Here is a 53739-nt window from a genome sequence, read left to right on the forward strand (position 1 = left end):
CAAGCGCGATCACGATGATCGCGACCGGCGCCCTGTAGTTCTTGGGATAGAGCGGCGCCCCGAGCCGCCTAGCGGGCCTGCGCTTCCACCACATGACGACGCCGGAAAGCGCCATGGCGATGACCGACAGGCAGAACAGCACGTTGAGCGCCGTGTTCCACCAGCCGAGATTGGCCTGATGCAGAGCAATGCCCACCGCCATCGCCTTCCCGGCCAGCCCGTAGTCGGCGAAGCGCACGTCGGCGAGAATCTTGCCCGTGTAGCGGTCGATGTGGACGGTGCGATCGCCAAAGGGATCATGCGTATCGGCATCCATGGAATCGGCCGAGATCGTATAGACCCCGCCATCGTCCTGAGGCGCGTTGATGCGGAACTGCTCGGTGAAGCCGTTGGCGCGGGCGTAGCCAGCGACGGTGTCCAGATTGACGGAGCCCATCTGCAACCCGGCGGCGCCCGCCTGCGAACCCGACTTAGGCATCGGCGTCTGCTCGAGCGTCCATGGCACTTCTTTCAGCGCACCGTGATTCATTGAGGCATGGGTCTTGTCGGAGAGCGGAACATTGTCCCACTTCGCCGCCGGGAACGTGCTCCAGGCCTGTACGAACTTGGTGCCCCAGATGCCGGTCCAGGAAAGCCCCGACAGAAAGAAGAAGAACAGAACGATAGAAACATAGAAGCCGAGCGAGACGTGCAGATCCTTCCAGAACGCCCGGCCGCCCAACCCGAGGTTCGGCAGCAGGGCGCGGCCGAGCGAGCGGCCATTGCGCGGCCACCACATGTAGAGGCCGGTCAGGATCAGCACGATGCCGAGGCCAGCGGCGATCTCGAGCAGCCGGTCGCCGACATCGCCCAATAGCAGCGTGCCGTGGATATGGTCGGCCCAGTAGAACCAGGTGTCGTCCTTGACGATGGTGTCGAGCACCTTGGCCCCGTGCGGATCGACCGCCACGACATTGTCCTTGCCATTGCCGTTGACGATGAAGACGGTCGCGCGGTCTTCCTCTTTCGGTACGACCATGAGCTTGAGCGAGCCCCCCGGGATTGCCGCGACGGCGTTCTGCGACTGCGCGACATAGGAAGCGCGCTTTCCACCGGGCGCCACGTAATGCTTGGCGCCGAGGAAGGTTTCGACCGAGTTGCCGTAGACCATGATCAGCCCGGTGCAGGCGAGCACGAGCAGGAACGGGATGACGTAGAGGCCGGCATAGAAATGCCAGCGCCAGATGGCGCGATAGAGCCGGGTGCTGACAGCAGTGTCCGGCTGCGCCGTGAGCGTTGCGGTGGACATGAGTAATCTCTCCAGTATGGCGGTCCGAATGGCCGCCTGTTGCTTTGATTGGTGAAGGACGCGGCCGCGCATGCGACGCGGCAGCGTTTGTTCAGTCAGGGGCTATGCCGGCCAGCGCTTGGCGCAGCAGGACGGTGTGAAGCGGTCCGCCCTCATGTCGCTGTTCCGATCAGCCGGCGCAGCTTCTGCAGCCGCGTCGCCATGTCCTCGCCATAGGAGATCGTGCCGGCGAACTGCCCCTGGGCATCCATCAGGAAGATGGAAGCGGTGTGGTTCATGGTGTAGTCGCCGTCCTCGGTCGGCACCTTCTCGTAGTAGATGCGATATTCCTTGCCGACGTCGGCGATCTCGGCCTCCGTGCCTGTAAGACCGGTGATGTGCTTGTCGAAGGATTGCAGGTAGCGTGCCATGAACTCCGGCGTATCCCGGGTGGGATCGACCGAGACGAACAGCACCCGAAGCTTGTCGGCGTCGGGCCCGAGGCTCTTCAGTGCCTCCGTCGTCTCCCACAAGGTGGTCGGACATACTTCGGGACAACGCGTGAAGCCGAAGAAGATCGCGAAGGGCTTGCCCTGCAAGTCCGCGTCCGAGAGCTTCTCTCCGGTCTGCGTGGTCAACGTGAACGGACCGCCGATCGGCGAGACGGCCGTTTGCACGACGCGCGGCCATATAATCATCACCATGATGCCGACCAGCACCAGCATGAGGCAAGCAAGCGCAATGATCGACCCCAGGCGCCGGCCAGGGCGAGCTTCAGCCTCCGTGGTCATCGTGCCCGCCTCCCATCGCGTCGACGGCGTATTCGACCTCGACCGTGCCGGACTTTTCGAAAGTCAGCGTGCCCTTGAAGGGCTGGCCTTGCTTGACCGGCTGTTTGAGGTCCATGAACATGATGTGGAACGAGCCGGGCTTGAGCGCGACTTCGCCGCCGGCCGGAATCTCCAGCCCGTCGGCAAGCTGCTTCATGGTCATGATGCCATTGGCGTCGACGGCCATTTCGTGGACCTGAGTCATACCGGCGACTTCGCCGGTGGCCGAGACCAGCCGGTCGGGCGAGTTGCCGTGGTTCTTCAGCGTCAGGTAGCCGGCGGCGACCATGGCGCCTTCGGGCGTGGCCCGCGACCAAGGATGGACGATCTCGATGTCGCCGGCCTTGAACTCTTGCGCCACCAGCGAGTGGGTTGTGGCGAAAAGCAGAGCCAGCGTGAAGACGGCAAGACCCAACCGCTCTTCGAAAGAACGGAACCGGCCCCGCGAATGGATGAACGAAAGCGCTCGCGTGAACGCGCGTTGACTTCCTTGCATTGGAAGACTCCCGATGACAGCCATGCCATTTTTGAGGCAGCGGGCCGCGTGTTTTTGACGATTGGATGGAACGCCCCCTGCGTTGTGGCAGGGTGGCCTTGTTCGATCAGTCCGTCAGCGGGGGAGCGCGGGGATTTCCAGGGCGATAGCCCTGCTCGTGGAGGTCTATCGCTGCGTGATGCGTGAACGCCAGGCGCAAGCCAATACGAAGGCCGGGCTCAATCTGACCGACATTAGTCGGTGCAGCTATCCCGGGCCAGAACATCGAGCAGGCGAAGGTGCAACAGGATGGTCTTTTGGAGTGATCCGGCGTGCCGGACCCGCCGGAATTGTCATGATCAGAACCGTTCAGGCAGAGCGGATTGCCGAAGGCATCCAGTTGCGGGCCAGCACCAGCCGCGCCAAGCGCGAAGGCGCCGACGACGGATTGGCTGACGAGCACCAGCGCAAGGACTAGTGCCGCCACCAGACGCAATGTCGCGGTGCGTTTGACCACAAACCCCTCCAGTTCGTGCCTTGCTAACACCCCTCATCAGGAAGGAGAAGTCGGTTTTCCGATCCGCGGCGATTTGGATGCAACGACGCTGCCGAGATACCGCGGAGCTGCTCAGGGCGCCCCCATGAGGGGACGTCGCGTTCGCAGTCCGAGCGCCGTCTCCAACGCGTGTCCGACTTTCAGGACCGTGTCGTCCTCGAAATGCCTGCCGATGATCTGGATCGACGTCGGTAGTCCGGACGCAGTAAAGCCGTTGCACAGGGCGAGAGCCGGTCCCCCTGTCAGGTTGAACGGCCGCGTCAAGGACAGCTCCGCGTCTCCTAGCGGCGTGTGTTCATAGCCCAAGATCTGCGCCGGCTTCTTGTTCGTCGGCAATATCAGGACATCAACGTTCCGCATGATCTCACCCAGCTCCGCTGTCAACGCAGCCTGTCGCCGCCGCGCCCCGATGTAATCAGCGGCCATGACATCTCTTCCATCCTGCAGGCGCGAGCGGCTCACCGGGTGGAACCGGTCGGGGTAGGCGTCGAGTTCCTCGCGGTGCTCGGCATATTCTTCCGGCCACGAAATGTTGCGCGCGATCGCGCAATAGGCGTCGAACTCAGCCAACCGGACCGCGGACAGTCGAGCGCCAAGCTTTTCAAATGTGATGAGGGAGCCTTCCATGGCATCGAGAACGTCATCGTCGATGTCGGGGGCGTCCTCGTAGAAATGCCTCACGACCCCTATTCGCAGCTCACGGATTCCGTCGGAAAGGGTCGAGATGTCCGGCCCCCCGAAGCGTTTGATCTCGGTGTCCTGCGGATCTGACGATACCATTTGCGAGATCATCAAGGCGCAATCCTCGACGGTCCAGGCGATAGGACCTACGCAGTCCATCGACCGCGATAGAGGCAGGACGCCGCGTGTGCTGACGAGTCCGTTCGTGGGCTTCAGCCCCGCGACCCCGCACCAGGCGGCAGGGTCGCGAATGGATCCTGCGGTTTCGGTGCCGACCGATCCCGCGCAGAGGCCGGCGGCTGCAGCAACGGCCGAGCCGCTCGATGAGGACGACGGATCGAGATCTCGGTTCCAGGGATTGCGCACCGGTGGCCATCCAAGGTCCATCTGTGTTCCGCTCACCGCGTATTCGGCTGTCGCCTGTTTTCCGAGGATGATTGCGCCAGCGCGCCGCAAGGCTTCAACGACACCGGCATTTTTCCCGGCGATGCAGTTGCGCCGGTGTTCGGCTGCGCCGTCGTTGGCAGACCCGCAACGTCGATCAGGTCCTTGATGCCGACCGGGATGCCGTTAAGAGGGCCGAGCCATCCTCCGCCGAGTATGCTACTTTCTGCCTCCGCGGCATCCTCCAGCGTCCGGATCAGTCTGGATTATTGGGCAGTCGAGCAATGCATCAGGCGTTACCTTCATACCCTTTCCGAATTTCTTGAGCACCACCGGGTTCTGCACCGAGCAGCCGATCGGGTCGGTGATTGGCGCTTGCCTGGAGAAGTCGACGCCAAGCGTCCGCAATTCGTCGATGCATTCAGACATTTTTTCGGCTGGCACGGCTGGGCGGGGTAGTGGTGCCTGCGCGGCGGGAGGAATCGGCGCCAGCGGGCCTACGCTGTCGGATGAGGGCGCCGCCTCCGGCCGCGGGCTCGGTATAGGCGATTGCCTTGAGGCGAGCCCCTCGTCGAGCGGCTCGTCTGGCCGGATCTGTGGTGTAGGCGCGGTCGCCGGCAGCTCAATCACCTTCGCACCTGCTTCGGCGGCGAGCGAGATGGCAACGGCTGCCGTCACCGCCGTTCCGAGCGCGCGGATCCTCCCAAAAACCTTTGCCATGGATCTAAAGATGTGGCGCCAAACGCTCACCGCAATGGCTGGTGACTTTGCAATGAGATGAGCGACTGTTTCAGGGCGTTGGCGCGGCAGGCCAGCATCTCCATTAAAGATGGCCGTCGGCCAGGAGGAGGCAGCGCGTTAGGCGAATGCGATGGCGAGATCGCCAAGCTCACAGCGCTTCGCGATAGAACGGCCGGCACGATACGCATCACGATGCCGCCAACTGTTGAAATTGCTAATGCGTCTCGCACACTCTATCGCTAGAACCATCCAAAGAGTTCTGTCCGGAACGATTGATCATGGGTGACGTGATTAGTGCGTAGTCAGGAGACCGTCGCGGCGCATCAACCGAACCTTACGCAAACCGATGCCTTTCGGCCAGGGCGTGTCTTCGTCTCTCTCTTGGTCGTCAGTTGTGTACTCATATCCATGCCGACGGCGGTCCAGGCTCACATAATTCAGTCTGGATCTGGGGGGTTCGGCAGCGGGTTCGAGCATCCGTTGACCGGCCCCGATCATTTTCTGGCGATGTTCGCCGTCGGCCTATGGGGTGCTCAGATCGGCGGACGATCAATATGGACGCTGCCGGTTGCCTTCCCGCTGATCATGGTTCTCGGCGGCATCGCCGGCATTGCGGGAATCCCTCTGCCCGGCGTGGAAATCGGAATCGCGCTTTCGATCATCGCGCTAGGGCTGGCCATTGCATGCGCCTGGCGGCCGGCGGAATGGATGGCCTTGCTGTTGATCGCAGTGTTTGCGATCTGCCATGGACATGCTCACGGCGCGGAGCTGCCGAACGCAGCTGACCCCGCCGACTACGCAATCGGGTTTGTCATCGCCACCGGCTTGATCCATCTTCTTGGCATCGGGGTCGGGCTTGTTCTAGGCAAGCCGTTCGGCGGACGGCTATCGCAAGCGCTGGGCGGGCTGATCGCGGTTGGAGGCATCTTTTTTCTTGTCGCTTGAGAAAGACACCAAGCGAACAACCTTCGGGGCTCTGCGCTGGTCCGGTCCCCTGCTGGCATTCCTCGGGATTGCCTCGATCTGCGCTCTCGTATTGGAAACGCGATCCGAACGGTCGGTGACGACATGGTGGATTCTCAACAGTGGCCTTTCCGCAGAACGGGTCATGCCGCTTGCCGGATTGGGTGTGGCGATCGCACTGGCGCGCGGACGCCACGTGGCTGCCGCACTGGCAACATTTCTCCTGGGCGTCGTGCTCGGAATTGCCTTTCGTGATCGGTATCTCGCCATCATGGCGGACGTCCCCGGGGTGACAACGCACCTTTTCCTGACCGGGCCAGTTTCGGCGCTCACGGCCGGCCTGCTGTTGATCCTGCCTGCCCGCGTCAGACGATGGATTCTTCCCGTTGGCGCCATGTTGATCGGCGCGATGCTCGGTGTCGCCACAACGCTGACCGACCCCACCTTGCATGATCCCGCAATTTCGATGGTCGCCACGCTTATCGGTTTGTGGATCCTGGCTGCCATTGGTCTCAGCGGGCACGCCTTCTGGCACGGCTGGTTTCCGATTGCCGCGCGCATCCTTGGCAGCTGGCTGATTGCGATTGGCCTTCTTCTTGGCGGCGCGGCAATTGCCTCCAAGCCTCAGGTGCTTGCGCCACCGCCTCCGCCGGCATCGTTCACCGAAGGCGGAGCAAACCGCTTTGAAACACCGTTTCCGGGCATCAATCGGCAAGGCGACCGTTCACGGAACGCTGCAAGGCCATCCCTTCCGTGAACAAGCGCTGTGCGGTTGCCGGGGAATTTCGGTCGACCGTCCTTGCATGGCATTTCTGAGGGTCCGCCGCCAACGGTTTGGCGGGGGGATGAGCCCGAATACCTCAGCCTCTCCTATCCCTTCGCTTTTCCTGAACGGCCGATCGGGGCCCGGTATTTTCCAGCGCATGAGCCACATCCGTTTCGCGCACATTCTCTATGGGCTTCAAAATGCGGATGGACCGGGTCGGCACGTTTGCCACTATGATGCCGATGACCGTCTCGACGTCCGGGCATCCCTGATCGCGGCAGATGATTTCATTCACCGAAATGGTCATATCTTCGGACCAACCGATATGGGCTCTCACCCAATCCTTGATTCTCGACGAAGAGGGAGGAACCGTTCTGCTGCGAGGCGCCAGCGGATTGAAGAATGGTATCATGCACGGCACGCCAGAAAGCCGTCTTCGATGATGTCCTTGCGCAGGTTACGGCCAATGAACACCAGACGGCTGACGCGCTCTTCGTCTTCCTTCCAAGGCCGCTGATGATCGCCCTCCAGCAGCATGTGGACAGCTTGCACGACGAAGCGGTCATTGTCTTCCTTGAATGCGAGGATGCCCTTCATGCGCAGAATGTCCATTCCGAAGTGCTGCGTGATCATCCCGATCCATGGCATGAACTTTTGAGAGTCGAGCGGGTCCTTCGTCACCAACGAAAAACTCGTCACGTGATCGTCGTGTTCGTGCTCGTGAAACACGTCGAGAAAATCCGGCTCAACCTCGAGAATCCGATCGAGGTCAAAGGCGTTCCGCTCTAGAATCTTTTCGAGATCGATACCGCAGCGCTCCGTGCCATGGATCGCTGCGGTGGGGTTGATGCGGCGGATGCGCTCCTCAACCTGTTTCTGCTCTTCGGCTGAAACGAGGTCGGTCTTGTTAAGGAGAACGATATCGGCGAAGGCGAGCTGTTCCTGAGCCTCATGCGCTTTGTCTAGCTCGCCTAGGAGGTGTTTGGCATCGACAACGGTGATGATGGCGTCCAGCCTGGTCTTTGTGCGCACATCCTCATCGACGAAGAACGTCTGCGCGACCGGCGCGGGATCGGCGAGGCCCGTGGTTTCCACGAGGATCGCGTCGAACCGGTCGCGTCTGCGCATCAGACCTTCGATGATGCGGATCAGATCGCCACGAACCGTGCAGCAGATACATCCGTTGTTCATCTCGAAGACCTCCTCGTCGGCATCGACGATCAGATCGTTGTCTATGCCGACTTCGCCGAATTCATTGACGATCACGGCGTACTTCTTGCCATGCTTCACGGTCAGGATGCGGTTGAGCAGCGTGGTTTTCCCGGATCCAAGATAACCGGTAAGCACGGTTACTGGAGTGCGCTCGGCAGGCATTGACATCAATCTTTCCTTCCAAATGATGATCTGGATTCTCAGAGAATTTGGAATCTGCCGTTCAAAGGGTTGCGTTCGCTTCGAAAAGGCAGTCAGCGCATAGCCCGCTAAGTTCGAGGCTCACAGCCGAAATTTTAAAACTCTGGCGCCGCGCCCCTTCGGCAAGCCGGCGATCGATGATGTCGTCGCAGAACTCCGTGACCCGGCCGCATCGTTCGCAAATCGCCAGAATTGCTGTCCCCCGACCATGGGCATGCGGGCCGGCGCATAGCACGAACGCATTCAGGCTCTCGATTTTGTGGACGGTACCATCCTGGATGAGTTTCTTGACCGCCCGATAGACCTGCACTGGCGACCGGATGCCTTGCGGCCTGATTTCATCGAGGATGTCATACGCGCTGACCGGCTTCCGGGCATGGGAGATGACCTCCAACACCAGCTTTTGGTTCCTCGTTAGCTCGGGTATCTGCCCCACCGTCGCGGTTTGCCCATATGATCGACGAAGCATAGCGGGTCACATTCGTTATGAGATAACGTAACGATTCTTTGTTGACGTACGTAATAACATAACGTATCCGTCCGTCAACCTCAACGTTCCGGAATGCTCTCGTCAAGCCAAGCTTGGAGAAACGTCATGCCGATCGCAGCACGGCGAAGATTACCTGTCACGGTCCTTTCCGGCTTCCTCGGAGCCGGAAAGACCACGCTTCTCAATCACATTCTCAACAATCGGGAAGGGCGGCGCGTCGCTGTCATCGTCAACGATATGAGCGAGGTCAACATCGATGCCGCTCTCGTTCGCGATGGTGGAAACCTGTCGCGGGCCAACGAGCAACTGGTGGAAATGACCAATGGCTGCATTTGCTGCACGCTGCGCGATGACCTCCTCAAGGAAGTGCGCGCGCTTGCCGAACAGGACCGTTTCGACAACCTCTTGATCGAATCGACAGGCATCTCCGAGCCTCTTCCCGTTGCCTCCACCTTCGAGTTCCGCGACGAGGAAGGAGGGAGCCTTTCGGACGTTGCGCGCCTCGATGCGATGGTAACCGTGGTCGACGCGGCCAATTTGCTCAAGGACTATGGGTCGAGCTATTTCCTCAGGGATCGCGGAGAGTCGCTTGGCGATACCGACAATCGGGCACTCGTCGACCTTCTCGTCAACCAGATCGAATTCGCCGACGTCATCGTGCTGAACAAGATCTCGACGGCGAGCAGGTCGGACCTTGATTCCGCCCGGAAGATCCTGCGTGCGCTCAATCCGGACGCGCGCATCGTCGAGACCGACTTTGGTGCGGCGCCGCTTGGCTCCATTCTCGATACCGGTCTCTTCGATTTCGAAAAGGCGCAGGAGCATCCGCTTTGGTTCAAGGAATTGAATAATTTCAAGGACCACGTTCCGGAAACTGAAGAATACGGCGTCCGCTCGTTTGTCTATCGGGCACGCCGACCCTTCGTCCCTGCACGCTTCAAGGCTTTCATTGACCGCGAATGGCCGGGAGTCGTGCGGGCGAAGGGCTTCTTCTGGCTGGCCACACGACCGCACCATGTCGGAGAGATCAGCCAGGCGGGCGCGCTGGTCCGCACTGAGAAACGGGGCCTTTGGTGGTCGGCTGTTCCGCAGGCGCGATGGCCCGAGCATGAAGGATGGCGCCAGTCCATGCGACCCTATTTCGATCCGATATGGGGTGATCGCCGGCAGGAGATCGTCATCATTGGAGTGCACCCGATGAACGAAGTTCGGATACGTGCCGAACTCGATTCGTGCCTCTTGGACACCGATACATTCTTGCCCGACCAGTGGAAGAACCTCCCCGACCCGTTTCCGCTCTGGGTACGAGAAGCGGCATGAGCCAACCGTCGACAAAGTGGCGCGGCCGGTTGGCCCGATCGTTTCTCGTCTGGTCAGTCCTCGAGCGCATGGCGGTCGTATGCATTATTGTAGTAGCGCTTTGGCTGATGGTCGCGTGGGCGGTTTCGCTGCCGTGACCGATTCCCCCATCCGTCTTTCGGACGTTACGGTTGCCTATGACCGGCATCCCGCGGTCCATCACCTTTCCGGTTGGTTCGCGCCTGGAAGCATGACGGCGATCACGGGGCCGAACGGCGCCGGCAAGTCTACGCTGGTCAAGGCGCTCATGAGGCAGCTTCCCATCGCCGAAGGTCATATCGATCTCGGCGGCCTCGGGTTGCGTGACCTTGGCTATCTTCCACAGGCCGCCGAGATCGACCGAAGCTTTCCTCTCACCGTTGCGGATACGGTCATGCTCGGCGCCTGGCATCAGACAGGTGCCTTTCGCGATATCACCGCGGGCATCGCAATGAAGGCCCGCGAGGCTCTTTCAGCGGTTGGACTCGAAGGTTTCGAACGACGGCATATAGGCTCCCTCTCGGCCGGGCAGTTCCAGAGGATTTTGTTTGCACGCCTGCTGCTCCAGGACGCCAAGGTTCTGCTGCTCGACGAGCCGTTCACGGCCATCGACGCTCGCACGACCCGTGACCTCATGGATGTATTGCTTCGCTGGCATCGTGATGGCCGAACGATCATCGCCGTCCTGCATGATTTCGAGCAGGTCCGGGCACATTTTCCGCAAACGCTGCTGATTGCGCGCGAGCCAATCGGCTGGGGACCGACCGCCTCGGTGATGACGGCGCAGAACCTGCTCAAGGCACGCGCCATGGCGGAAAATTGGGACGAGGCAGCGCAGGTTTGCGCGAGCCCGCACGAGAACGCAGCATGAGCCTGCACGAGTTCCTGATTGCACCGTTCGTGGAATACGGCTTCATGCGCCGCGCGCTTGTCGCCTGCTTTTGCCTCGGGCTTGGTTCAGGACCAGTCGGCGTGCTTCTGATGCTTCGGCGGATGAGCCTTGTCGGCGATTCGCTCAGCCATGCAGTCCTTCCAGGCGCGGCGATTGGATTTCTCTTTGCCGGCTTCTCCCTCACGGCCATGGGCGTCGGCGGCTTGATCGCGGGCCTTGCCGTTGCCATCCTTTCCGGCATCGTCAGCCGCACCACCTCCCTGCGCGAGGACGCCAGCTTTGCCACCTTCTATCTCACCTCGCTCGCCGCCGGGGTGCTGATTGTCTCGTTGCGTGGCTCCAGCCGCGATCTTCTGCACGTGCTTTTTGGGACCATTCTGGCGATTGATGCTCCGGCGCTTTATCTGGTCGCAAGCATAGCTTCGCTGACCCTGCTCATCCTTGCGATCGTCTATCGGCCGCTGATCGTCGAGTGCTTCGATCCAGGATTCTTGCGGGCAGTCGGTGGGCATGGCTCGCTCCACCACCTGATCTTTCTCTTTCTGGTCGTGCTGAACCTGGTTGCCGGTTTCCAGGCGCTGGGCACGCTTATGGCTGTCGGTCTGATGATGCTGCCGGCAGCCATCGCCCGCCTTTGGACACACACCGCGCCGGCTATGTTTGTGGTCGCCGCCTTGACCGCCGCCGTCGCTGGCTTCGTAGGGCTGATCGCCTCTTTCCATCTCGGCTATGCGTCGGGGCCGTGCATCATCCTGACCGCCAGCCTCTTCTATGGCGTTTCGCTGCTCGCCGCCCCGTCGGGAGCCGTGCGGCGTCTATTTCCCCGCCCTCATCTGAGGGGCTGATCAAAAGAGATCCATCATGAACAGACTGAGACTCAACACCACGATAGGCCTGGCGGCTTTAGCCGTTCTTGCCATGGCCGCAGGAGCGTCGGCCAAGACGCTACAGGTCGTGGCGAGCTTCACCGTGCTTGCCGATGTCGTCCATGAAGTCGGCGGAGATAGCGTAGAGGTCAAGACCATCGTTCCTACGGACGGCGACCCGCATGAGTACGAACCCACGCCGGACGACGCCAGGAACCTGAAGGCCGCCAATGTCGTCTTTGTCAGCGGCGAAGGGCTCGAAGGCTGGATGGATCGCCTGATCAGCAGTTCGGGCTATACAGGAACGCCCGTGGTTGCCTCCGAGGGCATCGACAAGCGCACAATGGAAGAAGACGGCGCCACGATCACCGACCCGCATGTCTGGAACAGCCCGCTCAATGTGGTCTTCTGGGTCGACAACATCGAGAAGGCGCTTTCCGCGGCCGATCCAGAAGATGCCATCCATTTCAAAGCGAATGCCGAGCGCTACATCAAAGAACTGCGAGAACTCGACACCTATGCTCACGCCAAGATCGATCCGCTCCCACAAGGGGCTCGCAAGGTGCTGACCAGCCACGACGCCTTCGGGTACTTCGGGCGCGAATACGATGTAACCTTCCTGGCGCCGCTTGGGTTCTCAACTGAAGCTGAAGCATCGGCCGGCGACGTCGCGAAGCTGATCGACCAGATCAAGAAGGAGAATGTGAAGGCTTATTTCTTCGAGAATTCCAATGATCCGCGGCTTGTCCGGCAGATCGCCAGCGCGACCAACGCACAACCCGGTGGTGAGCTCTATGTTGAGGCGCTGTCGAAGGCCGATGGGCCGGCACCAACATATGCCAAGATGTTCAAGTACAACGTAGACCAACTCGCTAACGCCATGGCGAAGCAGACGATGGCGCAGCAGTAGCACGCATCCTGCGCGATAGGTCGGCCAACCCTTGTCCCGCAGGGGCCTCTTAGTGCCGAACCTATCGGTCATCCCGGTCTGTTGCGGGATAGTTCGCAGAGGTTCGTCGAATCGCAACGGATGGCCGGCATGTCCCAACACCAAAAGCGTGCTCAAATTGTGCAGGATTGCGGCAATCAAGGCACCTGCCGGCCCCAGAATTCCGAACAGCGCCAAAGAGTTGTCGATTATGTTTCGCGATCGGCTTGGCAGGTTTCTCATTTTGCTCCTATCCTGTCGATAGGTGCCGCTGAGAAGCTGGCCGGCTACGGTCGCCCGACCGATCGCACCATTCGATGATTGAGGCCGCCCCGAGATCCTTATATCGCGATCAATTTTCAGGCCCATCCACCCGGTGGGTTCTTCTCCCTACAACTTCGCAGTGCGAAATCCACCGCGCGGTACGATGCCTCCGGCGAAGCCGCTGATGACATAGGCGGCAGCGCCCAGCGCCGTGATCCAGAAGCTCGTTGGCCAGTCCGTCAGGAAGGCGAGCGACAGGCTGATCCAGGCGATGACCACGGCGAGCGCGATCGAGGCGATGATGCCGGCGAGAACGCCGCGCGTCAGCCTCAGCGCGGTTGCCGCGGGCGCCACCATCAGCGCGAAGACGAGCAGCACGCCAACGATCTGCACCGCTTCCGCCGTGGCGACGGCGACGAGGATCATGAACAGGGTCGAGACGAGGTTGAGCGGCACGCCCCGTGCTTCGGCGAGTTCCGGCTGCAGGCTGGCGAAGAGCAGCGGCCGGGCGATCGTCACCAGCGCGACGAGGATAGCCACGGCCAGCATCGCAAGGACGACGACGGTGCGGATGCTGATGCCCAGCACATTGCCGAACAGCACATTCGTCGCCTGCGAGGCGAAGGCGGTGTAGAAATGCAGGAACAGCAGGCCAAGGCCGAGCGACAGCGTCAGCACGATGCCGATCGCAACGTCGCGATGCGCGCGCTCGCCGAGCAGGCCGATGCCGATTCCGGCGACGACGGTGAACACGGTCAAGCCGAAGAACGGCGACAGGCCGATCAGGCCGGCGCCGGTGGCGCCGGGAAAACCGACATGGGCGAGCGCGTGGCCGGCGAAGGTCTGGCCCCTGAGGACGAGGAAATAGCCGACCGCGCCGGCGACGATGCCGACGATCGTGCAGGCATAGAATGCATTGCGCATGAATTCATAGTCAAAGATCGTGGACATGTGCGCCGCTTTCCAGTTCCACATCGTCGGCCATGACGAAGATGCGCCCGGCGACCCGCACCACATTGATATGCGTGCCGTAGAGTTTCGACAGCACCGGCCCGCTGATGACCTCATCGACGCTGCCGATCGCGGCCTGGCCGTTGCCGAGATAAAGCACGCGATCGACGGCGCGCAGCAGCGGATTGATCTCGTGCGAGCAGAACAGCACAGCGATGCCGAGACGGTCGCCGATCTCATGCACGAGGTCGATGATGGTGCGCTGATGCGCTGCGTCGAGGCTGATCAACGGCTCGTCGAGCAGTAGCAGTTGCGGATCGCCGATCAGCGACTGGGCGATCAGGATGCGCTGACGCTCGCCGCCGGAAAGCTCGGCCAGCGGACGCCGAGCGAGGTCAGTTGCCCCGACCTCCTCAAGCGCCTTCCAGGCGGCTTCCTTCTCGGCGGCCGACGGGACCGGCCAGCCCCAGCGATGCCCGCCCGCTGCGCTAAGGACGAAGTCCAGCCCGCTGATCCCCATATGGGTCAGGGCGCGTCGCGCTTGCGGCATGTAACCAATCGCGGGATTGCCGCGCGTCGGCGGTTTACCGAGCACCGAGATGGCGCCGCCGGCCGGCTTGATCAGCCCGAGTATGGCGCGCAGCATCGTCGTCTTGCCGGCGCCATTGGCGCCGAGCAGGCCGACAAACGCGCCTTGCGGAATGGAGAAGGAGACGTCGGAAAGAACCCGGCGTCCCCCGTAGGTAAGCGTGACCTGCTCGAATGCGACGGCGCTCATTGCGTGCGGGCTGCGAGCGCCTTCTGGACCGCGTCGATCTGACCGCCGAACCAGGACTGGATCGTCTGGCCGGCCGGCTCCGTCTCGGTCACGCCAATGACAGTGACCTTGTTCTGCTTAGCAATGTCAAGCAGCCTTGTCGTCGCCTCGTCCGTCACTTGCGAATTGTAGAACAGGATCTTTGCCGAACCGTCCTTCAGGCTTTTCTCGAAAGCCGCCACCTGGGTCGGGCTCGGCTCGGCGTCGTTCATCAATGCCACCTGGAAGTCGTAATTCAGCATTTTGAGACCTAGTGCTTCTGCCATATAACCGAAGACCGGCTCGGTAGCAGTCACCTCGGTGCCGGCATAGGTCTTCTTAACGTCGGCGATCTCCTTATCGATCGCATCCAGCGACGACTGAAACTTCTTCAGATTGGCTTCATAATGCACCGCGTTGGCGGGATCGCGCTTCGAAAGATCGGCGGTGAGCTCCTTGGCGATTGCGGGCAGCGTCTCCGGGTTGTACCAAAGATGCGGATTGTCGCCCGGCTTCTTGCCGATCAGGTCGGCGGCGACGATGGTCGTGCGGTCCGCCTTGGCCGATGCCGACAGGAGCTTGTCCATCCACGGATCGTAGTCAGCGCCATTGTAGATGATAATCTTGGCATCGGCGATGGTGCGCGCCGTCGACGGGCTGGTCTCGAACAGATGCGGATCATCCTCGGGATTGGACAGGATGCTGGTGACCGCGACATGGCTGCCGCCGATCTGGCGGGCGAGATCGCCATAAAAATTCTCGGCTGCCACGATGTTCATCTTATCTTCAGCCCGGGCAACGGTGCCGGTCAGCAGCGGCGCCGCAACGAGAAGGGCGGCCAGAAAGGGGATGGAACGCATTCCTTTGATCTCCACGGACGGTGATTGAAGCGCAATTTCGGCGGGCGTAATGGTATAACGACACTCATATCGATTTGTGTTAAAAATGTGACCGGGCACGCTGCCTTCTCTCTCGGTGAATACACAACCCTGTGAAAATCTAGCAAACTCAACCCGGATATTCAGGACTGCGCCGATGCCGGAAACTCTTAGCCGATTGGCGCGGCCCTTACATGGCGAGGCTTGATTGGCAGGAAAGCGGCGCGCCCGGCGCAATCATGCGGGTCGACGCACTGCATGACTGGTCTAGAATGCGGAAGGCGGCAGCTAGTCCAGAGAAACGGCGCGATCGAGATCGACGTCCGGCAGGATCACGTTCGGCGACTTGCCGCCGAGCTCCTGCGCGACACGCCAGGGGTGGGCGCTGCTGCATGGGCCACCGCGATGCCGGCACGGGTAGAGCCAGCACTGGAGATCATGTCGACATCCGGATGGGACGCGAGCCCCGCAACCGCCCCTGGACCGTCACCATTAACGAGGTCGAAGACACCGGCCGGGAAGCCGGCTTCCTCTATCGCCTCGGCGAAGAGCAGGGCACTCAGGGGCGACAATTCGCTTTCCCTGAACCCGCATTTTCGTCGTTGCACGACAGCATTGCGCCTCCCGGCGCGAGATTGCGTAGGCCTGAAAGAAAGGGATCGTCGTACCGCCGTTTTTGGCCCCGTCATTGCATGCCTTGCCACGGCTACCAGCAGACGAAACCGCCATCCACGATGAGATCGATGCCCGTTACGAAAGACGCAGCTCGACTGGCCAGGAACACCGCCGGGCCTATCATCTCCTCGGGTAACACCAGGCGACCCAAAGGCGTATCCCGCTCGAAGTCCTTCACTTGCTCGGCCACTTCGGGCCTGCGGTTCATAGGGGTGAGTGTGTGGCCAGGGCTGAGCACATTGAGCCGCAATCCGCGGTTCGACCACTCCATCGCCAGACTCTTCGTCATGTGAATGACCGCTGCCTTGGATGAATTGTAGTGCGCCTGGAGGAGGCCGCGGTTGACGATTGAGCCGGACATCGAGGCCACGTTGATGATCGATCCCTTGCGGCGCGGCAGCATCACGCGAGCCTCGGCCTGGCAGGACAAGAAGACACCGCCAACGTTGATGCCGTAAAGCTCTTCCCACTTTGCCAGCGGTAAGGTCTCGGCAGCATGCGCGCCGCCAATGCCCGCATTGTTGACGGCAACGGTAAGTGCGCCGAGTTCATTTTCGATACGCTCGATGGCCACGGCAAGATCGGCTTCCGACGTCACCGAGCCGGTTATCGCCAGCGCCTTGCGACCGAGCTGGTGATCCTGCCCGCCGTCGCCTCGAGCCCACCCTTCGACGAATGACCGAAGCAAGCGACGTCGGCGCCGGCCTCGGCAAGGCCGATCGCGATGGCCTGGCCGATACCACTGCCAGCGCCGGTGACCAGTGCGACGTCGCCATCCAGTTTGAACAGATCCATTGGCTTGTTCCTTCCGATTTCTGACCGCTCGATTGCACGAGCCAATATGACGGCCGGGCTAATCCTGGTCTCGGCTGTTGTTCGCCGCACCCTCCCCCAGACGGTGGCACAGATGCAATTGCCGAACGCCGATCTTGCGGTCGGTATTCTCAATGGACAGCCGCGAGAACCCCCTCGAGAGATGGCGACTGCCTACGACGCTCCTCCGGCACCCATTGAAGAAAGCCGCCGATACGCCGTTGAACCTTGGTCGGATGACCGGCGGCAATGTCGCTCAGACGATGATCAAGAAAGGGGTTGTCGAACCGCTCAATCGTGGTACCGACGTATGCGGTCGCTTCCTGCTCAAGTCCCCGCGCCTTGAAGCCAGGAATGACCTCGGAACCATAGACTTCTGTCAGCAAGTTTCGATATCGATCGAGTTGCAAAATTTCGCCCACCGTCAGGTCGGGTCTCAGCCCATCGGTCATCCAGCATTGTGCGAGCACCGTGTGGCCAAGGTTCAAGATGTGTAGCTTCAGTCTCTCGATGTGCTCAAGGTCCTCGACAAGCGCGATCGCGGGATGACGACAAGGCAGCCTCAGCCGGGCTTGCTTTTCAATCGCCCACAATGCGTATGGCTCCGCGATCGCTCCCGCAGGCTCGATGGCCGACGAGACGATGCGGTCGACAAGCGAGTTGGCAAAGACGCAATCATCGGCGATGAAAGACAAAAGGGCGTCGGAGGCGCCGCTTCGCCTGGCCAAAGCGATCAACGCGTCCTTGAGTGTGTCGCCATTGCGCGGAACCAGTTCGGTTGGAAGCATTACGACGAGCTTAGCCGAAACTGCAAATCGATGCGCAAGCAACACGAGCAATTTTGCCGGATATCCCGCCGGTGCCGGGCCGCGGGCGTGGGTAAGGTCGACGACCAGATCGGATGGAATGGTGAGGCCCGCCTCCGTCGTGTTCGAAACAACGAATTCCGCCTGTTCCGCAAACAGCTTGGCCAACAGTGGCCAGTCACCTTCGGCATCGAGCGCGCGCCGTATGCTCTTCACAGCTATTTCATGCTCGACGCGCTCGCCCCTCTCCAGCCCGCGGACGACAACCGGATAGCCCTCATCGCGGGCAAGCGCCTGCAACCGGGCTCGGCCGGAGACCGATCCGCTGATCGCGACGACGGTGATCGGGCCGACCGCGTCATCTGCCGGCAGCGCCTCGTGAACGAACAGGGCTGCGTGCGCCTGCAGGAAGCGGCTCGTGCCGAACTGGAAGATGGGCGTGATGATTTCTTTGGTCATCAATTCTCCGTTCTTTATCGCCCTGATGAAAGCTCGAGGCGCAGGGCATTCACCGGACCGTCGGTGGGACAATCCGCCGGCCGTGCGATATCATCATCGTGTCCGGGCAAGTCAGCCAGATCCCGCCACGTCGATAACGGCCTTGATCAGACCCGACTTCTGCCGCGCCCATACTGCGATGTCGCGGGGGCTATCACGCAGGGTCGTACGGTGGGTGACGAGCTGATCGATTGGTATTTTTCCAGCGCGGATCGAGGCAATGACGTGCTGGAAATCGCTGTGCGTCGCGTTGCGGCTGCCGATCAGCATCATTTCCCGTTTGTGGAACTCCGGATCGGAGAAGGTTATGTCGTCCTGTACGATGCTGACCATCACCATGACGCCACCATGGGCAACATAGGCAAAGGCAGACTGCATCGAACGGCTGTTTCCGGTAGCATCGAAGACGACATCGAAACCTGTGTTGGCGGTTCGCTCCGCTATCGTCTCGACGATCGATCCCTTCAAGCCGTCGATCACCAGGAAGCCTTGCTCTGCCGCAAAAGCCAGCCGCTCGGCATCGACGTCCATGACGGTCACGCTCTGTTGTGCAATCCGCGCAAAAAGCGCGGTGCCGAGGCCGATCGGCCCGGCGCCTATAACCAGGGTGCGAACGCCCGGACCGGCCATGGATCTGCGGACCGCATGAGCACCGATGGCCAGAAATTCGACCGTGGCAGCCTCGACTGGCGACAGGCCGGTCGCCGGGATCAGGTTCTGCGCCGGAACCAGAATCTGCTCACTCATGGCGCCGTCGCGGTGGACGCCAAGCACCTCGATGGCGACGCAGCAGTTCGGCTTGCCCTGGCGACAGGCGGAACACTTTCCGCACGCAAGATAGGGATTGATGAGAACTTGCTCTCCAACCGCGATGTCCCCTGGCGCATTGATTGCCGCAATCATTCCCGAAGCCTCATGGCCCATGACACGCGGATAGGCCAGGTAGGGATGTTTGCCTTCAAAGATGTGATAGTCGGTCCCACAGATGCCTACATGGGCGACGTTGACCAGTGCCCAGCCTTCTGGCGGACTGCCCGGCCCAGGCCGTTCCTCGAACAGCAGCCTGCCGGGCTCCGCGCAACGGACGATCTTGATGGTGGGGGCCATGAACGCAATTTCATCCCTTGGCTGACGACGTCATTCAACGCAACAGGAAGGGGTCCCGCGGTGTAATACGCCGGACCCCTGGTGGATCATTCGAAGTCCTTGACGTTCTCGAGCGTCACAAGGCCGGCCCCGGTGTCCACATTGGCTTCGACGGTCTCGCCGCGGATCGCCTTCACGACAGTGTCGATGCCAAGTTCGCCCATTTTTGCCGGAAATTGTGCAACGCTGGCATCTTCCGCGCCGGACTTGATCGCTTCGATCTCGCCACAGCAGGCGTCGAAGCCGACCAGGATGATCTTGTCGTTGGCAATGCCGGCATTGCTGATCGATTTGACGGCTCCCGGGATGGGCGGGCCACAGGCCGAATAGATCGCCTTGAGATCGGGATTGGCGGTCAGGATGTCTTCGGTCACTGACGTGCCAAGTTCCAGCGTGCAGTTGGTTGCACCCTTGCCGACAACGTCGACCTTGACGTCGCCGAGACCTTCCATCATGCCGGTGATCCGGTCGTCCAGCGCAGGCACTCCAGGAACACCTTGCAGGATGCCGATCTTGTCGCCGCTCTTGAGCACGGTCTTGAGATACTCACCGGCGATCTTGCCGCCGTTGAGATTGTTGGTCGAAACCAGCGCCGTCGCGCCCTTCCAGTTCGGGATGCTGTTGTCGACGAGCACCACCTTGATGCCGGCGGCCACAGCCTTGTCGAGAGCCGGCGCAACGGTCGGGTCGACCGGAGTGATGGCCAGACCCTTTACGCCTTGCGTGATCATGGATTCGATCAGAGCGATCTGACCCTCGATGTCGGTCGCTGCCTGGCCCTGGCCGGTGACCAGTTCGATCTCGGGATGGGCGGCCGCGTACTTCTTGGCGGCGTCCTCCATGGTCGAGTAGAACGGCACCGGGAACTTCGTAATCAGGCCGACCTTGATCTTGTCGGCGGCAGAAGCGGGCATCGCAAACGCAACGGCGATCGCCAGCCCTGCGAACAGTTTTCGGTTCATTGGCATTCCATTCCTCCCTTGGAATTTGAGGCGTCTTCCGGCGGAAGTCGCTTCCGGTATTTGCGGACCGGGACGGCCCCCAAATTTCGAACGGATCAGGCTCCAACGATCATGGAAACCAGCTCCTGCTTGTTGTCCTTGGTCGGCACGAGTTCACCAACTTTGCGGCCTTGGCGAAGCACCACGGCGCGATCGGCAAGCTCGACGACATGCTCCATATTGTGGGTGATCAGGATGACGGCATTGCCTTGGTCGCGCAGGGCGGCGACCAGGTTGAGCACCTGCCGCGATTCACGCAGGCCAAGCGCGGCGGTCGGCTCGTCCAGGATCACGACCTTGCGGGCAAATACCGTCGACCGGGCCACGGCGATGGCTTGTCTTTGACCACCCGACATCATGGCGACGACGGCGTCCAAGCGCGGCAACGTCACCTTGAGGTTTGCGAGCAGAACACGGGTTTCGGCGTCCATCTTGCGCTGCTGAAGAAATCGCATCCCGCGCGGAAGCCATTGCGGGCCGGCCAACTCGCGACCTGCGAAGAAATTCTGTCCGGGTGTCAGATTGTCGAACAGCGCCAGGTCTTGGTAGACGGTTTCGATGCCGGCAAAACGCGCATCCGCCGGCGAGCGGATTTGTGTTTGCACACCGTCGAGAACGATGGCGCCCGCGTCGAGCTGATGGACGCCGCTAATGCACTTGGTGAGCGTCGACTTGCCGGCGCCGTTGTCGCCGAGAAGCCCGAGGATCTCGCAGCGCCGAACCTCGATGCTGACATCGTCCAGCGCCACAACCGAGCCGAAACGCTTGGTCGCGCCACGCACCGCCAGCACAGGATGGCCGGCGGCATGATCGACGCTGGCCGCGACGGCGCTCATAACTGTCTCCCGGCCTGCATGACACGCACACGCCCTTCGAGATAGTTGCGCAGCACGTCGGACTCCACCGCGATGACGATGACCACGCCGATGACGATGAGTTGGAAAAAGACATTGACGTTGAGCAGGTTAAGCGCGTTGCGAATGACGCCAATCATGATGGCGCCGATCAAGGCATGGCCGAGGTGGCCGCGGCCGCCGAGAAAACTGGCACCGCCAATGATCACCGCGGCGATCGAATCCAGCTCAAGCAGATTGCCGAACAAGGGCGATCCGGCGTCGGTGCGGCCGGCCAGGATGACCGCGCCGATGCCGGCGCAGAGCCCTGAGATCACATAGACCGAAACCAGGACACTGGACACTGGAATGCCCATGCGCACGGCGGCGTCGGGCCGGCCGCCGACGGCATAAATCCAGCGTCCCCAGACCATCGTTTTAGCCATGACGAAAAGCAGCGCGGCAATGCCCGCAACCACAAAAACCGATCCAGGCAGACCCCAGACCGCCTCGCGACCAAGCGCGTCGATCGAATCCGGCATGCCAGGAATGGCGCGGCCGTCAGCCAGTTGCAGCGCTAGTCCCTTGGCGATGCTTAATGTCGCCAGCGTGATGATGAAGGGATGCGGCAACCGGCCGAAGACGTAGAAGAGCCCGTTGATGGCGCCGACCGCCGCGCCACAGCCAACCATCACCGCAATCACCACGATGGCGGGACCGCCGGCGTGAAAGCTGAGCGCGCCTACGACGGAAGCCAACGCCACGTTCGAGCCGACGGAGAGATCGATGCCGCGCGTCAGAATGACGAGATGCTGCCCCATTGCAACGACGGAGATGACAGCGGTTTGTGCGAGAATGTTGCTGAGGTTGCGCCCTGTCAGGAAATAGGGTGACAGGAAACTCAGAACGGCGATCAGAAGCAGCAGTATGATGACCGGGCCAGCGCTGAGCAGCGCCAGGCCGAGCGCCAGGCCAGGCATGGCTTCCCTCTTCTTCGACGCCGGCTGCGAGGCTTCACCTACAGCCGTGCTGGTGTTTCCCGTTTCAGGCAAATCCCCCCTCCCCGCCGAAACTCGTGCGAGCGTCGTCGTCAAAACTGATACCTATCTCAGGTTCTTCTTATCGATAAAAAACAACCGACACGATGTGGTCAAGTTGTTTTTTATGGATAAAGGTCATGCTAAGAAAGGACAAGGGTATTGCCAAGGGAAGATTCGATGCGGACCGATACTGTCTACAAGAAGGCTTTCAACCGCGCCGCCAATATGCTGCGAGATGGACAATTGGCCGGGGAACTTCCGTCCGAGAATGAGCTAAGACGTCGAATGGGCGTCAGCCGCACGACCGTACGAAAGGTCCTGAGAGAACTTGCCCATCGCAACCTTATAGCAGAGCGCAGCGGCGTCAGGATGGCAGCCCGTGCAGTCGGGGATAGCGACTACTATCCCGACGCCGAAACCACGCCGCGCACCAACCATGTCGAACAGCAATTCATGGAGTGGATGCTGCGGGGTGACACGAGACCCGGCACCAGCATCAACGAACTCGAACTCGCGCGGCAGTTCGGTGTCGCAACCAACGGTATCAGAGAGTTCCTTATTCGCTTCAGCCGGTTTGGGCTGATCGAGAAAAGGCCGAACACGGGATGGCTCTTCAAGGGCTTTACGGAAGACTTTGCCCTTGAACTGTTCGAGATCCGGGTGATGTTCGAACTGCGTTCGGCGCAGCTGTTTTCACGACAGCCCGACACGTCTCCCCTGTGGGGCAAGCTCGCAGCGGTCAAGACCGCGCATACCGAACTGCTGACTGGGATTGAAAGCCGCTTTCACGACTTTTCCGGTCTCGACAACCGGTTTCATCGGCTTATAAACCAGGCGTCGTCGAACCGCTTCATCGACGATTTCTACGACATCATCAGCTTCATTTTTCACTACCACTATCAGTGGAACAAGCAGGATGAAAAGCAGCGCAACCAGGCAGCGATCATCGAGCATCTCGCTTATATCGATGCGCTCGAAAGCCGCGACCCCGAGCGAATTGAGCGTGCCTGCCGGGCGCATCTGGCTTCAGCGAGAGCAACGCTGATGCGTTCGCTGATTGGACTTGTTCAATGATGGAAATCGGCCTGCCATCGAAGGGAAACGAGGCATCCCTCCGCAACGCGGGAAGACCAAAAGTCTCACGCTTGGCGGATTTCCGTTCTCGGTAGCATCCGGCTTAATACCGGTAGTAAAGGCCAGACCCGCAGGGGCGACGCCAGATGCGCCTGCATCGCCGACGCGGCTGCCTCCGGGTCGCGCGCCTTGCATGCCAGGTGTCCTCGCCGTCGACACTGTCTAAGCCGGCAGCTTTGCAGCGAGAACGTCTGCTCCGCGGATTTGAGGCGGCGCGGCAAGTAGTTCGCTGGCCTTAGCCATCAGCGCGGCGGCAATCGGTCCAGCGAGATGAGCTTGCGGCCGGTCTCGTCATTGAATGTGTCGAAGATCGCAAAAGTATCGGTATCTAATCGGACCGCAAACCAGGCGATTGTTCCAGCCTCGGCCACGGCAAGATCTCGCGCACCCGCCAGGAATGCCGCGACCTCTTCTTCTTTTCCAGACTTTGCCTTCAGTTCAACAAAGAGCGATACGCCGGTCATGATCCTTCTCCCTACGGGCTGCATTGCCATAACGATGACGCTCGACCGTCTCTTCCTGATCAGAGCGCCGAATGATCCCGCACGGCCTCGGCGAGCGCCGGTTTAAGGTCGAGGAAGCGCTGATCGATCGGCGCCGGGTCCTCCCGGTTGAGCGCGATCATCCTTGACCGCGCCTCGCCGCCGCGGATCACCTCGAAGGCGTCCGCCTCTATGCCCGCGACAATCGCGTCTGCCACGGACGAGGCCTGCTCTCGGCTGAAGCCAAGGTCGGGCCCGGCGCGGTTCGACTTCATCATCGGCGTGTCGGTCCCGCTCGGATAGACGGTCAACATATGCACGCCCTCGCCTTTCAGTTCCCGCCGCAGGGCTTCGCCGAAACGGGCAAGCCCGGCTTTCACCGCCGCATAGGTGGCGTAGAAGGGCGTGCCGACCAAAGCTATGCCGGAGGTGACATTGACGACCAGCCCGTCTCCGCTTGCCCGCAAGGCCGGAAGGGCGGCCCGCGTCAGGAGGATCGGTGCCACGAGATCGACCTCGACCATAGCCCGGATCTCGGCCTCCGATGTGTCCTCGAGCCGTCCAGCCCGCACACCGCCGGCATTGTTGATCAGGATGTCGAGGCCGCCAAGCGTGGCCGTCGCGGCCGAAAGGGTTGCGGCACGGCCTTCCTCCGTCGATACGTCGGCGGCGACCGAATCGACCTTGCCAAAGCTCCCGAGCCGGGAGACAGCCTCCGCCAGCGCATCTTGTCGCCGCCCCGAAATTACCACTTGCGCGCCTTTTGCCAACAGCGCTTGCGCTGTGGCAAGGCCGATGCCGCTCGAGCCTCCAGTGAGGAGAACCTTCTTGCCTTCCAGCTTCATGGTCTTCACCTCCAGGCCCTCACGACTGCGCTGCCGGTCGGGCGGCCCATTGCGCCGCCTCCGGGAAATTGGACGGAAACAGCGCCCGCTTCGTCTCCTCGTCGTTCACCTTCTTGAATTCGTGATCCGTGCCGACGGCGCGGGCGCGGGCGACCGCCGGACGGGCGTCGATCTTCTCGAACCAGCGCTTGATGTTCGGGAATGCCGCCAGCGGCTCTTCCTCACGCTTCATCACGCGCGAGGCGCGGTCGATCCAGCCCCAAGCCGACATATCGACGATCGAATAGTCGGTGCCGACGATGTAGTCGCGTCCGGCAAAGCGCTTGCCGGCGTCCGGCAGCGCGATCGTCACCGGGCCGGCGTCGAGGTCGACGATCGCAAATGAATACAAGGTGTCGCGATTGGGACGAACGATGCCCTGCTGCACAGGCGGAGCAAGCTCGCGCCCATGCCGGAATTTTCCAAAGCCGCCATTCTTGACCACCCCGGCAAAATTAACGTCGGTCTGAGCGCGATTGTAGTTGTCGACGGTGACGGGACTGGCAGGTGTGGCGGTCGTTTGTGCCCACGCGACTGAACTTGCCATCGCCAGCGACATGGCAGCCAAGTCGCGGTTGTCAGGGCCGGCAGCCTCTCTACGGCGGCAAGCCGCCTCGGAATGCCGCTTCCGACGCTGAGCCGCCGAATCGGTGAGCTCGAGCGGCAGCTCAGCTCGCAATTGCTGGAGCGCTCGGCGCGCGGCACGAAATTGACCGATGCCGGGGCAAGGCTGTACGAGCAGGCCAACCGCGGGATCGAGGCATTGCTGGAAGCCGAGCAGGCCGTGGTCAGCGATCAGGCACGGCTGAAAGGGCGCCTGCGCCTGTCGCTGCCCCAGACGTTTCAGCCATGGTGGGATCTGATCGCCGCGTTCCAGCGCAGATACCCGGGTGTTCAGGTTTACGTCTACTCAACCGAGCGTCGCATGGACCTGGTTGAGGACGGCATCGACGTCGCCCTTCGTGTGGGTGCGATCGTTCACGAGGCGATGGTGGCGCGACACGTGCTGTCGTATCGCAACATTCTTGTCGCCAGCCCGAAGTTGGTGGAGCGCTTCGGCATGCCGGCCGAGCCCGAAGCGCTTCATCGCTTCTCCTGCGCGGTATGGGCGTCGCGCGTCGATGTCGGGGTGCGCTGGGAGTTGGGCAGCCATGTGGTCGAGCCTCAGGCGGTTCTGTCCACCAACGATTATCACCATCTGTGCAGCCGCGCGCTCGGCGGCGACGTGGTGACGGAACTGCCGCCGTTCCTGGCGGCCGCGCCCATCCGGGAGAAGCGTCTGGTGCCGTTGCTGACGCAGTACCCTTTGCCGGAGTGGTCGATCAATCTGGTCTATCCGCCTCATCGCCACCCATCCACCATCGTCAGGACCTATCTGGACTTCTGCCAGGACTACCTTCCGAACATCGCCCACGCTTGCGATGTCGGTGCCCCAGGATGAGGGAAAATCGAGCCTAGAACAAACGCCCGCTAGCGAGCAGCGCAGTGAATGACTGCTTCCTTGGCGCGACCGCGACCTCCAGGATTGTCACCTACGATGTCGGCTTCCGGGCGGAGGCAAAGTTGCGTCAATGGCCGCCATGAGGCGCAAAGCAGAACGGTGGCAGCGGGGCCGGAACACGACTGTCTTTGCGGATCGCTGCCAATCGTCGTCCAATTGCCGACGTTGGACTACTGGAGCAGCCATGAAAAGGCACGCCGCAAAAAGGCTTCGCCACCCGTCCTGACAACCTCACCATGCGCCACGACGACGTGCTCAGGATGCTTTCCGATCAACTCACGAATCTTTGGGCGCGCGGTTGCGCGGTTGCGGAAACTGATCCGATAGTCGATCGGCGGATAGCCCCAGCCTTCGACCATTTTCGAAAGTTTTGCGATTGGCCTCATCCACCAAGGCCAATGGCGTTTCAAGAACGTCTCGCTGAAGGTCTGTGAGAGGTCGGCGATGATGGCGGTGCGCGATGCCCGGTGCAAGAAGATCAGTTCGTCCAGGAATAGCGAATTGGTGAAATAGAACTGGTCGATCTGTCCTTTCCATTCGGCTGGCGGCTCGTCGGACAGAGCTCTGGAAAAGTGGAGTTCCTTGCACTTGGCGATTGTCGCAGCCGTTGCCCATAAACTCGCGCCCGGAAATGCGGCCTTCCACTCGCCTAGAAACAGATAGTGCAGCTTATTGGGGCTGACTATATGCCGAACAGGCCCCAGCGCTCGAATCTCGGCCTCGATCGCAGCCGTCCTTTCGATCGGCGACCACAACCACAATCCCCCATCGGCAAGGCGCACTGCGGCCATGCGTGTCGGATAATCGAATCCTTTGAACGAGACGATTCCGCCATCCGCAATCCATAGGTTCAATCCCAGCGGTTCCAGCATGGTCGCCAAGGCTAGTCCGCCAGATCGGCGCTTTCCACCCAATAGCGCAGCCGCAGCGCGATTGCGATATCGAAAACGGTCGTCCGAAACGACCGAACGACCGCTCCGACTTCAGATTTCCGTGCGCTCCGCGAGGAGCAAAGCGTCCTCGACGTCAACGCCGAGGTACCTGACCGTGTTTTCTATCTTCGTGTGTCCGAGAAGTATTTGTATCGCGCGGATGTTGCCGGTTGCCCGGTAGATCATCGCCGTCTTTGTTCGTCGAAGCGAATGCGTGCCGTACTCCGCCGGGCCCAGGCCAATGGCAATGACCGACTCGTCGACTAGCCGGGCATACTGCCGAGTGCTCATATGGTATGAATGGTCAATTCGGCTCGGCAACACATAGTCGGCAAAGTCCCGCCTCGGCGTTCGAGCCACTCCAACAGGCTGGAGCGCACATCGGAGGTCAATTCGAATTGGACTGGTCGGCCGGTCTTCTGCTGCACCACCATGGCTCGCGTCCGTACGTCTGCACCTGCAACGACATCGCCAATCTTGACCAGATCGCACCCGCGCAGCTTGCTGTCGATTGCCAGTCAAAAAGTGCACGATCGCGCCTTGATTGGCCGAAGAGGAAAACGATTGAGGTGCTGAAGCTCTGGGGCCAGAAACGGATTGGCCGCTTCTGGTTTCAGATCTAGCTGAGCGACATTCAGCCCGGCGTAAGCTCTGTCCGATCTGACCCAATCAGACGCGAAACTCTTGCATGGGTTGGTGCAATACTGGACGGCAATTTCGACGGCACACTCTTTCGAATGTTGCCGCCTATCCCCACACCCGGTGGATGGCATCGAAGGCGTGGGCGATGCTTGGATCGAGAGCACGCGCGTTCAGGCAAACGAAGCTAAGCGCCGTCTCCACTTTGACGCGGTCGGCGATGACAAGTCCATTGGCCTGTTGTTCATGAAGGGCGATGGATTCGCGGCAGAGGCTGAGACCGACGCCGGTGCGCACCATTGCCAACATGGATGCTTCCTGGTCGACCGAGGCAACCACGTTTTGCCGCACGCCGAGCTCGGCGAACAGGCGCGTCAAAAGCCGGTTGTGAACCGAGGCGTAAGGCGTGCCGATCCACGGCAGAGTGGCAAGGCTCGTCCAGTCCTGGCCACGGACCACGCCGGCAAGGGACGGTGGTCCGACAACACGATAGGTCAGCCGTGCCAGGTCCTTGACGTTAAAGAGCTGTTCCTGACCTTCGACGGCCACGCCGGCACCGGCGTCAAAATCCTTGATGTCGCCGAGAAAGAAACCGACGTCCAGTTCGTCTCGCTTCAGCATCTCCGGCACCTCGCCGCTCATGCCGTGGCGTAGCTCCGTTTCAATTCCAGGTCCGCCTTCGACCAGTGCCTTCAGAAAGGCGCCCAGCCGGGTGAATTCAGGATCGATGACGGTGCCGATCCTCAGCTTGCCTCGAAGCTGCGTGGTCAGGTGCCGAGCGGTCTGGCCGAAGTCCATGAGCGAGGCGAGCACCTGCTCGGCCTTTGCGGCAAGCAGTGCGCCGTCGCGCGTGAGTTCCAGCCCCGTAGCGGTGCGGCGGAAAAGCGTGACGCCGGTGTCTTGCGCCAGCCGCCTCAGTTGCAGGCTGATCGCGGGTTGCGTGAGATGCAGCTGCTCGGCGGCACGGGTCACGTTTCCCTCCCGGGCAACCGTGACAAAGGCTTTCAGCGTTCTCAGGTCGAGCGGAAGCTGCATATTAATCCCGCTTATAATTGGCGGGCCATTTGTCATTGGATTTTCCCCATCGTCCAGCATTATTCGTTGTCGGGACTTAGGGGAGGAGTCTGAGAATGAAGCTCCAGTCGATCCGGCCTAATAAGGCCCCGCGACAAACATTGTGCTGCCGGATCGGAGCTGTGCGTCAATGATTTCTCGTGTTCCCTCGCAAACCGATCATACGTTCGACTATGTCGTCGTCGGCGCCGGTTCCGCGGGTTGCCTGCTTGCCAACCGGCTGAGCCGCGACCCGTCGAAGCGCGTTCTTTTGCTGGAAGCCGGCAAGAAGGATAACTATCCCTGGATTCACATCCCGGTGGGCTATCTCTACTGCATTGGCAATCCCCGAACGGATTGGCTCTACAAGACCGAGCCTGACGCTGGATTGAACGGGCGGTCCCTGCGTTATCCCCGCGGCAAGACGCTTGGTGGCTGCTCCTCGATCAACGGCATGATCTATATGCGAGGGCAAGCGCGCGATTATGCCAACTGGGCGGCGCAGACAAACGACGACGCCTGGTCATGGAAAAATGTTCTGCCCGACTTCAAGGCCCATGAAGATCATTACCGGCTCGACGAAGGCGCGGATCCACGCACTGGCGACAACAGCCGCTTCTCCGACATGCATGGGCATGGCGGCGAGTGGCGGATTGAGAAACAGCGCCTGAGCTGGGAGATCCTGGAGGCCTTCGCTGAAGCCGCCGTCGAGGCAGGCATTCCGCGATCAACCGATTTCAACAGCGGCGATAACGAAGGCGTGGGGTATTTCGAAGTCAATCAGAAATCTGGATGGCGGTGGAACACATCCAAGGCATTTCTGCGTCCGGCCCGCAACCGGCCCAATCTCGTCGTCTGGACCGAGGCCCAGGTTGAAAGGCTGCGGATCGAGCCGGGACCACAAGGGCAAAAGCGCTGCGTGGGTGTCGTCCTGCGTCGCGGCGGCCGGGAGGTGACGGTGCGTGCCGATGGTGAGGTCATCCTCTCGGCCGGCGCGATCGGCTCGCCGCAGATTCTGCAGTTGTCCGGCATCGGCCCGGCCGCTTTGTTGCAAGAGCATGGGATCGTCGTGGAGCTGGACCTGCCGGGTGTCGGCGAAAACCTGCAGGACCATCTGCAAATCCGGGCGGTGTTCAGGGTCAATGGGGCCAAAACCCTCAACACTCTGGCCAACAGCCTTATCGGCAAGGCCAAGATCGGTCTCGAGTATGCTTTGCGACGCAGTGGGCCGATGAGCATGTCGCCGTCTCAACTCGGCGCCTTCACGCGGTCCGACAAGCACCTAGCGCACGCCAACCTGGAGTATCATGTGCAGCCGCTCAGCCTCGACGCGTTTGGCGAACCTCTGCACGCGGTGCCGGCAATCACCGTCAGTGTCTGCAATCTCAATCCCACCAGCCGTGGCAGCGTACGGGTGCGCTCCAGGCGTGCCATCGACGCCCCGGCGATCGCGCCGAACTATCTCAGCACCGAGGAAGACCGGATTATCGCCGCCGACAGCATCCGGCAGATTCGCACCATTGTATCGCAGCCGGCACTTGCAAAGTATCAACCTGTCGAATGGAAGCCGGGCGTCGAGTTCCAGAACGACGCGGAATTGGCAAAGCTGGCGGGCGATATCGCCAACACCATCTTCCATCCGGTCGGAACGACGAAAATGGGACGCGACGACGACCCGATGGCCGTCGTCGACAGTCATCTGTGCGTCAGGGGCATGGATGGTTTGCGCGTCGTGGACGCAGGCATCATGCCAAGCATCACCAGCGGAAACACCAATGCACCAACCCTTATGATCGCCGAAAAGGCGGCGCGCCTGATCCTTCAGGAGGCACGACGGCTTGCATGACAACGACCTCCAGCCCCTCCTAACCAATCGGCGAAGTGAAACAGATGCAGCGCTCAACCCTTCCGCTTCACGGCATCAAGGTCGTCGATTTCGGCCAGTACATCGCCGGACCGGCCGTGGCGATGATCCTTGGCGATCTCGGCGCGACCGTTGTGCATGTCGACCCGCCATCTGGACCCCTCTGGGATAGCCCCGCCAATGCCACGCTCAACCGAAACAAGCTGATCGTCGGCATCGATCTGAAGACCAGGGAAGGCCTGGCACAGGCGCGTGCGCTGGTCGAGCAAGCCGATATCGTCGTCGAGAACTTCCGCCCGGGGGTGCTCAGTCGCCTCGGCATCGATTTCACGGAGCTCCGCCGGGAGCGGCCGGAGTTGATCACCGCCTCGATCCCCGGCTTTGCCTCCAACGATCGGCTTCGCCGCGATTGGCGCGCCTTCGAATCCGTCATTGCCGCATCCTCGGGCGTTTTCACCGACATGGGCCTCAACCGGGTGCTGATGGGCGTCAACCCGTCCTTTTCGCCGCTCCCGCTCGCCTCAGCCTATGGCACGATGCTGGCAGCGTCGGCGACCGTGCTGGCGCTTCAGGCGCGTGAATGCACCGGGACTGGCGACCACATCGAGGTGCCGCTCGCCTGCGCGGTCATGGAAGGGCTTACCTACAATTCGATCAAGATCGATGACTACCCACGTCGCTACAAGACCCAGCGGGAAAGCGAGATCGAACGGCGGCGCGACGAAGGCTTGCCGATGGACGTCTCTTATGAGGCGCTTCAGGAGCTGCTCGACCCGTTCTATCGCAGTTACAAATGCAAGGATGGGCGCATGTTCTATGTGGTCTGCCCGAGCCACAAAAATCACGCCAAACGCTGCCTGCAGGCTCTCGGCCTCTACGATGAACTCGTGGCCGAAGGATTGCGGGAGGAGGACGACACCTATCTGCCTGTCAGCGAATGGACGTCCGACGTCTCGCTTGGCGTCTACCCCTTGCCGAAATACTGGGCCGACAAGATCGCGGCACGGATGAAGACGGTTTTCCTGACCCGGACCGCCAAGGAATGGGAGCGCATCTTCGGCAAAGGCCAGTTTCCCGGCGCGCCACAGCGCTGGCTGCAGGAATGGATCAGCGACGATCACGCCGAATGCGCTGGCCTGATGATCGAGGTCGACGATCCGGTATACGGACGCATGATCCAGCCCGGCCCGATGGCCTGGCTGGAGGAAAGCGGCGAGGCGATGCTGAGCCCGGCACCACGGCGTTGGGCCGGGTTCAACGAAGCAATCGACGCCCTGTCCGTATTTCCGGCAAAACGGTCTTCTGCCCGGTCCACCGACAAACAGGCGGGATGGCTGGATGGCGTGCGCGTGCTCGACCTCTGCAACGTCATCGCCGGCCCGCATTCCGTTTCCTATCTCGCCCGTTTCGGGGCGGAGGTGATCAAGATCGATCCGGCGAAACCGCTCTACGACTGTTGGAACACGGCCATCTTCGGGATGACCCATATGCGCGGCAAACGCTCGGTGCTTGCCGACATCGGTTCGCCGGACGGTCGTGCTGTCTTCGAGGCGCTGGTCAAGTCGGTCGATGTCATCGTCTGGAACGCGACCGAGCGTCAGGTCAAGGAGAAAGGGCTCGATCCCGACGGTCTCAAGGCGCTCAATCCCGACGCCATCTTTTGCCAGCTCGACTGCTTCGGCGGCGTGCGTCGCGGACCGCGCACCGACTATCTCGGCTATGACGACCTGGTGCAGGCGACGACCGGCATCATGCTGCGGTTTGGCGGCTCCATGGAAACGCCAGAGGAGCACGCCCATGTAGGCACGATCGACGTGATGTGCGGGTTCGGCGCAGCGCTGGGCATTGGCGCGGCCCTCTATCAAAAGTCCAGAACAGGACGGGTCGGGCGGGCGCGGACCTCGCTTTCCGCATTGAGCGGTCTCGCGCAGATGCCGTTCTGCTACGACTACCAGGGACGTCAACCCTTCAACGAAGCGGCCGGGCCTCAGGTCAGGGGCAATGACGCCCTCACCCATGTCTACAACACAGCGGCTGGCCAAAGCCTTCTGCTAAGTGCTTCGGAGGCGGATATCCCGCGCTTCGCGAAAGTGGAGGGGCTGGAGGGGGTAGCGCGGGCGCCAAGAGAAGACCGCGTGCACTACCTTACGGGAGCGCTGACGAAAGCCGCCGCGCAGACATGGCTTACTCGTCTCAGGGCGGCCGATATCGGCGCCGCCATTTGCGAGGACATCGAGACGATCAGGTCAAGGAATTCGCGGTCAGCGGATGACGCTCCTGGAACAGGCAACGGCAGCTATTCATTCTCGGTCCATCACGATCATCCGAGCGGCCATGTCGTGACACAGCTTGATCCCTACGCGATCCGCCCGGCGATCGGAAAGGTCTACGCCTTGCCGCCGGCGGAGAAGTACGGCGCGTCGACGCGCAGAGTACTGATGTCACTTGGCTACAATGCGGAGAAGATCGAGGGCCTGCTTGCCACGGGCGTAATCAGCGAAAGTTGGAGCCGAGAATACCTACCTAGCTGAGAGCGGGCAAAAGTGGGGCCGGGCGATGTCTGCTTCCGGCAACAGCAAAGCTGAATTCCTACGACCAAGATGAGGCGCAAAGCAGCCATTACCCTGTCCAGGGGAATGCGGAAACGTACTGAAGCGCTAAACCTTGCTGCTTATCAGTTCAGAAAGCAGGCGCCTGCTTGGAAGCGTGGGCCAAGCAGTAGTACGACGCTCCGTTCCATTCTTTCTCGGACGCCCAGCTTCGAGCATCCGACGTGAGATAGCCTCCTGCTGCTGGCGCAGGTGATCGCTCAGCAGCTTGTTGCGTGTGATGTAACCTGCGTTCACGCCCGGGATCGAGTGGTTCATCAGAAGGTGAACATCCAGCTCCGCGACCCCTGCGGCTTGGGCGATCGTGCGGAAAGTCTGTCGCAGGTCATTGCCCCATTTCGCCAGGTCATCGCGCTTCTCCTTGTGCTCGATGACGTGACCGCTTTCGCTGTCGGCCGGGAAGAGCCATTCCCGCGATTGCTCGCCATAAAGAGCTCGACCAATGCGCATCACACGAACGAGGCAGCGGATCATGGCGTTCGAAAGCGGTATGTCGAACGCTTTGACCTCACCACCCTTCGGCCTGGGTATGTGCAGGACACGTGCACGAAAGTCGACATGCTCGACCCGCGCCTTCCTGATTGCTTCAGGGCGATGGCCGGACAGCAACATGAACAGGTGGAGCTCCCGCCGAATCGGGTTCTTCAATGCCGCGAGTTGAGTGAACCATCCTTCGAGATCCGAAAGGCCGAGTCCGGTGTTGCGCCGATGTTCGGCATTCCAGTCGATGGCTGAGACCGGGTTGTCCGCCGGGAGTGTACGGGCGGCCTTGCGAGCATGATTGTAAACGGCGCGCAGCGTTCGCATGCACCCATTGGCGATATAGGCGCCGTTCTCCTTGGTAAGTTTTTCGTGCCGCACAGTCACGAGGGAAGGATCAATGCCCAGCTTGGAGAGCGGCTCGTCAAGCCAATCGACCAGCAGACGCTCAACGTGGTCGCGATAGTTGTTGATCGTTCCATCGCTTCGGCCTTTGTTCTTCATATGCCCGTCACGGTAGCGTTCCCAGGCAATGCGCAGCGTGGGATTCGCGATCGAAGGCAAATCAACCGCTGCAGCTTCGCCGTCCCGCTTGCGAGATGACGCGCGAGGGTCAACGCCGTTGGCGATCTTCCCGAGAATGTCCTTGGCCTTCGCCCGTGCCGCGCGCGTTGTGAGTTCTCCGACTTCGGCAACCTTCATTCGGACGGAAAGACGCTTGCCCGCCTTCCTTCGCTCACCCTGGACAACGAATGTCTTTTGCCGTTTGCCCACAAGCACCATGAAGCCCGGCAAGTCGGTGTCTCGGGCAAAATATTGGCCTGAAGACGCCGGCTCGAGGCTTGCAATGGCGCGGTCGGTGAGTGCGAGTCGAAGGTCTGTCATGAAATTAGTATGGCATTAGTACGGCAATTGCGCGATGTTCGAACAGAGTCGATCTGTTGGTTTGTCTACGCCATCATAGGCTCGCAGTACGAATATAACAACAACTTGAATATGTTATAGACCTCGCAATCGTACAACGACCGGAATTGAGAAACACTGGGAAACGCCGTCTGACAAATTCCTAATCTGTAGGTCACAGGTTCGATTCCTGCCGGGATCACCAAGTTTTTCAAAGGCTTGGCGAGCAAATCGCCGCATGGTGGGTATCAGATCGTTCCCGAAGTGAACGGCCCCGAAAGATGGTGCCTGCGCATAAGTGTGGAGAGGCGGTTCGCGGCCTCGGCGAATGCCTCGCCTTCGGAAGCGATCAATACCGGTCGTTCTTGCTCGGACGCAGCCAGGATTTGTTCCCAGAACGCGGCGACGAGAGCGCTCGATCGGGCGAGGTCGGCCGCCACGTCCCGATCGGCGGCCAGCGCCGCCAGATGCCGAGGATCGATGCCGCCGATACCGGCCGGGACTTTCGCTCCCATGTCGACAAAACCTGGAGGCAGCGATCCTTTCAGATTGTGGACGCGATGCTCGACGATGGCGGCATAGATCTGATCGACGGCCTGCTTGGCGCCCGCGACACGGGAAGGGTGGTCGGTGTCGGCCGCTGCATGCGGGAGGAGTTCCAGACGCTGGCCATAGGCTTCGACCAGCCTGAGATAGGGCAGCATCGGTCCCGAAAGTGTGCCGCCGTCATTGAACAGGTCCGCATCGATCGCCGCATGGGAAATGCGCCCCGACGCCAGCGCGCGCTCCAGCGCGGCAACGTCGACCAGCTCGCCGCGATCGTAATTGATCAGCACGGCGCCCGGGTTGAGGGCGGAAAGCACCTCGTCTGCGATCAATCCGGCGTTGGCGTATTTTTTCTGGCCGGCGTCGAAGGCACCCAGGCCGAGATGGACGGAAAGCGCGTCGGCGCCACGCGCCGCCTCCACCATGGTTGCGGCGTAGTCGAAACCCTCCAGCTCGATCCATTTGCGGTGACGGGGCCGCGCATGGATGGCAACCCGCATGCCGAAAGCCTGGCCGAGCCTGGCGAACTCCCGGCCGATATTGCCATAGCCGATCACCGCCAGCCTTTTGCCTTCGAGCTTCTCGGTCGGGTAATGGCGCAGGTCTTTTCCCGTGTCGAACTGGCCGCCGGCGACCAGCGCGCTGAGCCTGTCCACGGGCAGGTCCGGCCTGACTTTCAGCAGCGCCTTCATGGCCATTTGCGCGGTGGCACGGCTGTTGATGCCCGGCGTGTTCATGAGCGGCGCTTCGCCACCCTCGCCGCTGCCCCCACCCCACGATGCCGAACCCATATTGCCGGTGCCGGCGCCGATGCGCACGCCGCCGAGGCGGAACCTCGCCTCCGCCGGAATGAAGGTCGCCGCGGCGATGACGGCGTCGTAGCGGCCCTCGCCCGCCTCGGCCAACAATTCGTCGCGCGTGCTCAATTGCGGCTGATAGAAGAAATGCAGCCTGCCGCGGTCGAGGGCTCCGGCCCTGGCGACGCCTGTCTGGTGGAACACGCCACCCTTGGATTCGATGTAAGCCTTGACCTCGCTGTGGTCGGGATTGCCGTCCGCGCCAAAGCGGAGGCCGACAAAATCGCAGATCAGAATATTGGCTGATGTCATGAAGCGTCGATTCCCTGCAGCTGTCTCCAGCTACACCAATCCGTTCTCCGATAGACCGACGCGAAGCGGCATATCCGGGTCGCAAGCGAGAGATCTGTGCCGGCCCTGAATGGCGATAGGTCGACCGTTGTCGGCAACCCGGCCGCCGGCCAGTTCGTGGAGTAAACGAATCCGGCTACGGATCGGAGTCAGGGATAGAGGGTTTGGGCGCTTATCTGCGAGACAAACTCTTCTGGGAAATCTGAAGCAGCCTCATTGCCAGACAAGCGATGGTTGACGCAGCGATCTGGCACGACACTGCGCTTGGCGGCAAAAAAGGGCGGCATCCCGAGAAGGGCGCCCGTGATCCCTTCCGTGGCGTGTCGTCAAAATCTCGCCCGGTGCTTCGGCTACTCCGCCGCGATCCGCCGGCCGGCGTCGCGGCGGGAAAGCGCATAGCCTGCCTCGTCGACGGCCTGCGCAAGACGCTTGCGGATCGCTTCGGACACCAGCACGCCGTCGGCGAAATCCTTGTCCGTCGCATAGACCGCCGTCGGCAACGCCAAAGCCTCGAAGAAGCCGAACAGCGGCCGCAGTTGATGCTCGACGATCAGGGCATGCCGCTCGCCGCCGCCCGTTGCAAGCAGCAGCACCGGCTTGCCCCTCAGCGAGGCCGGGTCGAGCAGGTCGAAGAAGTGCTTGAACAGGCCGGTGTAGCTGCCCTTGTAGGTCGGCGATCCGACCACCAGCACGTCGGCGTCGACGACCCTGTCCAGAATATCGCGGGCCTGCAGATCGAGATCGCGCGCCCATTTGGCGCTGCCGAGCGAAGGGCCAACGTCTTCGATATCAAAGGTGCTCGCGGACAGGTTGTTGCGGGCCGCGATGTCCCTGACCGCCTGCTCGACGAAACCGCGTGTCTTCGACGGCCGGGTGAAATTTCCAGAGAAACCGACAACGGTTGGATTGGGCATGCTGTGGCACTTTCTCGGTAAGTCGACGCCGGATCTAATGTCTATAATTTTTATAGACTCTAGCCCGCCTTAGAAGGAACGATCCGCCTCTCGGAGGCCCCACCTCGAACATTTTTTCCATGGATCGGTCCGTTCATGGTTTCCATGGCCGGACGAGACCCGCACGATCAGCCTGCCGAAATTGCGGGCCGGCGGTGCCGCGCCGGTCCCGCAGTCGGCGCATCGGTCTGGAGGGGCCGATGCGCGATGACACTTGAATTCTCAGGCAACCTTGCGGTCGGGTTGGCGCGCGAAGACCTCCTCGACCTTGTCCGCTATCGCTTTGCCGAGATCGCGATTGTTCTGCGCGGTGAAGTGGATGCCGTCGCAGCCGTCGGTGGTGATGAAATCCCCGGCATTGAGGAAATCGACCTTCGTGAAATCGGCCATGGCGCGATATTCAGCCGCGAGCGCCGCCGTCTTCTCATGGCCGCCGGCGAACATGCCCTGGAAGAAGGGATGCGGCATCGGAGTCAGCGGCGGCGGCGCGACCACCAGCGCCTGCGGGGCCGGATAGGGTGTGCCGACGCCGCCGGCGCTGGTGAGGATCTGGCCGACGAGCTTGGCCATGCCGTTGGCGATCTCGTAGGGCGTGCGGCGGAAGAACGACTTGGTGTCATTGGTGCCGAGCATGACGATGACGAGGTCTAGCGGCAGGTGGCTGGCGATGGCCGAGGGCAGATAGGCGCTGCCGTTGAGGCGCGGATCGTTGGGATCGTCGAGGCTGGTGGTGCGGGCGCTCAGACCTTCCTCGATCACATGATATCCGTCGCCCAGATGCGAGGCCATCACGCCCGTCCAGCGGTCTTGATAGGCGTAGCGATGCGTCGGCGATCCCTCCACGACCGGAATCCAGCCCCAGGTCAGCGAATCTCCAAAACACAAAATCGATCTTTTGGTCATGTCTCCAATCCATTTCCCTATGCGATTGACTATTGGCCGTCCCGGACTTTGCCCCGCCCTCAGCTCGACCTTTGCCTGATGCCGTAGAGGATCGCCGCAAGCAGGATGATGAGGCCTTGCGCGATCAGCTTGCCGGGCTCGTCGACGCCGAAGGTTGTCATCACCACGAACAGCAGCGCGAACGACAGCACGCCGAAGAACGGCCCCCAGACGCCGCCTTCCCCACGGCCGAAAACGACGCCGCCAAGAATGGTCGCGGCGACCGCCAGGATCGGCAGGTCGAGCCCGACCCTGACGCTGCCGACGGCGATCGAAGCCGTCTGGACCAGCGCGGCAATCCCTGCGAACAGGCCCGCCAGCGTGTGCGCGAGCACCACGGTGCGGGCAACCGGGACGCCTGAGAAATGCGCTGCCTGCACGTTCTCGCCGACCGACGTCACGTAGCGGCCGAAAACCGTGCGCGACAGGAACAGCGACAGCGCGGCCGAAACCGCCACCCAGAAGATCACCGGCGTCGGCGCCGGGCCGAGCTTGGTGTTGTAGATGTCGGCGAACATGCCGGGCACATCGCCGGGCGGCTTGCCGCTCGACAGGTATTGTACGATCCCGACCAGGACGATGCGGACCGCGAGCGTGACGATGACGGCCGAGACCCGCCTCACCCCGACCATCAGGCCATTGAAGAACCCCACGGCCAGCCCGATGGCCAGCGCCAGGACGATGAAGAACGCCATCGAGGCGCCAGGAAAGACGCCGGACGAGATGGTGTAGTTGATGAGCAGGATGACCCCGCCGCCCGACAGGTCGATGCTTCGCACCCGCATCACCAGAAGCTGGCCGAGCACCAAAATGCCGAGCGGCACGATCTGGCGCACGAATATGCCCATGATGTTGAGATTGAGCATGTTCGGCCGGGCGATCCACAGAACCACAAGCAGCACGGCAAAGACGTAATAGGCAGGCGGGACGCGCAGCAGGCGGCGCATGACGGGATTGGCGAGCGCGGCGGCCACTTACAACCCCATCTTCTTGCGCGACTGCAGGGCGACCACAAGGAGCAGGATCGCCCCCTTGATGGTGGTCTGGATGAAGGGCGAAACGTTCGTCAGGTTCATGCCGTTGGCGAGCAGCGCCATGACGAGCGCGCCGATGACGGTGCCGTGCAGGCTGCCGATGCCGCCGGAAAGCTGGGTACCGCCGATGGCCACGGCCGTGATCGCGTCGAGCTCGAACAGCAGCCCGACATTCGGGTCGCCCGAGACGATGCGCCCGGCGAGGAAAATGCCGGCCAAGGCCGCGAAGCAGGCGCAGATCACATAGGCAAGCACGATGTTGCGCCGGTCGGCGATGCCGAAATTATGCGCCGCATCCTCCACGCCGGACGACACGCCGCCGCCGATCGCGAAAAGATGCAGCCCGAAGCGCGAGCCGTAGAGCAGCTTCCAGGCGACCGCGAGCGTGAAGATGCCCCAGAACACCGGCATGGGCACCCCGAAGAAGGACCCGGCCACGGCACTGATGACGATATCGGGCACCGTGCCGCCCGAAACCGGCCGCAATACCCGCGTGATCCCTAGCAGGATGTACTGCGTCGACAGCGTCGCGATGATCGGATGCACGTTGAAGCGGGTGATGATGAAGCCGTTGCAGAAGCCGACCAGCGCGGCCAGCACGAACACAGCCGGGATCAGCACCCAGGCGGGGCCGCCGAGGGCGAGCACCGCCGTCGTGAAGCTGATCATCGACCCGACCGAAAGGTCGAGCCCGCCGAGCAGGATGACGAACATCTGGCCGACCGCCGTGATGACGAGCGGCATCGCCTGCGGCACCAGATTGAGCAGATTCTCCCCGTTAAGGAACTGCGCGGTCTCGAAGCTGAGCCAGAGCGCGATGGCCAGCACGATCAGCAAGGGCAGTATCCACATGCCCTGCCGGGATCCTCTTGCGCCCGCGAGGCGTCTGCTGATGGCTGTCATCGGCGCTCACCTTTCGCCTCATTGGCCTCCCCGTTGGCGCTGAGCGCGGCGTCGAGGATGTTGTGCTCCGTGGCTTCGGCCGCCGGCATTTCCTTCACGATCGTGTCGTTGTGGACGACGCAGATCCGGTCGCAGAGCCCGATCAGCTCGACCGTCTCGCGCGACAGCGCCAGCACCGCGCCGCCTTTGCGGGCAAAGTCGCGCAGCAGCCGGTAGATCTCGGATTTCGCGCCGATGTCGACGCCGCGCGTCGGCTCTTCGACGAGCAGGATGTCGATGTCGGCGGCAAGGTAGCGGCCGAGCAGCACCTTCTGCTGGTTGCCGCCGGACAGCGTGCCGACGATGGCGCCCGGACCGCTGGCCTTCACGGCAAGGCTCGACATCGTGTCGGCGATCCGCCGCTGATAGCCCGCGGCCAGCGCCAGCTCCGACCGTTTCGAATGGAGCGCGGCGGCGATGTTGTGCGCCACCGAAAGGCCGAGGAAGAGCCCGTCCTCCTTGCGATCCTCCGGCACGAAGCCGACGCCCATCGCCTGCAGCCGGCGCACGCCGCCGCCGGGCGATACCGGCAAGGGCAGCGACTTGCCTTTGATCGTCACGCGGCCGGCAAAGGGGTGGTATTGACCGACCAGCGAGCGCAGGAAGCGTTGCTGGCCCTGCCCCTCCAGGCCGGCCAGCGCGACGATCTCGCCACGGCGCAGCTCCAGCGAAAACGGTCTGGAGCGCTCGGTGATGCGGAAATCCTCGACCGAAAGCATGACAGGGCCGGGCGCGTCGCCGCGCTGCGGAAAAAGGTCGGTCAGCTCGCGGCCGACCATCATCGCGATCAGCGCGGCCGGCGTCATCTCGGCGAGCGGCCGGGTGCCGACGAGCTCGCCGTCCTTGAGGACCGTGACGGTGTCGCAGATGGCGAAAATCTCGTCCATGCGGTGCGAAATGTAGACGACCGCCTTGCCCTCATCCTTCAGCCTGCGGATGTGGCGGTTCAACACCTCGACATCGGCGGCATTGAGCGCCGCCGTCGGCTCGTCGAGGATGAACACGCTGGCCTCGGTCATGATGCCGTGCGCGATCTCAACGAACTGCCGTTCGGCGATGCTGAGGCTCGAGACCAGCGTGCCCGGATTGAGCGTGAGGCCGAGCTCGGCAAGCGCCTTGCCGGCCTCGCGCCGCATGCGGCGTTGGTCGACCCCGCCGAAAGCGGTGGCTGGCTCTCGGCCGAGAAACATGTTTTCGGCGATCGTCAAATTGGGCAGCAACGACAATTCCTGGAACACCGTCGAGATGCCGGCTTCCAGCGCATCCTTCGGCCTGTGGAAGGCGACCTGGCGCCCGTCGCGCAGGATGGCGCCGCTGTCCGGCTGGTGGACGCCGGCGAGGATCTTCATCAGCGTCGACTTGCCGGCGCCGTTCTCGCCCATCAGCGCATGGACCGAGCCTGATTGAAGCGCGATCGAGACGCCCTTCAGCGCCGCCGTGCCGGCGAACGCCTTGCGGATATCCGACATTTCGACAAGGGTTTTCACGAAACAAGCACCGCTGCATCCGGGATATTCGGTGGCGCGGACAAACATCGCGTCGCCCGCGCCACCATGGCGCCACCTTTACTTCTTGGCGTAGAACTCCTTGAGCTTGTCTTCGGGCAGCTCCGACGGCCACCAGACATTGGCCGAGAGATCGTCGCGATAGTATTTCTTGACCTTCTCGATGTCCCAGCCGGGCGGGTTGTAGTCGTAGTGCTTCTTCAACTCCTTGCCTTCGAGCAGGGCCACGGCGGCGCGGATGCCGGCCGCGCCCTGGGCAGGGCTGTATTCCGCCGAGATCGACTTGAAGCCGTCGGCGATCCACTGGCCGAAGAAGCCGTTATTGCCCTCGCCGGTGATCGGCGGGATCTTGGCGCCGAACTGCTTGAAGACGTCGACGCAGGCGCGTGTCATGTCCGCGCCGGAAGACCAGATGCCGTCGACCTCGGGATTGTTCAGATAGAGCGTCTCGCAGAGCTTCTTGGCCTTGTCGTACTGCCAGTCGCCATGTTCCTCGGCGATGATCTTGACGTCGGTTCCCTTCAGCGCCTGCAGCAGGCCGTTGTAGCGGTTGGTGTCCTCAGGATGGCCGGCGAGCCCGCGCAGCACCCAGATGTTGCCCTTGCCGCCGAGCTCCTTGACCAGGAAGTCGCCCATCACCTTGCCGAAATGCTCGGCGCCGCCCTGGATTTCGGTGGTGAAGGCGTCGCTCTCGATGCGGCCGGTGTGCACGATGACCGGGATGCCCGCCGCCACGGCCTTGGCGATGCTCGCGTCCGCAGACGTCGACGTGACCGGCTGGACGATGATGGCGTCGACCTTCTGGGCTATCAGGTCCTCGATGTCGGCGACCTGCTTCTTCTGGTCGAAGCCGGCGTCGAGTAGGATGAATTTGGCTATGCGCTTGTCCTTGGCGGCGGCAGCCTCGGCCTCATGCGCGACCTGCACCGTCCAGGTGTTCGCGTTGACGCCGAAATGGCTCATGCCGATGACCCAGGGCGGATCCTTCTTGAACTTGCCTGCCTCGACCGTCGGGTTGTCCCCGGCGCGGGCGGTAACCCCGTCGAGCAGCGATACGTCGTCGGCGAACGAGGGAGCGCACCACATGGTGGTCGCGATCACTGCCGCTGCGATTGATTGGATAATCCGTCTCACTGAGCCATCCTCCTTCTCAAGCTCCACGGACCCTGCTGACCAGGGCCACGACTTCCCCATCAGCGTCCGGCCATGGCCAAACGCCGCACCTGCCGGGGCGATCCCGGCACTGCTTCAGTTCATTGCTCAACCCGCGCGCATAGCCGCTGGAGACAAAGTCCAGCGTTGCCGCCATGGGTCATGGCAGCCTATCGGCGCAAAAGGTTCGGGGCATTCCTCCCAGGCTCACTTTCAATCATCGATCCGGCGGGCTGTCAATAATTATTCAGAGTGATGGATTATCTTTGCGGCTTGCGCTACCTTTCCGCCGAATGGCAGGGTCACTGGATGCGGACGGCCGAGTCTCGTCCGATAACTTGCGCAAATCAGAACCTTGGCTGGATCGGGGAGGAGCATGCGATCGGTCTTGTGCTACGGCGACTCCAACACGCATGGGCAGGTACCCGGCGGCACGCCGCTCGACCGCTACGGCCCGGCGGAGCGCTGGCCCGGTGTCATGGCAAGGGAGCTGGGCGTCGGCTGGCATATCATCGAGGAAGGCCTCAGCGGCCGCACGACGGTGCGCGACGATCCCATCGAGGGGGCTCACAAGAACGGGCGTACCTACCTCAGGCCTTGCCTGCAGAGCCATGCGGTTCTCGATCTCGTCATCATCATGCTGGGCACCAACGACCTCAAGGTGCGCTTCAACCAGCCGGCTTCGGAAGTCGCCATGGCCATGGGCTGCCTCGTCTACGACATCAAGGAACTGAAGCCTGGCCCGGGCGGCAGCGTGCCCGAGATCATGATCGTCTCCCCGCCGCCGATGCTGGACGACATCAAGGAATGGCGGTCGATCTTCGCCGGCGCGCCGGAGAAGTCGCGGCGGCTGGCGCTCGAATTCGAGATCATCGCCGATTCGCTCGAAGTGCATTTCTTCGACGCGGGCTCGGTCGTCACCTGCGATCCGCTCGACGGATTCCACATCAACGGACAGGCGCATGCGTCGCTTGGCCGTGCGCTGGCCCGCGAAGTCGAAGCAATCGGGTGGCCGGATGAGAGATAAACGCGGCATACGGGTGTCCCGCACGACCGATTGCGAGAGGACGCACCATGCCTGATATGCGCTTTGCGCCGCCCAACCCGCTGCGGATTGCGGACCGCGCCAGCGGCCTCAACGCCGTTAGCGTGCGCGGTTACAACGAGCGCCTGGTGCTGTCGCTGCTGCTGCAGAGCAAGCACATCACCCGTCTCGAGATCGGCGAGCGGACCGGCCTGTCGGCGCAGACGGTATCCGTCATCGTCCGCTCGCTCGAGCAAGAGGGGCTGATCGCCAAGGGCGAAGCCCAGCGCGGTCGGGTCGGGCCGCCGACAGTGCCGCTTTCGCTCAACCCCGAGGGCGCCTATTCCGTCGGCATCAGCGTCGGCCACCGGCAGGTGGAGGTCGTGCTCGTCGATTTCATCGGATCGATCCGCTCGCATGCGGTGCTGCCGTTCTCGGCTGCCGCGCAGGACACCAACCATCCGCAATTCATGAGCGCCATCGCCAAGGCCATCGCCGATCTGCCGCAGCATCTCCATTCGCGCATCGCCGGCATTGGCCTTGCCCTGCCGGGCGACGAAGTGGAGCTCGAGCTGACCCCCAGGGCGGCCCGAGAGCGGTTCGACGCCTTGCAGGAGGAGGTCGAACGGGAGATCGGTTATCCCGTCTACGTCCAGAACGACATCACCGCGGCGGCCGGCGGCGAAAGCATGTTCGGCGTCGCCAAGCACCTTTCGGACTATCTTTTCTTCTATCTCGGCGCGCGCTTGCACAGCCGCCTGGTCCTCAACCACCAGATCTACAACACCACTGGCGCGGTGAGCTTCGACGTCGGCATCCTGCGGCTCGAGCAGGAAATCACCAAGCAAGGAAGGCAGACGTCCGAGCTATGGGAAAGAGGCGCGGACTGGCCGTCATTTGGCGAGGCGGAGATCGCATGGCAGCGCGAGCTGGCGGGGCAGATGAAGTCGTCGATCGCGGCGTTGAAGCAGTTCGTTCCGATCACCTCGGTCGTCCTGTCTTCCTACGCTCCCCAGGCTGTCTGCAAGGCGATCTGCAGGGAGCTGGAGCAGGCGATGCCCGGCATAAGCGCAATCGCCGGCAACATCGAGCGTTCGCCCAAGGCGGTGGGCGCGGCGGGCCTGCCTTTCAGCTCGCGGTTCATGGTGGAGTGACGTTCATGATCACCGGCAGCGCGCTGCGCATCGACGGCGGCTGCACATACCGGTGATATGGAGCGCATGACAAACACTGGACCGAAATCACCAGCTGCGGCGGAACAAGTCAGGTGCGTCGGCCGGTCTTGGCGTCGAGATGCGCCGAGCCGGGTCAGCCTGAGATAATTTCGTAGCGAAGGATCTGGGCGTCGCCGAGGGACGATCTGCGTCCAGGCGAGATGACGCCGGAGCCGAAGAGGAGAATATCTTCGCGGCGTACGAATACTTCATCACCGGGTCCCATCGACACAAATGTGCCCGACGAGCTTCGCTCGACAAGCCGGACCTTACCGTTCGAAATGGTGAAGGTCGCGTGGTGCCTTGAGACCCAGGGCCGCGGGACGACGATATTGCATTCCGGAGATCGGCCGATCGTCACCAATTCGTTGTTTCGGCAGGATCGCACCTGATCTTCATAGCGGATGACCAGATTGATCTGCGGCGGCGGGGCGGAGCGCCTGTCGACAAAGGTGCCTCGATTGGCGACCTGCGTGCTGAGGGCCCCATCCTCGCTCCTCAGCGTATAGACATCGAAGAGTTCTTGCTTTCCCTTGAATGCCATTTTGTCGAGGAGCCGCAAGGTACTGCGGCTGCCCGCGGAAAGGGCTTCGAAGAAGCTCTGGCTGATCAGGACCTCCCCGGGGTTGGCCGTGGCGGACAACCTTGCGGTCACATTGACAACGTCGCCGAACACCGCGCCCCGCGCGCGAATGACCGCCCCGAAATGCAATCCGATCCGGGCGATCAAAGGCTCTTTCGCCAGTCGGCCGCCAATCTGGCAGACGGCGCTCAGCGCCGCCTCCGGTCTCTCGAACAGGCTGAGCACGTCATCGCCCTTCGAGTAAATGAAGTCGCCGCCGTGCTGGGCGACGATCTCGCGTATCGCATCGAGGCAACCCGAGACCTGCCGCAGGGCGGCATCGTCGCCGATGCGCTCATAGAGCGGCACGCTGCCCACGACATCGGCCAGGAGAACTGCGGCTAGAAGTCTTTCCTGATCCATCGACTCGTGTCCGCCCCGGGAACGCGGCGTGTATAACATACCAAAGTCGACCGTGACTTATCACTTGTGCGCCAAGGGGCCGGCGCAACCGCGGCAGGCGCTTAGCGCTGTTATCTCGGGCGGACGGGCATCTGCCTTCACTCATCCCGCCAAACGGTTATCGGCCTCGAAAATAGCGGCGATAAGGAAATTTCCCCTCTCTAGCCCGGGCTTCCCGCCGCCGGATTGGCGATGATCGCGGCCCGGAAGCGGGTGACGAAATCGTCGAGCGCGGGGCGCTCGGCATCCGAGATCGCCCAGTAGGAAAAGGCGTCGTCGGTCCAGTGGACGAGCAGGAAGCCGCCCGCCGAGAGGTCGTCCGCCACCGGCATCGATTTGGCCTCGTTCTGCCGCGGTGCGGCCACCAGCGTGATCAGATGCTCGTGATGGCGGTAGACCAGCGCCGGCATCGGCTTGTCGCCGATCACCTCGACGCGCCCGCCAAGCAGCGCGTAGCCGTCCTTGGCCATGTCCGGCGCCGCCGGCGACACGCCGATGCGCCCGTCGAGCCATGGCTTCACCGTGTGGCGGTCGGACGAGACGATATCGACCGGGGTCGCCGCGAGCAGGCTGCGGCGATGGCCATTGGCGACGGCGACCGCGAAACTGTCGGAGCCATTGTCCGCCGTCGCCAACCACTGCGTCGCGCCGCTGGCCAGAAACGCCGTCAGCGCGATCGAGGCCGCCATCTGGCGCCAGTCGAAGGAGTTGAACCAGCGTGCCGCGCGCGGCCGCATCTCGACGACGTTGCCTTGCTGCTGTTGCGGCTCCACCTTCGCGGCTGTGGGCTGAACAGCGTCCCCGGCGTCCTTCACCTCGGCGATGGCCGCGATGCGCGCCAGGAAATCGTCGCTGACGCTCGGCCGCGGCAGGCTGGCGACAGCGCCGCGCAGCGCCACGAGGCGCGCATGCTCGGCGGCAAGCTCCGGATCGACGGCCATGCGCCGCTCGACCGCCAGGGCAGCCGCGGCATCGAGCTCGCCATCGACAAGGGCGTGGATCATCAGCTTCATATCCTGCGGGTCTTGCGGCAATCCATCCTCATGCGGGCGATTTTCATGCGGGCTCATGGTGGCGCCCTCCAAGTTCCGTCATCAACAGGCCGCGGGCCCTCGCCAGCCGCGACATCACCGTGCCTTGCGGCACGCCGAGCATGGTGGCGATCTCGCGGTAGCTGAGACCGTTTATGTCGCGCAGCACCACCGTTTCTCGGAAGGCCTGCGGCAGCCTGGCGATCGCCGCTTCCACCGCCGCCGAATTCGCCTTGGCAATCAGCGCCGCCTCCGGGCTGTCGGCATCATTGCCGGGCGGCGGCGAGACGTCGTCGAGATCGGCGAGGTCGCCGACGGCAACCACGCTGCGCGGACGGTTGCGGGCCATCCATGTGTAGGAGGCGTTGCGCACGATGGTGAGCAGCCAGGCGCGGGCATTGCCGCCGGCAAAGCCCGCTATGCCCGCATGCGCCTTGAGGCAGGCCTCCTGCACCACGTCCTCGGCATCGGCTTGATTGCCGGTCAGCCAGCGGGCGAGCGACAGCGCATCGCCAAGATGCGGCAGCACCACTTCGGCAAAACGCGCGGCCAGCATCTTTTCGCTCAACACCGTTCCGCCGTCGGGCGCTCCCGCCATGGGTCTGCCGCCGTCCTCAGCAGGAGGCGACGATCTGTCCCTGCTCATGCGGGTGAAGATCGCGACCGCAGGCGATGGCGCCTGCTTCGAGGGAGGAGAAGGCATTGGTGTCACCGGAGTCAAGTGTCTCGGAAGCAAGGGGCGCCTCGGAAGGGAACGGCGCATCGCTGGCTGCAACGGGATGCTCGCCGTCATGGTCGTGGATCTCGATGGTTGCGATCGGCACGGATCAGGGCCGGCGGCGGGGCGGTATCGCCCAGAACAGGTGCGCCCAGCTCCAACGCTCCACGGGACGGCGGCGGCTGACGCCTTCGCCCTCTTCAGCCTGTGCGTATTTGCCTTCGTGCCGCTTCATGATGGTCTCCTGCTGTTGCGCACAAATGGCGCATGCCCTGGAGACCGGCGGACCGGGCCGTTTATTCCCGGCCGATCGGCTTTTTCGTTCACGCTAACGTGATCAGATGGCGTGCGGCCTACAGCGCCAGCAGCGCAAGCCCTGCCAGCGCCGATCCCGCCAGCGTCGGCAGCATGCCGAGCTTCAGCCTGAACATGGCGACCATCGCCGCCGCTGACAGCAGCCCGGCGCGCCAGTCGAGCGAGGACAGGACCGGAACCTCCACGCCCCAGCCGACGCTTGCGACCTTGCCGAACACGACATGCAGCGCGAACCACAATGCAAGGTTCATGATCACGCCGACGACCGCCGCGGTGATCGCGCCCAGCGCCGCCGCCAGCGCCTTGTTCTGCCTTAGCTGCTCGATGTAGGGCGCGCCCAAAAATATCCAGAAGAAGCAGGGCACGAAGGTCACCCAGAGCGTCAGCAGCGATCCGAGCGATCCAGCCAGCAGCGGGCTGGCAAAGCCGGCATGGCGATAGGCGGCGGTGAAGCCGACGAATTGCAGCACCAGGATCAGCGGCCCGGGCGTCGTCTCGGCAAGCCCCAGCCCGTCGACCATTTCTCCCGGCGACAGCCAGCCGAACGAGGTGACCGCCGCCTGCGCGACATAGGCCAAAACCGCATAGGCGCCGCCGAAGGTGACGACGGCCATCAGGCTGAAGAAGCCGCCAAGCTGCGCCCACACGCTGGCGGGGCCGGCAAGCAGCGTGATTATCGCCACTGGGCCGAGCCAGACCGGCAGCCAGATGGCGACGGTGCGAAGCGCATGCCATCTGCTTGGCAAAGTGTGGCCGAGCTCGCCGCGTTCGAACATCTGGTCGACCACGCCGAGGCGGTGGGCATCGGCGCTGCCTTTGCCATGCGCCGAGCCCGAAAACAGTCCTGGCGCGAAACGGCTGCCGATCCAGCCGACGAGGCCGGCGGCAAGCACGATCAGCGGGAACGGCAGCCTGAGGACATAGATGGCGAGGAAGGCCGCCACCGCGATCGCCACCAGCGCACGGTTCTTCAACGCCCGCTTGCCGATGCGGATCACCGCCTCGACGACGACGGCAAGCACCGCGGCCTTGACGCCGAAGAACAGCGCCTCGACCACCGGCGCGTCGTTGTAGAGCATGTAGAAGCTGCTCAAACCCAGCATGACCAGCGCGCCGGGCAATACGAACAACAGGCCCGCCACAAGGCCGCCCGCCGTCCGGTGAAGCAACCAGCCGATATAGACGGCAAGTTGCTGCGCCTCGGGGCCCGGCAGGAGCATGCAGTAGTTGAGCGCATGCAGGAAACGCTCCTCGCCGATCCAGCGGCGCTCCTCGACCAGTTCCTTGTGCATCAGCGCGATCTGTCCAGCCGGTCCGCCGAAGGACAGCAGGCCGATCTTTGCCCACAGCCGCGTCGCTTCACGGAAGCTCGGCACGGCCGGGGTCTCGACCGGCCGTCCCGCGCCATTCTTGGCAAGCGCTGTCATTGCGCCTTGCCTCCGACGGGCCAATTGTGCGTCTCTTCCGCCGCGTCGCGGCACCAGCGGAAGAAGGCGTCGTAGAAGAGCATGCCGGCTTCGAGCTGATCGAGGTCATCGCGGAACATGCGCGACAGGCCGAGCGAGGCGGCGAGGAAACCGGCCGCCTGCGGAACAAGGTCGAGGCGTGCCGTGTCGGCGGCGCGCACGATCAGCGCCAGGCGATCCAGCGCATCGGCGCGCAGGCCGAATTCCTCGATCATCGTATCGAAGCTGCAGCGCTCGCCGCGATGGCTCCAGAACACACCTTCGATGTCGAAGGGAACCGCCGCGAAGCGATCGGCCACCAAAGGCACCTCGGCCGGATCGACGAACAGGAACACCGCCTTGGGATCGACGAAGCGGCGGATCAGCCAGGGACAGGCGATGCGGTCGACCTTCGGTCGGGAACGCGTGACCCACACGGTGCGCCCCTTCCCGTCGCGCGGCGGGATCGCGCCGGCACTGACCAACGGCGCCTTGGCGGCGACCCAGGCCTCGAAGCCGTCTTCAAGCGACTCCGCCGGAATGCCTTCATGACGCAGCCATGCGGCAACGCCTTGCGACAGTTTCTGCCCCCTCTGGCAGATCACGACGACTTTGCGCCCGGAAAATTCTGCAGCCCAGGTCGAGACCGTCCTGAAATCGCGCCGGCATGACGCCGGCAGCAGGCGCGGGTCGGTTTCATAGTCCTCGTCGATGCGCACATCGACCAGGCAAGGCGCGTCGGGCAGGCCGACGAGACGGGACAGCTGCGGCACGGTGATTTGGGTTGTTGACGGCATGGCGTCCACCTCCAGAATACAGAGAGTTTGGACGCGATCGTTGGGCTGACGCCTCACGGGGTCGTCGCGGGGAACCCCTTGGCCAGAATGCTGGAACGCTCCCCCGCGATTGTCAAGAATTCAAATTGCCAGGGAAGACGGGACCTCCGCCCGCCCTTCCCTGAAACGGCCGCTGCCCTTACTGCGCCGTCCAGCCGCCATCCATCGGCAGGGTCGTGCCGGTGATCTGCTTGGCGGCGTCCGAGCAGAGGAACAGGGTCAGCGCCGCAAGCTCCTCGACAGTAACGAACTCTTTGGTCGGCTGCGCGGCCAAAAGCACGTCGTGCTTGACCTGCTCCTCGGTCATGCCGCGTGCCTTCATCGTGTCGGGGATCTGCTTCTCGACCAGCGGCGTCCAGACATAGCCGGGCGCGATCGCGTTCACGGTGATGCCGTTCTGCGCCACTTCCAGCGCCACCGTCTTGGTCAGGCCGGCAATGCCGTGCTTGGCCGAGACATAGGCCGACTTGAACGGCGAGGCGACCAGCGCATGCGCCGAGGCCGTGTTGATGATGCGGCCCCATTTGCGGCTCTTCATGCCGGGCACCACCGCCTTGATCGCGTAGAAGGCGGCCAGAAGGTTGATGCGGATGATGGCTTCCCATTTGTCGTCGGGAAATTCCTCGATCGGCGCGACATGCTGGATGCCGGCATTGTTGACCAGGATGTCGAGGCTGCCGAACGCCTCCTCGGCCTCGTGGACCATGGCGGTGACGGCGGCGCCATCCATCATGTTGGCGCCCGAGTAGCGGCACTTGACGCCGAAATCCTTTTCGATGCCGGCCCGCTCCTGCTCGATCGCCGCGGCGTCGCCCAGGCCGTTGATGGTGACGTTGGCGCCCTCGGCGGCGAAGGCACGGGCGATTGCGAGGCCGATGCCGCTGGTCGAGCCGGTGACGAGCGCATTCTTCGAAGACAGGGAACCCATGGGAGATCTCGCGACAGGAGGACAGGAGGGAAGAGTATGAAGACAGACAGCCGGGAAGGCACATGATTTGTGCGCCGCAGCATCACAATGCCACACCCATATGTCGGCGCTATTACAGCTGTGCCGCGGCGTTTGCCGGCTCCAGGAAGCGCCGTCTTGGCGTTGACACGGCACTGTCATGCTGCCGTGCAACATACTTGCCAGCGCATTCGCGCGGGCTCATTTCAAACCTGTTGGGGCACCAGCCATGGAAATCGCCGATGTCGTGAAGCGCGCCTATGCGATGCCGCTCACCAACCCGTCCTTCCCGCCAGGCCCCTATCGGTTCTTCGACCGCGAATATATCATCATCACTTACCGCACGACGCGCGAAGCACTTGAGGCGGTCGTGCCGGCGCCGCTCGAGATCGACGAGCCGCTGGTCAAGTATGAGTTCATCCGCATGCCGGACTCGACCGGCTTCGGCGACTACACCGAGACCGGCCAGGTCATCCCTGTGCGCTACAAGGGCCAGCATGGCGGCTATGTCCACTCCATGTATCTCGACGACGACGCGCCGATCGCCGGCGGCCGCGAGCTCTGGGGTTTTCCGAAGAAGCTTGCCAACCCCAAGATCGTGCATGAAGGCGAAGTGGTGGTCGGCACGCTGCACTATGGCAGCGTGCTGTGCGCCACCGGCACCATGGGCTACAAGCACCGCGAAGCCGACCACGACCAGGTGCTGGCCTCGCTCGCCGCGCCCAATTTCCTGATCAAGATCATCCCGCATGTCGACGGCAGCCCGCGCATCTGCGAGCTGGTCCGCTATTACCTCACCGACATCACGCTGAAGGAAGCCTGGACGGCGCCCGCCGCGCTCGACCTTCGCCCGCACGTCATGGCCGACGTCGCCAAGCTGCCGGTGCTCGACATCGTTTCGGCGGTTCACTTCACCGCCGATCTGACGCTCGGCCTGGGCGAAGTGGTGCATGATTACCTCGCGGACCACGGCCGATCGGCTGCCGGCGCGAAGGAGTTGGAGAAAGCCGGTGCTTGAGCGTAACCGCAGCAAGGCAGCTGCCGCCACCATCCAGGAAATCACGGCGCAATATGACCGCATCGCCCTGGTCTTCCAGGGCGGCGGCGCGCTTGGCGCCTATCAGGCGGGAGTCTATCAGGCGCTTGCCGACGCCGGCTGCGAGCCGACCTGGCTCTCCGGCGTCTCGATCGGCGCCATCAACGCCTCGATCATCGCCGGCAACGAGCCGAGCCGCCGCCTGCAACGGCTGGAACAGTTCTGGCAGACAATCTCGGGCCGCAAGATCTGGGCCTATACGCCGGAAGGCGACATCTATCGCGATATCCGCAACCAGACCTCGTCATTCATGACGATGGCCATGGGCCAGCCCGGCTTCTTCAAGCCGCGCAGCCCCAACCCCTGGTTCCAGTTGGCCGGGGCGGAAGGCGCCACCAGCTTCTACGACACCGCCGAGCTCAAGGACACGCTTGAAAGCCTGATCGACTTCGACGTGCTGAACGACGGCAAGAAGCGCCTGAGCGTCGGTGCGGTCAATGTCAGGACCGGCAACTTCGTCTATTTCGACACCGACAAGGTGCGCATCGAGCCGGAGCACATCATGGCGAGCGGCGCGCTGCCGCCGGCCTTTCCCTCGATCCGCATCGAGGGCGAGTATTACTGGGACGGCGGCATCGTTTCCAACACGCCGCTGCAATACCTGCTCGACCAGGAGGAGGATCGCTCCTCCTTGGTGTTCCAGGTCGATCTGTTCAGCGCGCGCGGCGTGCTGCCGCGCGGCATGGCCGATGTCCTGTCGCGCCACAAGGACATCATGTATTCGAGCCGCACGCGCCAGAACACCGACAACTTCCAGCGCATCCATGCGCTCAAGATGAAGCTGCTCGACGCGCTGAAGCGCGTGCCGCCGGACCAGCTCAAGGACGGCGAGAAGGAACTGATCGCCGACTATTCCGACGCCGGCGTGGTCAACATCGTCCACCTGATCTACCAGCACAAAGGCTATGAGGGCCACGCCAAGGACTACGAGTTTTCCGGCACCTCGATGCGCGAGCACTGGGAGATGGGCCTGGAAGACACCGAGCGCACGCTGCGCCACAAGAAGTGGCTGATGCTGCCCGACAACGCCGATGGCGTGACCATCCACGACCTGCACCGCGAAGACCCGACCTGAGCGTCATGGTGGCGCGGGCGG

At 62.4% G+C, this 53739-nt stretch carries 52 protein-coding genes and 5 pseudogenes (1 of these 57 running past the window's edge); 16 read left to right on the forward strand and 41 right to left on the reverse strand.

What is annotated here, in order from left to right; genetic code table 11:
• The 3 genes from LB572_RS20745 to LB572_RS20755 form a co-directional block, all read right to left on the reverse strand.
• A protein-coding gene (locus tag LB572_RS20745; protein WP_224669007.1) for a PepSY-associated TM helix domain-containing protein crosses the window boundary here: on the reverse strand, positions 1-1288 show its 5' portion. 113 nt of this gene lie to the left of the window's left edge; only the first 1288 of its 1401 coding nucleotides appear in the window; the start codon lies at positions 1286-1288; its stop codon lies off the left edge, out of view.
• 152 nt (positions 1289-1440) lie between these two features.
• Positions 1441-2058, reverse strand: a complete 618-nt coding sequence (locus LB572_RS20750) for an SCO family protein (protein WP_224669008.1) — start codon at positions 2056-2058, stop codon at positions 1441-1443.
• Complete coding sequence (locus tag LB572_RS20755; RefSeq protein WP_318014054.1) at positions 2042-2512, reverse strand: copper chaperone PCu(A)C; 471 nt, start codon at positions 2510-2512, stop codon at positions 2042-2044. The genes LB572_RS20750 and LB572_RS20755 overlap by 17 nt, the downstream gene beginning before the upstream one ends.
• Before the next feature lie 415 nt (positions 2513-2927).
• Here LB572_RS20755 and LB572_RS34450 point away from each other — a divergent pair, with 415 nt between their 5' ends.
• A complete protein-coding gene (locus tag LB572_RS34450; protein WP_263498189.1) occupies positions 2928-3050 on the forward strand; it encodes a hypothetical protein in 123 nt (40 codons plus the stop codon).
• Between the two features lie 150 nt (positions 3051-3200).
• Here LB572_RS34450 and LB572_RS20760 read toward each other — a convergent pair whose 3' ends face one another.
• The 3 genes from LB572_RS20760 to LB572_RS20765 are packed head-to-tail and all read right to left on the reverse strand — an operon-like array spanning position 3201 to position 4871.
• Positions 3201-4298, reverse strand: coding sequence for an amidase (locus LB572_RS20760; RefSeq protein WP_318014055.1), 1098 nt, complete (start codon positions 4296-4298; stop codon positions 3201-3203).
• A complete protein-coding gene (locus LB572_RS34745) occupies positions 4208-4453 on the reverse strand; it encodes an amidase family protein (protein ID WP_412033578.1) in 246 nt (81 codons plus the stop codon). The genes LB572_RS20760 and LB572_RS34745 overlap by 91 nt, the downstream gene beginning before the upstream one ends.
• Positions 4413-4871 (reverse strand): hypothetical protein, encoded by a 459-nt coding sequence (locus LB572_RS20765; RefSeq protein ID WP_224669010.1) that lies wholly within the window; start codon positions 4869-4871, stop codon positions 4413-4415. Before LB572_RS20765 ends, LB572_RS34745 begins: the two co-directional genes overlap by 41 nt.
• Before the next feature lie 471 nt (positions 4872-5342).
• On the opposite strand from LB572_RS20765, the gene LB572_RS20770 reads away from it, so the two are divergent.
• Together LB572_RS20770 and LB572_RS20775 are read left to right on the forward strand one after the other, a co-directional pair.
• Positions 5343-5879 carry a HupE/UreJ family protein gene (locus LB572_RS20770; protein ID WP_224669011.1) on the forward strand — a complete coding sequence of 179 codons (537 nt, stop codon included), beginning with the start codon at positions 5343-5345 and terminating at the stop codon, positions 5877-5879.
• Positions 5869-6654 (forward strand): hypothetical protein, encoded by a 786-nt coding sequence (locus tag LB572_RS20775; RefSeq protein WP_224669012.1) that lies wholly within the window; start codon positions 5869-5871, stop codon positions 6652-6654. The genes LB572_RS20770 and LB572_RS20775 overlap by 11 nt, the downstream gene beginning before the upstream one ends.
• 103 nt (positions 6655-6757) lie before the next feature.
• Here the strand turns inward: LB572_RS20775 and LB572_RS20780 are convergent, their stop codons facing one another.
• The 3 genes from LB572_RS20780 to LB572_RS20790 all read right to left on the reverse strand — a co-directional run bounded on the left by LB572_RS20780 (position 6758) and on the right by LB572_RS20790 (position 8545).
• On the reverse strand, positions 6758-6970 hold the full coding sequence (locus LB572_RS20780) for a hypothetical protein (protein WP_224669013.1): 213 nt from the start codon (positions 6968-6970) through the stop codon (positions 6758-6760).
• A 101-nt stretch (positions 6971-7071) separates the two neighbouring features.
• Positions 7072-8043, reverse strand: coding sequence for a CobW family GTP-binding protein (locus tag LB572_RS20785; RefSeq protein WP_224669014.1), 972 nt, complete (start codon positions 8041-8043; stop codon positions 7072-7074).
• A gap of 55 nt (positions 8044-8098) precedes the next feature.
• Positions 8099-8545 (reverse strand): Fur family transcriptional regulator, encoded by a 447-nt coding sequence (locus tag LB572_RS20790; RefSeq protein ID WP_140804292.1) that lies wholly within the window; start codon positions 8543-8545, stop codon positions 8099-8101.
• Between the two features lie 126 nt (positions 8546-8671).
• Between LB572_RS20790 and LB572_RS20795 the strand changes: the two genes are divergently transcribed.
• The 4 genes from LB572_RS20795 (at position 8672) to LB572_RS20810 (ending at position 12572) form a co-directional block, all read left to right on the forward strand.
• Positions 8672-9886, forward strand: a complete 1215-nt coding sequence (locus tag LB572_RS20795) for a GTP-binding protein (RefSeq protein ID WP_224669015.1) — start codon at positions 8672-8674, stop codon at positions 9884-9886.
• Positions 9887-10019: 133 nt separating this feature from the next.
• The gene (locus LB572_RS20800; protein WP_224669051.1) at positions 10020-10775 is read left to right on the forward strand and encodes a metal ABC transporter ATP-binding protein; all 756 of its coding nucleotides are present in this window, start codon (positions 10020-10022) and stop codon (positions 10773-10775) included.
• On the forward strand, positions 10772-11641 hold the full coding sequence (locus tag LB572_RS20805; RefSeq protein ID WP_224669052.1) for a metal ABC transporter permease: 870 nt from the start codon (positions 10772-10774) through the stop codon (positions 11639-11641). The genes LB572_RS20800 and LB572_RS20805 overlap by 4 nt, the downstream gene beginning before the upstream one ends.
• Positions 11642-11657: 16 nt before the next feature.
• Positions 11658-12572, forward strand: a complete 915-nt coding sequence (locus tag LB572_RS20810) for a metal ABC transporter solute-binding protein, Zn/Mn family (RefSeq protein ID WP_412033577.1) — start codon at positions 11658-11660, stop codon at positions 12570-12572.
• A gap of 408 nt (positions 12573-12980) precedes the next feature.
• Here the strand turns inward: LB572_RS20810 and LB572_RS20815 are convergent, their stop codons facing one another.
• The 10 genes and pseudogenes from LB572_RS20815 to LB572_RS20860 all read right to left on the reverse strand — a co-directional run bounded on the left by LB572_RS20815 (position 12981) and on the right by LB572_RS20860 (position 22303).
• Positions 12981-13805 carry a metal ABC transporter permease gene (locus LB572_RS20815; protein WP_224669017.1) on the reverse strand — a complete coding sequence of 275 codons (825 nt, stop codon included), beginning with the start codon at positions 13803-13805 and terminating at the stop codon, positions 12981-12983.
• Positions 13789-14583: a metal ABC transporter ATP-binding protein gene (locus LB572_RS20820; protein WP_224669018.1), complete on the reverse strand. Its 795-nt coding sequence runs from the start codon at positions 14581-14583 to the stop codon at positions 13789-13791. The genes LB572_RS20815 and LB572_RS20820 overlap by 17 nt, the downstream gene beginning before the upstream one ends.
• Positions 14580-15461 carry a metal ABC transporter solute-binding protein, Zn/Mn family gene (locus LB572_RS20825; RefSeq protein WP_224669019.1) on the reverse strand — a complete coding sequence of 294 codons (882 nt, stop codon included), beginning with the start codon at positions 15459-15461 and terminating at the stop codon, positions 14580-14582. Before LB572_RS20825 ends, LB572_RS20820 begins: the two co-directional genes overlap by 4 nt.
• A gap of 214 nt (positions 15462-15675) precedes the next feature.
• Positions 15676-16063, reverse strand: a pseudogene (locus tag LB572_RS20830) (aldehyde dehydrogenase family protein); the annotation flags it as partial.
• Between the two features lie 122 nt (positions 16064-16185).
• Positions 16186-16949 (reverse strand): annotated as a pseudogene (locus LB572_RS20835) (SDR family oxidoreductase).
• A 149-nt stretch (positions 16950-17098) separates the two neighbouring features.
• Positions 17099-18232, reverse strand: coding sequence for a mannitol dehydrogenase family protein (locus LB572_RS20840; RefSeq protein ID WP_224669020.1), 1134 nt, complete (start codon positions 18230-18232; stop codon positions 17099-17101).
• Between the two features lie 111 nt (positions 18233-18343).
• On the reverse strand, positions 18344-19366 hold the full coding sequence (locus LB572_RS20845) for a zinc-binding alcohol dehydrogenase family protein (protein WP_224669053.1): 1023 nt from the start codon (positions 19364-19366) through the stop codon (positions 18344-18346).
• Between the two features lie 98 nt (positions 19367-19464).
• Positions 19465-20331 carry a sugar ABC transporter substrate-binding protein gene (locus LB572_RS20850; protein WP_412033579.1) on the reverse strand — a complete coding sequence of 289 codons (867 nt, stop codon included), beginning with the start codon at positions 20329-20331 and terminating at the stop codon, positions 19465-19467.
• A 143-nt stretch (positions 20332-20474) separates the two neighbouring features.
• Positions 20475-21254, reverse strand: a complete 780-nt coding sequence (locus LB572_RS20855; RefSeq protein WP_224669022.1) for an ATP-binding cassette domain-containing protein — start codon at positions 21252-21254, stop codon at positions 20475-20477.
• On the reverse strand, positions 21251-22303 hold the full coding sequence (locus LB572_RS20860; protein WP_224669023.1) for an ABC transporter permease: 1053 nt from the start codon (positions 22301-22303) through the stop codon (positions 21251-21253). Before LB572_RS20860 ends, LB572_RS20855 begins: the two co-directional genes overlap by 4 nt.
• Before the next feature lie 165 nt (positions 22304-22468).
• On the opposite strand from LB572_RS20860, the gene LB572_RS20865 reads away from it, so the two are divergent.
• Positions 22469-23365, forward strand: a complete 897-nt coding sequence (locus LB572_RS20865) for a GntR family transcriptional regulator (protein WP_224669024.1) — start codon at positions 22469-22471, stop codon at positions 23363-23365.
• Between the two features lie 222 nt (positions 23366-23587).
• On the opposite strand, the pseudogene LB572_RS20870 reads toward LB572_RS20865, so the two are convergent.
• The 3 genes and pseudogenes from LB572_RS20870 to LB572_RS20880 all read right to left on the reverse strand — a co-directional run bounded on the left by LB572_RS20870 (position 23588) and on the right by LB572_RS20880 (position 25338).
• Positions 23588-23889: pseudogene (locus LB572_RS20870) on the reverse strand (putative quinol monooxygenase).
• A gap of 59 nt (positions 23890-23948) precedes the next feature.
• Entirely contained in the window at positions 23949-24752 is an 804-nt protein-coding gene (locus LB572_RS20875; RefSeq protein ID WP_224669025.1) for an SDR family NAD(P)-dependent oxidoreductase, read from the reverse strand.
• Positions 24753-24771: 19 nt separating this feature from the next.
• Positions 24772-25338, reverse strand: coding sequence for a DUF1254 domain-containing protein (locus tag LB572_RS20880; protein ID WP_224669026.1), 567 nt, complete (start codon positions 25336-25338; stop codon positions 24772-24774).
• Positions 25339-25371: 33 nt separating this feature from the next.
• Here LB572_RS20880 and LB572_RS34455 point away from each other — a divergent pair.
• Both LB572_RS34455 and LB572_RS20885 read left to right on the forward strand, forming a co-directional pair.
• Positions 25372-25503, forward strand: a pseudogene (locus LB572_RS34455) (helix-turn-helix domain-containing protein); the annotation flags it as partial.
• Between the two features lie 72 nt (positions 25504-25575).
• Entirely contained in the window at positions 25576-26232 is a 657-nt protein-coding gene (locus tag LB572_RS20885) for a substrate binding domain-containing protein (protein WP_318014057.1), read from the forward strand.
• Positions 26233-26462: 230 nt separating this feature from the next.
• Here the strand turns inward: LB572_RS20885 and LB572_RS20890 are convergent, their stop codons facing one another.
• The 3 genes and pseudogenes from LB572_RS20890 to LB572_RS20905 form a co-directional block, all read right to left on the reverse strand.
• The gene (locus tag LB572_RS20890) at positions 26463-27164 is read right to left on the reverse strand and encodes a DUF4336 domain-containing protein (protein WP_224669054.1); all 702 of its coding nucleotides are present in this window, start codon (positions 27162-27164) and stop codon (positions 26463-26465) included.
• A 111-nt stretch (positions 27165-27275) separates the two neighbouring features.
• Positions 27276-27822, reverse strand: a pseudogene (locus LB572_RS34750) (tyrosine-type recombinase/integrase).
• Positions 27823-27971: 149 nt separating this feature from the next.
• Positions 27972-28934 (reverse strand): LysR family transcriptional regulator, encoded by a 963-nt coding sequence (locus tag LB572_RS20905; RefSeq protein WP_224669030.1) that lies wholly within the window; start codon positions 28932-28934, stop codon positions 27972-27974.
• A gap of 133 nt (positions 28935-29067) precedes the next feature.
• Between LB572_RS20905 and LB572_RS20910 the strand changes: the two genes are divergently transcribed.
• Both LB572_RS20910 and LB572_RS20915 read left to right on the forward strand, forming a co-directional pair.
• On the forward strand, positions 29068-30762 hold the full coding sequence (locus LB572_RS20910) for a GMC family oxidoreductase (RefSeq protein ID WP_224669031.1): 1695 nt from the start codon (positions 29068-29070) through the stop codon (positions 30760-30762).
• Between the two features lie 44 nt (positions 30763-30806).
• Complete coding sequence (locus tag LB572_RS20915; protein WP_224669032.1) at positions 30807-33311, forward strand: CoA transferase; 2505 nt, start codon at positions 30807-30809, stop codon at positions 33309-33311.
• A gap of 126 nt (positions 33312-33437) precedes the next feature.
• Here LB572_RS20915 and LB572_RS20920 read toward each other — a convergent pair whose 3' ends face one another.
• From LB572_RS20920 to LB572_RS20955, 8 genes are all read right to left on the reverse strand, one after another.
• The gene (locus LB572_RS20920) at positions 33438-34754 is read right to left on the reverse strand and encodes a tyrosine-type recombinase/integrase (protein WP_224669033.1); all 1317 of its coding nucleotides are present in this window, start codon (positions 34752-34754) and stop codon (positions 33438-33440) included.
• Between the two features lie 266 nt (positions 34755-35020).
• Positions 35021-36427, reverse strand: a complete 1407-nt coding sequence (locus LB572_RS20925) for an NAD(P)-dependent oxidoreductase (RefSeq protein ID WP_224669034.1) — start codon at positions 36425-36427, stop codon at positions 35021-35023.
• Positions 36428-36816: 389 nt separating this feature from the next.
• Positions 36817-37380 (reverse strand): FMN reductase, encoded by a 564-nt coding sequence (gene msuE / locus LB572_RS20930; protein ID WP_224669035.1) that lies wholly within the window; start codon positions 37378-37380, stop codon positions 36817-36819.
• A 261-nt stretch (positions 37381-37641) separates the two neighbouring features.
• On the reverse strand, positions 37642-38322 hold the full coding sequence (locus tag LB572_RS20935) for an SGNH/GDSL hydrolase family protein (protein ID WP_140810269.1): 681 nt from the start codon (positions 38320-38322) through the stop codon (positions 37642-37644).
• A 59-nt stretch (positions 38323-38381) separates the two neighbouring features.
• Positions 38382-39308 carry an ABC transporter permease gene (locus LB572_RS20940; RefSeq protein WP_263498205.1) on the reverse strand — a complete coding sequence of 309 codons (927 nt, stop codon included), beginning with the start codon at positions 39306-39308 and terminating at the stop codon, positions 38382-38384.
• Positions 39309-39335: 27 nt separating this feature from the next.
• On the reverse strand, positions 39336-40298 hold the full coding sequence (locus LB572_RS20945) for an ABC transporter permease (RefSeq protein WP_224669037.1): 963 nt from the start codon (positions 40296-40298) through the stop codon (positions 39336-39338).
• Positions 40295-41824 (reverse strand): sugar ABC transporter ATP-binding protein, encoded by a 1530-nt coding sequence (locus LB572_RS20950; RefSeq protein ID WP_224669038.1) that lies wholly within the window; start codon positions 41822-41824, stop codon positions 40295-40297. The genes LB572_RS20945 and LB572_RS20950 overlap by 4 nt, the downstream gene beginning before the upstream one ends.
• Before the next feature lie 78 nt (positions 41825-41902).
• Positions 41903-42928, reverse strand: a complete 1026-nt coding sequence (locus tag LB572_RS20955) for an ABC transporter substrate-binding protein (RefSeq protein WP_052468086.1) — start codon at positions 42926-42928, stop codon at positions 41903-41905.
• A gap of 442 nt (positions 42929-43370) precedes the next feature.
• Between LB572_RS20955 and LB572_RS20960 the strand changes: the two genes are divergently transcribed.
• Entirely contained in the window at positions 43371-44021 is a 651-nt protein-coding gene (locus tag LB572_RS20960; protein WP_140809586.1) for an SGNH/GDSL hydrolase family protein, read from the forward strand.
• A gap of 47 nt (positions 44022-44068) precedes the next feature.
• Positions 44069-45172, forward strand: a complete 1104-nt coding sequence (locus tag LB572_RS20965; RefSeq protein WP_224669039.1) for an ROK family transcriptional regulator — start codon at positions 44069-44071, stop codon at positions 45170-45172.
• 154 nt (positions 45173-45326) lie between these two features.
• Here LB572_RS20965 and LB572_RS20970 read toward each other — a convergent pair whose 3' ends face one another.
• The 8 genes from LB572_RS20970 to LB572_RS21000 form a co-directional block, all read right to left on the reverse strand.
• Positions 45327-46217 (reverse strand): adenylate/guanylate cyclase domain-containing protein, encoded by an 891-nt coding sequence (locus LB572_RS20970; protein WP_224669040.1) that lies wholly within the window; start codon positions 46215-46217, stop codon positions 45327-45329.
• A 200-nt stretch (positions 46218-46417) separates the two neighbouring features.
• Positions 46418-47326 (reverse strand): anti-sigma factor family protein, encoded by a 909-nt coding sequence (locus tag LB572_RS20975; RefSeq protein ID WP_224669041.1) that lies wholly within the window; start codon positions 47324-47326, stop codon positions 46418-46420.
• Positions 47313-47885 (reverse strand): sigma-70 family RNA polymerase sigma factor, encoded by a 573-nt coding sequence (locus tag LB572_RS20980; protein ID WP_224669042.1) that lies wholly within the window; start codon positions 47883-47885, stop codon positions 47313-47315. The genes LB572_RS20975 and LB572_RS20980 overlap by 14 nt, the downstream gene beginning before the upstream one ends.
• A gap of 16 nt (positions 47886-47901) precedes the next feature.
• Positions 47902-48111: a hypothetical protein gene (locus tag LB572_RS20985; RefSeq protein ID WP_140809577.1), complete on the reverse strand. Its 210-nt coding sequence runs from the start codon at positions 48109-48111 to the stop codon at positions 47902-47904.
• A gap of 3 nt (positions 48112-48114) precedes the next feature.
• Entirely contained in the window at positions 48115-48240 is a 126-nt protein-coding gene (locus LB572_RS34460) for a hypothetical protein (protein WP_263498195.1), read from the reverse strand.
• A 118-nt stretch (positions 48241-48358) separates the two neighbouring features.
• Positions 48359-49747, reverse strand: a complete 1389-nt coding sequence (gene chrA, locus LB572_RS20990; RefSeq protein WP_224669043.1) for a chromate efflux transporter — start codon at positions 49745-49747, stop codon at positions 48359-48361.
• Positions 49744-50562, reverse strand: coding sequence for a chromate resistance protein ChrB domain-containing protein (locus LB572_RS20995; protein WP_224669044.1), 819 nt, complete (start codon positions 50560-50562; stop codon positions 49744-49746). The genes chrA and LB572_RS20995 overlap by 4 nt, the downstream gene beginning before the upstream one ends.
• Positions 50563-50740: 178 nt before the next feature.
• Positions 50741-51529, reverse strand: a complete 789-nt coding sequence (locus LB572_RS21000; RefSeq protein ID WP_224669045.1) for a 3-hydroxybutyrate dehydrogenase — start codon at positions 51527-51529, stop codon at positions 50741-50743.
• Positions 51530-51776: 247 nt separating this feature from the next.
• Here LB572_RS21000 and LB572_RS21005 point away from each other — a divergent pair, with 247 nt between their 5' ends.
• Positions 51777-52565 carry an acetoacetate decarboxylase gene (locus tag LB572_RS21005; protein WP_224669046.1) on the forward strand — a complete coding sequence of 263 codons (789 nt, stop codon included), beginning with the start codon at positions 51777-51779 and terminating at the stop codon, positions 52563-52565.
• A complete protein-coding gene (locus LB572_RS21010; RefSeq protein WP_224669047.1) occupies positions 52558-53718 on the forward strand; it encodes a patatin-like phospholipase family protein in 1161 nt (386 codons plus the stop codon). The genes LB572_RS21005 and LB572_RS21010 overlap by 8 nt, the downstream gene beginning before the upstream one ends.
• Positions 53719-53739: the final 21 nt, after the last annotated feature.

The organism is Mesorhizobium sp. BH1-1-5 (assembly GCF_020165615.1).
Classification (GTDB): domain Bacteria; phylum Pseudomonadota; class Alphaproteobacteria; order Rhizobiales; family Rhizobiaceae; genus Mesorhizobium.

Excerpts from the sequence above, each read along its gene's own strand:
- LB572_RS20880 (WP_224669026.1), bottom strand. The coding sequence starts at position 25,338 with ATGGCAAGTTCAGTCGCGTGGGCACAAACGACCGCCACACCTGCCAGT.
- LB572_RS20875 (WP_224669025.1), bottom strand. The coding sequence starts at position 24,752 with ATGAAGCTGGAAGGCAAGAAGGTTCTCCTCACTGGAGGCTCGAGCGGC.
- LB572_RS20905 (WP_224669030.1), bottom strand. The coding sequence starts at position 28,934 with ATGACAAATGGCCCGCCAATTATAAGCGGGATTAATATGCAGCTTCCG.
- LB572_RS20815 (WP_224669017.1), bottom strand. The coding sequence starts at position 13,805 with ATGTCCACGATCTTTGACTATGAATTCATGCGCAATGCATTCTATGCC.
- LB572_RS34460 (WP_263498195.1), bottom strand. The coding sequence starts at position 48,240 with ATGAAGCGGCACGAAGGCAAATACGCACAGGCTGAAGAGGGCGAAGGC.
- LB572_RS20840 (WP_224669020.1), bottom strand. The coding sequence starts at position 18,232 with ATGACCAAAGAAATCATCACGCCCATCTTCCAGTTCGGCACGAGCCGC.
- LB572_RS20795 (WP_224669015.1), top strand. The coding sequence starts at position 8,672 with ATGCCGATCGCAGCACGGCGAAGATTACCTGTCACGGTCCTTTCCGGC.
- LB572_RS20980 (WP_224669042.1), bottom strand. The coding sequence starts at position 47,885 with ATGGCGGGAGCGCCCGACGGCGGAACGGTGTTGAGCGAAAAGATGCTG.
- LB572_RS20910 (WP_224669031.1), top strand. The coding sequence starts at position 29,068 with ATGATTTCTCGTGTTCCCTCGCAAACCGATCATACGTTCGACTATGTC.
- LB572_RS20965 (WP_224669039.1), top strand. The coding sequence starts at position 44,069 with ATGCCTGATATGCGCTTTGCGCCGCCCAACCCGCTGCGGATTGCGGAC.
- LB572_RS21000 (WP_224669045.1), bottom strand. The coding sequence starts at position 51,529 with ATGGGTTCCCTGTCTTCGAAGAATGCGCTCGTCACCGGCTCGACCAGC.
- LB572_RS20920 (WP_224669033.1), bottom strand. The coding sequence starts at position 34,754 with ATGACAGACCTTCGACTCGCACTCACCGACCGCGCCATTGCAAGCCTC.
- LB572_RS20945 (WP_224669037.1), bottom strand. The coding sequence starts at position 40,298 with ATGACAGCCATCAGCAGACGCCTCGCGGGCGCAAGAGGATCCCGGCAG.
- LB572_RS20805 (WP_224669052.1), top strand. The coding sequence starts at position 10,772 with ATGAGCCTGCACGAGTTCCTGATTGCACCGTTCGTGGAATACGGCTTC.
- LB572_RS20970 (WP_224669040.1), bottom strand. The coding sequence starts at position 46,217 with ATGGATCAGGAAAGACTTCTAGCCGCAGTTCTCCTGGCCGATGTCGTG.
- chrA (WP_224669043.1), bottom strand. The coding sequence starts at position 49,747 with ATGACAGCGCTTGCCAAGAATGGCGCGGGACGGCCGGTCGAGACCCCG.
- LB572_RS20810 (WP_412033577.1), top strand. The coding sequence starts at position 11,658 with ATGAACAGACTGAGACTCAACACCACGATAGGCCTGGCGGCTTTAGCC.
- LB572_RS20770 (WP_224669011.1), top strand. The coding sequence starts at position 5,343 with ATGCCGACGGCGGTCCAGGCTCACATAATTCAGTCTGGATCTGGGGGG.
- LB572_RS20925 (WP_224669034.1), bottom strand. The coding sequence starts at position 36,427 with ATGACATCAGCCAATATTCTGATCTGCGATTTTGTCGGCCTCCGCTTT.
- LB572_RS20855 (WP_224669022.1), bottom strand. The coding sequence starts at position 21,254 with ATGAGCGCCGTCGCGGCCAGCGTCGATCATGCCGCCGGCCATCCTGTG.
- LB572_RS20960 (WP_140809586.1), top strand. The coding sequence starts at position 43,371 with ATGCGATCGGTCTTGTGCTACGGCGACTCCAACACGCATGGGCAGGTA.
- LB572_RS34450 (WP_263498189.1), top strand. The coding sequence starts at position 2,928 with ATGATCAGAACCGTTCAGGCAGAGCGGATTGCCGAAGGCATCCAGTTG.
- LB572_RS20975 (WP_224669041.1), bottom strand. The coding sequence starts at position 47,326 with ATGAGCCCGCATGAAAATCGCCCGCATGAGGATGGATTGCCGCAAGAC.
- LB572_RS20750 (WP_224669008.1), bottom strand. The coding sequence starts at position 2,058 with ATGACCACGGAGGCTGAAGCTCGCCCTGGCCGGCGCCTGGGGTCGATC.
- LB572_RS20890 (WP_224669054.1), bottom strand. The coding sequence starts at position 27,164 with ATGCTGGAACCGCTGGGATTGAACCTATGGATTGCGGATGGCGGAATC.
- LB572_RS20935 (WP_140810269.1), bottom strand. The coding sequence starts at position 38,322 with ATGACCAAAAGATCGATTTTGTGTTTTGGAGATTCGCTGACCTGGGGC.
- LB572_RS20940 (WP_263498205.1), bottom strand. The coding sequence starts at position 39,308 with ATGCGCCGCCTGCTGCGCGTCCCGCCTGCCTATTACGTCTTTGCCGTG.
- LB572_RS20865 (WP_224669024.1), top strand. The coding sequence starts at position 22,469 with ATGCGGACCGATACTGTCTACAAGAAGGCTTTCAACCGCGCCGCCAAT.
- LB572_RS20820 (WP_224669018.1), bottom strand. The coding sequence starts at position 14,583 with ATGAGCGCCGTCGCATTCGAGCAGGTCACGCTTACCTACGGGGGACGC.
- msuE (WP_224669035.1), bottom strand. The coding sequence starts at position 37,380 with ATGCCCAATCCAACCGTTGTCGGTTTCTCTGGAAATTTCACCCGGCCG.
- LB572_RS20780 (WP_224669013.1), bottom strand. The coding sequence starts at position 6,970 with ATGACCATTTCGGTGAATGAAATCATCTGCCGCGATCAGGGATGCCCG.
- LB572_RS20955 (WP_052468086.1), bottom strand. The coding sequence starts at position 42,928 with ATGTGGTGCGCTCCCTCGTTCGCCGACGACGTATCGCTGCTCGACGGG.
- LB572_RS20785 (WP_224669014.1), bottom strand. The coding sequence starts at position 8,043 with ATGTCAATGCCTGCCGAGCGCACTCCAGTAACCGTGCTTACCGGTTAT.
- LB572_RS20995 (WP_224669044.1), bottom strand. The coding sequence starts at position 50,562 with ATGCCGTCAACAACCCAAATCACCGTGCCGCAGCTGTCCCGTCTCGTC.
- LB572_RS20915 (WP_224669032.1), top strand. The coding sequence starts at position 30,807 with ATGCAGCGCTCAACCCTTCCGCTTCACGGCATCAAGGTCGTCGATTTC.
- LB572_RS21005 (WP_224669046.1), top strand. The coding sequence starts at position 51,777 with ATGGAAATCGCCGATGTCGTGAAGCGCGCCTATGCGATGCCGCTCACC.
- LB572_RS20825 (WP_224669019.1), bottom strand. The coding sequence starts at position 15,461 with ATGCGTTCCATCCCCTTTCTGGCCGCCCTTCTCGTTGCGGCGCCGCTG.
- LB572_RS20790 (WP_140804292.1), bottom strand. The coding sequence starts at position 8,545 with ATGCTTCGTCGATCATATGGGCAAACCGCGACGGTGGGGCAGATACCC.
- LB572_RS20850 (WP_412033579.1), bottom strand. The coding sequence starts at position 20,331 with ATGCCCGCTTCTGCCGCCGACAAGATCAAGGTCGGCCTGATTACGAAG.